Origin of the sequence: Lelliottia wanjuensis (assembly GCF_030238365.1) — a bacterium.
Classification (GTDB): Bacteria; Pseudomonadota; Gammaproteobacteria; order Enterobacterales; family Enterobacteriaceae; genus Enterobacter; species Enterobacter wanjuensis.
The window spans coordinates 1-55,212 of sequence record NZ_JASSOT010000055.1 but is presented as its reverse complement, the minus strand read 5'-3'; the positions used below and the strand labels follow the sequence as shown (position 1 = coordinate 55,212).

General features: G+C 52.8%; 65 protein-coding genes (1 of these 65 only partly in view). 18 read left to right on the top strand and 47 right to left on the bottom strand.

Annotated elements, in window-relative coordinates; genetic code table 11:
- The 14 genes from QQF33_RS08900 to QQF33_RS08835 form a co-directional block, all read right to left on the bottom strand.
- On the bottom strand, positions 1-594 hold the beginning of the coding sequence (locus QQF33_RS08900; protein ID WP_285149685.1) for an integrating conjugative element protein. Its footprint begins 783 nt before the window's first position; only the first 594 of its 1,377 coding nucleotides appear in the window; its start codon is at positions 592-594; its stop codon lies beyond the left edge, outside the window.
- Positions 595-597: 3 nt separating this feature from the next.
- The gene (locus tag QQF33_RS08895) at positions 598-1,527 is read right to left on the bottom strand and encodes a TIGR03756 family integrating conjugative element protein (RefSeq protein ID WP_285149686.1); all 930 of its coding nucleotides are present in this window, start codon (positions 1,525-1,527) and stop codon (positions 598-600) included.
- Positions 1,524-1,931 (bottom strand): TIGR03757 family integrating conjugative element protein, encoded by a 408-nt coding sequence (locus tag QQF33_RS08890; RefSeq protein ID WP_285149687.1) that lies wholly within the window; start codon positions 1,929-1,931, stop codon positions 1,524-1,526. Before QQF33_RS08890 ends, QQF33_RS08895 begins: the two co-directional genes overlap by 4 nt.
- A gap of 777 nt (positions 1,932-2,708) precedes the next feature.
- On the bottom strand, positions 2,709-3,704 hold the full coding sequence (locus QQF33_RS08885) for a DUF4928 family protein (protein ID WP_285149688.1): 996 nt from the start codon (positions 3,702-3,704) through the stop codon (positions 2,709-2,711).
- Positions 3,694-4,836 (bottom strand): DNA cytosine methyltransferase, encoded by a 1,143-nt coding sequence (locus QQF33_RS08880; RefSeq protein WP_285157689.1) that lies wholly within the window; start codon positions 4,834-4,836, stop codon positions 3,694-3,696. Before QQF33_RS08880 ends, QQF33_RS08885 begins: the two co-directional genes overlap by 11 nt.
- Before the next feature lie 348 nt (positions 4,837-5,184).
- Complete coding sequence (locus QQF33_RS08875) at positions 5,185-7,896, bottom strand: conjugative transfer ATPase (protein WP_285149691.1); 2,712 nt, start codon at positions 7,894-7,896, stop codon at positions 5,185-5,187.
- Positions 7,896-8,288, bottom strand: coding sequence for a TIGR03751 family conjugal transfer lipoprotein (locus QQF33_RS08870; protein ID WP_285149692.1), 393 nt, complete (start codon positions 8,286-8,288; stop codon positions 7,896-7,898). The genes QQF33_RS08875 and QQF33_RS08870 overlap by 1 nt, the downstream gene beginning before the upstream one ends.
- An 8-nt stretch (positions 8,289-8,296) precedes the next feature.
- The gene (locus QQF33_RS08865; protein WP_285149693.1) at positions 8,297-9,700 is read right to left on the bottom strand and encodes a TIGR03752 family integrating conjugative element protein; all 1,404 of its coding nucleotides are present in this window, start codon (positions 9,698-9,700) and stop codon (positions 8,297-8,299) included.
- Entirely contained in the window at positions 9,700-10,524 is an 825-nt protein-coding gene (locus QQF33_RS08860; protein WP_285149694.1) for a TIGR03749 family integrating conjugative element protein, read from the bottom strand. Before QQF33_RS08860 ends, QQF33_RS08865 begins: the two co-directional genes overlap by 1 nt.
- Positions 10,521-11,159, bottom strand: a complete 639-nt coding sequence (locus QQF33_RS08855) for a PFL_4703 family integrating conjugative element protein (protein WP_285157736.1) — start codon at positions 11,157-11,159, stop codon at positions 10,521-10,523. The genes QQF33_RS08860 and QQF33_RS08855 overlap by 4 nt, the downstream gene beginning before the upstream one ends.
- Positions 11,159-11,515 carry a TIGR03750 family conjugal transfer protein gene (locus tag QQF33_RS08850; protein ID WP_285149695.1) on the bottom strand — a complete coding sequence of 119 codons (357 nt, stop codon included), beginning with the start codon at positions 11,513-11,515 and terminating at the stop codon, positions 11,159-11,161. The genes QQF33_RS08855 and QQF33_RS08850 overlap by 1 nt, the downstream gene beginning before the upstream one ends.
- Positions 11,515-11,853 (bottom strand): TIGR03745 family integrating conjugative element membrane protein, encoded by a 339-nt coding sequence (locus QQF33_RS08845; RefSeq protein WP_390888466.1) that lies wholly within the window; start codon positions 11,851-11,853, stop codon positions 11,515-11,517. The genes QQF33_RS08850 and QQF33_RS08845 overlap by 1 nt, the downstream gene beginning before the upstream one ends.
- Before the next feature lie 21 nt (positions 11,854-11,874).
- Positions 11,875-12,108 carry a TIGR03758 family integrating conjugative element protein gene (locus QQF33_RS08840; protein WP_285149696.1) on the bottom strand — a complete coding sequence of 78 codons (234 nt, stop codon included), beginning with the start codon at positions 12,106-12,108 and terminating at the stop codon, positions 11,875-11,877.
- Entirely contained in the window at positions 12,101-12,412 is a 312-nt protein-coding gene (locus QQF33_RS08835) for an integrative conjugative element protein, RAQPRD family (protein ID WP_285149697.1), read from the bottom strand. The genes QQF33_RS08840 and QQF33_RS08835 overlap by 8 nt, the downstream gene beginning before the upstream one ends.
- Positions 12,413-12,554: 142 nt before the next feature.
- On the opposite strand from QQF33_RS08835, the gene QQF33_RS08830 reads away from it, so the two are divergent.
- Complete coding sequence (locus tag QQF33_RS08830; RefSeq protein ID WP_285149698.1) at positions 12,555-13,265, top strand: hypothetical protein; 711 nt, start codon at positions 12,555-12,557, stop codon at positions 13,263-13,265.
- A 1-nt stretch (position 13,266) separates the two neighbouring features.
- The gene (locus QQF33_RS08825; protein ID WP_285149699.1) at positions 13,267-13,653 is read left to right on the top strand and encodes a hypothetical protein; all 387 of its coding nucleotides are present in this window, start codon (positions 13,267-13,269) and stop codon (positions 13,651-13,653) included.
- Positions 13,654-13,818: 165 nt separating this feature from the next.
- On the opposite strand, the gene QQF33_RS08820 is transcribed toward QQF33_RS08825, so the two are convergent.
- The 8 genes from QQF33_RS08820 to QQF33_RS08785 all read right to left on the bottom strand — a co-directional run bounded on the left by QQF33_RS08820 (position 13,819) and on the right by QQF33_RS08785 (position 19,642).
- On the bottom strand, positions 13,819-14,529 hold the full coding sequence (locus QQF33_RS08820; protein ID WP_285149700.1) for a TIGR03747 family integrating conjugative element membrane protein: 711 nt from the start codon (positions 14,527-14,529) through the stop codon (positions 13,819-13,821).
- The gene (traD, locus tag QQF33_RS08815; protein ID WP_285149701.1) at positions 14,522-16,621 is read right to left on the bottom strand and encodes a type IV conjugative transfer system coupling protein TraD; all 2,100 of its coding nucleotides are present in this window, start codon (positions 16,619-16,621) and stop codon (positions 14,522-14,524) included. Before traD ends, QQF33_RS08820 begins: the two co-directional genes overlap by 8 nt.
- Entirely contained in the window at positions 16,618-17,115 is a 498-nt protein-coding gene (locus QQF33_RS08810; RefSeq protein ID WP_285149702.1) for an integrating conjugative element protein, read from the bottom strand. The genes traD and QQF33_RS08810 overlap by 4 nt, the downstream gene beginning before the upstream one ends.
- A gap of 20 nt (positions 17,116-17,135) precedes the next feature.
- Positions 17,136-17,657 carry a transglycosylase SLT domain-containing protein gene (locus QQF33_RS08805; RefSeq protein ID WP_285149703.1) on the bottom strand — a complete coding sequence of 174 codons (522 nt, stop codon included), beginning with the start codon at positions 17,655-17,657 and terminating at the stop codon, positions 17,136-17,138.
- Complete coding sequence (locus QQF33_RS08800) at positions 17,633-18,331, bottom strand: TIGR03759 family integrating conjugative element protein (RefSeq protein WP_285149704.1); 699 nt, start codon at positions 18,329-18,331, stop codon at positions 17,633-17,635. Before QQF33_RS08800 ends, QQF33_RS08805 begins: the two co-directional genes overlap by 25 nt.
- A gap of 10 nt (positions 18,332-18,341) precedes the next feature.
- Positions 18,342-18,809 (bottom strand): PFGI-1 class ICE element type IV pilus protein PilL2, encoded by a 468-nt coding sequence (gene pilL2, locus QQF33_RS08795; RefSeq protein WP_285149765.1) that lies wholly within the window; start codon positions 18,807-18,809, stop codon positions 18,342-18,344.
- Between the two features lie 196 nt (positions 18,810-19,005).
- Positions 19,006-19,305 carry a hypothetical protein gene (locus tag QQF33_RS08790; RefSeq protein ID WP_285149706.1) on the bottom strand — a complete coding sequence of 100 codons (300 nt, stop codon included), beginning with the start codon at positions 19,303-19,305 and terminating at the stop codon, positions 19,006-19,008.
- Positions 19,306-19,342: 37 nt separating this feature from the next.
- Positions 19,343-19,642, bottom strand: coding sequence for a hypothetical protein (locus QQF33_RS08785; RefSeq protein WP_285149707.1), 300 nt, complete (start codon positions 19,640-19,642; stop codon positions 19,343-19,345).
- 185 nt (positions 19,643-19,827) lie between these two features.
- Between QQF33_RS08785 and QQF33_RS08780 the strand changes: the two genes are divergently transcribed.
- Entirely contained in the window at positions 19,828-20,133 is a 306-nt protein-coding gene (locus tag QQF33_RS08780; protein WP_285149708.1) for a hypothetical protein, read from the top strand.
- Between the two features lie 213 nt (positions 20,134-20,346).
- On the opposite strand, the gene QQF33_RS08775 is transcribed toward QQF33_RS08780, so the two are convergent.
- The 11 genes from QQF33_RS08775 to QQF33_RS08725 form a co-directional block, all read right to left on the bottom strand.
- Positions 20,347-20,670, bottom strand: a complete 324-nt coding sequence (locus tag QQF33_RS08775; protein WP_285157122.1) for a hypothetical protein — start codon at positions 20,668-20,670, stop codon at positions 20,347-20,349.
- Positions 20,671-20,739: 69 nt separating this feature from the next.
- The gene (locus QQF33_RS08770; protein WP_285157688.1) at positions 20,740-21,066 is read right to left on the bottom strand and encodes a type IV toxin-antitoxin system YeeU family antitoxin; all 327 of its coding nucleotides are present in this window, start codon (positions 21,064-21,066) and stop codon (positions 20,740-20,742) included.
- A gap of 59 nt (positions 21,067-21,125) precedes the next feature.
- Positions 21,126-22,049 (bottom strand): ArdC family protein, encoded by a 924-nt coding sequence (locus QQF33_RS08765; RefSeq protein ID WP_285149711.1) that lies wholly within the window; start codon positions 22,047-22,049, stop codon positions 21,126-21,128.
- Between the two features lie 85 nt (positions 22,050-22,134).
- Positions 22,135-22,617, bottom strand: a complete 483-nt coding sequence (locus QQF33_RS08760) for a DUF3577 domain-containing protein (protein WP_285149712.1) — start codon at positions 22,615-22,617, stop codon at positions 22,135-22,137.
- A 333-nt stretch (positions 22,618-22,950) separates the two neighbouring features.
- Entirely contained in the window at positions 22,951-23,412 is a 462-nt protein-coding gene (gene ssb, locus QQF33_RS08755) for a single-stranded DNA-binding protein (protein ID WP_285149713.1), read from the bottom strand.
- Entirely contained in the window at positions 23,390-23,902 is a 513-nt protein-coding gene (locus QQF33_RS08750; protein WP_285149714.1) for a DUF3158 family protein, read from the bottom strand. Before QQF33_RS08750 ends, ssb begins: the two co-directional genes overlap by 23 nt.
- A complete protein-coding gene (locus QQF33_RS08745) occupies positions 23,902-24,714 on the bottom strand; it encodes a PFL_4669 family integrating conjugative element protein (protein WP_285157687.1) in 813 nt (270 codons plus the stop codon). The genes QQF33_RS08750 and QQF33_RS08745 overlap by 1 nt, the downstream gene beginning before the upstream one ends.
- A 287-nt stretch (positions 24,715-25,001) precedes the next feature.
- Entirely contained in the window at positions 25,002-25,208 is a 207-nt protein-coding gene (locus QQF33_RS08740; protein ID WP_285149718.1) for a TraR/DksA C4-type zinc finger protein, read from the bottom strand.
- Positions 25,201-25,794 carry a DUF2857 domain-containing protein gene (locus tag QQF33_RS08735; RefSeq protein ID WP_285149719.1) on the bottom strand — a complete coding sequence of 198 codons (594 nt, stop codon included), beginning with the start codon at positions 25,792-25,794 and terminating at the stop codon, positions 25,201-25,203. Before QQF33_RS08735 ends, QQF33_RS08740 begins: the two co-directional genes overlap by 8 nt.
- Complete coding sequence (locus tag QQF33_RS08730; protein WP_285149720.1) at positions 25,791-27,230, bottom strand: ParB family protein; 1,440 nt, start codon at positions 27,228-27,230, stop codon at positions 25,791-25,793. Before QQF33_RS08730 ends, QQF33_RS08735 begins: the two co-directional genes overlap by 4 nt.
- 28 nt (positions 27,231-27,258) lie before the next feature.
- The gene (locus QQF33_RS08725) at positions 27,259-27,453 is read right to left on the bottom strand and encodes an AlpA family phage regulatory protein (RefSeq protein WP_285149721.1); all 195 of its coding nucleotides are present in this window, start codon (positions 27,451-27,453) and stop codon (positions 27,259-27,261) included.
- Positions 27,454-28,648: 1,195 nt separating this feature from the next.
- On the opposite strand from QQF33_RS08725, the gene QQF33_RS08720 reads away from it, so the two are divergent.
- From QQF33_RS08720 to QQF33_RS08710, 3 genes are all read left to right on the top strand, one after another.
- Positions 28,649-29,143, top strand: a complete 495-nt coding sequence (locus QQF33_RS08720; RefSeq protein WP_350319010.1) for a thermonuclease family protein — start codon at positions 28,649-28,651, stop codon at positions 29,141-29,143.
- Positions 29,140-30,051 (top strand): hypothetical protein, encoded by a 912-nt coding sequence (locus tag QQF33_RS08715; protein ID WP_285149722.1) that lies wholly within the window; start codon positions 29,140-29,142, stop codon positions 30,049-30,051. Before QQF33_RS08720 ends, QQF33_RS08715 begins: the two co-directional genes overlap by 4 nt.
- 69 nt (positions 30,052-30,120) lie before the next feature.
- Positions 30,121-30,444 (top strand): hypothetical protein, encoded by a 324-nt coding sequence (locus QQF33_RS08710; protein WP_285149724.1) that lies wholly within the window; start codon positions 30,121-30,123, stop codon positions 30,442-30,444.
- A 40-nt stretch (positions 30,445-30,484) separates the two neighbouring features.
- On the opposite strand, the gene QQF33_RS08705 is transcribed toward QQF33_RS08710, so the two are convergent.
- The 13 genes from QQF33_RS08705 to QQF33_RS08645 all read right to left on the bottom strand — a co-directional run bounded on the left by QQF33_RS08705 (position 30,485) and on the right by QQF33_RS08645 (position 43,894).
- Complete coding sequence (locus tag QQF33_RS08705; RefSeq protein WP_285149767.1) at positions 30,485-31,984, bottom strand: helix-hairpin-helix domain-containing protein; 1,500 nt, start codon at positions 31,982-31,984, stop codon at positions 30,485-30,487.
- Between the two features lie 25 nt (positions 31,985-32,009).
- The gene (locus QQF33_RS08700; protein WP_285149725.1) at positions 32,010-33,647 is read right to left on the bottom strand and encodes a PP2C family serine/threonine-protein phosphatase; all 1,638 of its coding nucleotides are present in this window, start codon (positions 33,645-33,647) and stop codon (positions 32,010-32,012) included.
- Positions 33,647-34,687 (bottom strand): TerY-C metal binding domain-containing protein, encoded by a 1,041-nt coding sequence (locus QQF33_RS08695; RefSeq protein WP_285157686.1) that lies wholly within the window; start codon positions 34,685-34,687, stop codon positions 33,647-33,649. The genes QQF33_RS08700 and QQF33_RS08695 overlap by 1 nt, the downstream gene beginning before the upstream one ends.
- An 85-nt stretch (positions 34,688-34,772) precedes the next feature.
- Positions 34,773-35,411: a vWA domain-containing protein gene (locus QQF33_RS08690; protein ID WP_001253658.1), complete on the bottom strand. Its 639-nt coding sequence runs from the start codon at positions 35,409-35,411 to the stop codon at positions 34,773-34,775.
- A complete protein-coding gene (locus QQF33_RS08685) occupies positions 35,411-36,052 on the bottom strand; it encodes a TerD family protein (protein ID WP_000116681.1) in 642 nt (213 codons plus the stop codon). The genes QQF33_RS08690 and QQF33_RS08685 overlap by 1 nt, the downstream gene beginning before the upstream one ends.
- Before the next feature lie 22 nt (positions 36,053-36,074).
- Positions 36,075-36,713, bottom strand: a complete 639-nt coding sequence (locus QQF33_RS08680; protein ID WP_023332848.1) for a vWA domain-containing protein — start codon at positions 36,711-36,713, stop codon at positions 36,075-36,077.
- Between the two features lie 463 nt (positions 36,714-37,176).
- A complete protein-coding gene (gene terW, locus QQF33_RS08675) occupies positions 37,177-37,644 on the bottom strand; it encodes a tellurium resistance protein TerW (protein WP_001176767.1) in 468 nt (155 codons plus the stop codon).
- Between the two features lie 17 nt (positions 37,645-37,661).
- A complete protein-coding gene (locus QQF33_RS08670) occupies positions 37,662-38,870 on the bottom strand; it encodes a DUF4236 domain-containing protein (RefSeq protein WP_285149729.1) in 1,209 nt (402 codons plus the stop codon).
- Between the two features lie 10 nt (positions 38,871-38,880).
- The gene (locus QQF33_RS08665; protein WP_285149730.1) at positions 38,881-39,837 is read right to left on the bottom strand and encodes an HpcH/HpaI aldolase/citrate lyase family protein; all 957 of its coding nucleotides are present in this window, start codon (positions 39,835-39,837) and stop codon (positions 38,881-38,883) included.
- The gene (locus QQF33_RS08660) at positions 39,837-40,916 is read right to left on the bottom strand and encodes a cysteine protease StiP family protein (protein ID WP_285149731.1); all 1,080 of its coding nucleotides are present in this window, start codon (positions 40,914-40,916) and stop codon (positions 39,837-39,839) included. Before QQF33_RS08660 ends, QQF33_RS08665 begins: the two co-directional genes overlap by 1 nt.
- A 1-nt stretch (position 40,917) precedes the next feature.
- The gene (locus QQF33_RS08655) at positions 40,918-41,691 is read right to left on the bottom strand and encodes an HAD family hydrolase (RefSeq protein WP_285149732.1); all 774 of its coding nucleotides are present in this window, start codon (positions 41,689-41,691) and stop codon (positions 40,918-40,920) included.
- Positions 41,684-42,826: a phosphoribosyltransferase domain-containing protein gene (locus QQF33_RS08650; RefSeq protein WP_285149733.1), complete on the bottom strand. Its 1,143-nt coding sequence runs from the start codon at positions 42,824-42,826 to the stop codon at positions 41,684-41,686. The genes QQF33_RS08655 and QQF33_RS08650 overlap by 8 nt, the downstream gene beginning before the upstream one ends.
- A 9-nt stretch (positions 42,827-42,835) precedes the next feature.
- The gene (locus tag QQF33_RS08645; protein ID WP_285157685.1) at positions 42,836-43,894 is read right to left on the bottom strand and encodes an ATP-grasp domain-containing protein; all 1,059 of its coding nucleotides are present in this window, start codon (positions 43,892-43,894) and stop codon (positions 42,836-42,838) included.
- A 323-nt stretch (positions 43,895-44,217) separates the two neighbouring features.
- Here QQF33_RS08645 and QQF33_RS08640 point away from each other — a divergent pair, with 323 nt between their 5' ends.
- The 8 genes from QQF33_RS08640 (at position 44,218) to QQF33_RS08605 (ending at position 50,734) form a co-directional block, all read left to right on the top strand.
- Positions 44,218-44,799: a TerD family protein gene (locus QQF33_RS08640; RefSeq protein WP_285149735.1), complete on the top strand. Its 582-nt coding sequence runs from the start codon at positions 44,218-44,220 to the stop codon at positions 44,797-44,799.
- Positions 44,799-45,956 carry a TerD family protein gene (locus QQF33_RS08635; protein ID WP_159761760.1) on the top strand — a complete coding sequence of 386 codons (1,158 nt, stop codon included), beginning with the start codon at positions 44,799-44,801 and terminating at the stop codon, positions 45,954-45,956. The genes QQF33_RS08640 and QQF33_RS08635 overlap by 1 nt, the downstream gene beginning before the upstream one ends.
- A gap of 22 nt (positions 45,957-45,978) precedes the next feature.
- Positions 45,979-46,434, top strand: a complete 456-nt coding sequence (locus QQF33_RS08630; protein ID WP_159761761.1) for a tellurite resistance TerB family protein — start codon at positions 45,979-45,981, stop codon at positions 46,432-46,434.
- A gap of 22 nt (positions 46,435-46,456) precedes the next feature.
- Positions 46,457-47,497 carry a tellurium resistance membrane protein TerC gene (gene terC / locus QQF33_RS08625; protein ID WP_285149736.1) on the top strand — a complete coding sequence of 347 codons (1,041 nt, stop codon included), beginning with the start codon at positions 46,457-46,459 and terminating at the stop codon, positions 47,495-47,497.
- A 47-nt stretch (positions 47,498-47,544) separates the two neighbouring features.
- Complete coding sequence (gene terD, locus QQF33_RS08620; RefSeq protein WP_159761763.1) at positions 47,545-48,123, top strand: tellurium resistance membrane protein TerD; 579 nt, start codon at positions 47,545-47,547, stop codon at positions 48,121-48,123.
- A gap of 69 nt (positions 48,124-48,192) precedes the next feature.
- Complete coding sequence (locus QQF33_RS08615; RefSeq protein ID WP_015062975.1) at positions 48,193-48,768, top strand: TerD family protein; 576 nt, start codon at positions 48,193-48,195, stop codon at positions 48,766-48,768.
- A gap of 58 nt (positions 48,769-48,826) precedes the next feature.
- The gene (locus QQF33_RS08610) at positions 48,827-49,477 is read left to right on the top strand and encodes a hypothetical protein (protein WP_285149737.1); all 651 of its coding nucleotides are present in this window, start codon (positions 48,827-48,829) and stop codon (positions 49,475-49,477) included.
- Positions 49,478-49,492: 15 nt separating this feature from the next.
- Complete coding sequence (locus tag QQF33_RS08605; protein WP_285149738.1) at positions 49,493-50,734, top strand: vWA domain-containing protein; 1,242 nt, start codon at positions 49,493-49,495, stop codon at positions 50,732-50,734.
- Between the two features lie 133 nt (positions 50,735-50,867).
- On the opposite strand, the gene QQF33_RS08600 is transcribed toward QQF33_RS08605, so the two are convergent.
- Complete coding sequence (locus QQF33_RS08600) at positions 50,868-51,542, bottom strand: HAD-IB family phosphatase (RefSeq protein ID WP_285149739.1); 675 nt, start codon at positions 51,540-51,542, stop codon at positions 50,868-50,870.
- A gap of 174 nt (positions 51,543-51,716) precedes the next feature.
- On the opposite strand from QQF33_RS08600, the gene QQF33_RS08595 reads away from it, so the two are divergent.
- The 4 genes from QQF33_RS08595 to tssK form a co-directional block, all read left to right on the top strand.
- The gene (locus QQF33_RS08595; protein WP_159761767.1) at positions 51,717-51,944 is read left to right on the top strand and encodes a hypothetical protein; all 228 of its coding nucleotides are present in this window, start codon (positions 51,717-51,719) and stop codon (positions 51,942-51,944) included.
- 642 nt (positions 51,945-52,586) lie between these two features.
- A complete protein-coding gene (gene tssB, locus QQF33_RS08590; protein ID WP_285149740.1) occupies positions 52,587-53,084 on the top strand; it encodes a type VI secretion system contractile sheath small subunit in 498 nt (165 codons plus the stop codon).
- Positions 53,085-53,120: 36 nt separating this feature from the next.
- Entirely contained in the window at positions 53,121-54,671 is a 1,551-nt protein-coding gene (gene tssC / locus QQF33_RS08585; RefSeq protein WP_285149742.1) for a type VI secretion system contractile sheath large subunit, read from the top strand.
- Between the two features lie 13 nt (positions 54,672-54,684).
- The coding region (tssK, locus tag QQF33_RS08580) for a type VI secretion system baseplate subunit TssK (RefSeq protein WP_285157684.1) at positions 54,685-55,212 on the top strand (528 nt) is incomplete at its 3' end.

The following is a 55,212-nucleotide window of genomic DNA, read 5'->3' as shown; positions in this document are numbered from 1 at the left end:
ACCCACCCAGCGTTTGCCGTTTTTAGCGGCAGCTTTACTGGCCTCCTGCTCGGCGCGCACCGCATCCGGTTCCCCGGCGACGATGCTCTGGTAATTCTCCGCTTTTGCGGCCTGAGTCCAGGCGGAGTTGTACGCATAGTCGGTCATCTTCTGCGCCATGTTCTTGCAGCTCAGTTGTGACTTATCAAAATCCAGCCGCCCCTGGAGAACGCCGTTGGTCAGCAGATCGTAGAGCTGCGGATTGGCGCGCTGGATCACCATCGCGGGTAGGCTGGCGACGGCGGACGTGGCGTTTTCGATAACCTCGCCCATCAGATCCTGAAAGCCATCGGTCACACCGTTAAGTTGATTTTTGACAGTAGTGTCGATATCAAAGTTGCCGCACATCAGATCTGAACTCCAGCCCACGCCAACATTGATAAGCGACGTATTCCGTCGGCTGGCGGCAGGCGTCAGCGCCACGCCGCCGCCAATCTGGTAGTAGAGGGTGTCGGCAATTGCGCCGCGGGTCTGTGGAATACCGTTATCCGCCAGGGCGGGCAGCGATACGCAAAGTGTGCCGGTTATCAGCAGGGAAAAAAGATAACGAGTCATCAGTCAGCCTCCGGTACTGCCTAAAAAGGTCTGGCCCCGCCGCTGGCAACAGCTGTAGGGCCGCCAGAGCGTCCAGGCGTAGCCACCCGTATCCGAAAGTCTGTCGGCGTAAGCGTCTTCGGAGCTCCGGTCGGGAAAGGTGATGCACTGCTGGCTCATTGCGGGGGAGAGCATCTGCCAGCCGTGGTTATCCGGCTGGTTCTCTTGCACTGGATCGGGTGGCCAGTAGCCGTCCCGGGGGGATGTAGTCAGCGGCAGATAGACGTGCGGCTGACCGGTGCGGGTAACGATATCGGCGCTACGCTGCGCGATAACGGCCCCGGCTTTATAGTCGTGAGTTTGCCCCAACGCGCCGGCCCGGGGATAAACATTGCCCCACAGGTCGCCGGTCTGGCCGACCTCACGTAATCCGGGCGTCAGCGCTTCGGGGTAAAAACTTTCCGGGATGCCGGTACGCCAGGCGGCAGCATCAAACGTACTGACGAAGTAGGGCTGAAACGCCACTGCCGGGCTGCGGCAGTTGTAGCCAAAGCCGCTCAGAAATTTATAAAACGTCTCGCCGCCCGGATGACCGAAAGCATCCGCATTTTTGAAACGAATTTTGGTCTTCGGATCACCCTCACGGGGATTGGTATCACCGCCGCCCTCCGCCACACCGGGTATGGGGCTGCCAATAAACGCCATCTCCTGCCACGGGTTATGGCCGGGTACGGCATAGGTGGAGACCACCAGGTCCGGCAGGCTATGTTTCACTTTCACCGAGGTTCTGACCGAACAGCCAAAGGGGGTGCAGTACAGCCAGTAGCAGATGCCGACAATGCGGTAGTGCAGACAGTCAGCGGATAACGACGAGGCAATAATCTGCGCGGTGTTCAGCGCCTGTGCCGGTAGTACTGCCAGCAGAAGGGGGAAAAGCAGGCGGGAAGGATTCATGGTCTCTTCTCCCGCCATTTACTGAGCAACTGCTGCGCCAGCGCAATATCGGTGGTGCCGTAGACGACGTAACGGTCATCAAAGACGATAGCGGGCGTTTTGGCTATTCCGGCAGACCAGGCGGCGATAAGTGTCTGATAAGAGAAGGTAAACTGCGCTTCGTGGGTTTGCCAGCCCGGATGCTGCATTATGCGTCGGGCCTGCTGCTCCGCCTGTTCCAGGTTATCCGACAGGTGGGGAAACAGCGACTGCTCCAGTTGCGAAGCTTCATCCAGCCGGAAAACCAGAACACCCTGTTCCGGTGTTTTTACCGGATGTTGTGCCGTAGTGTAAATCACGGTCTGGGCCAGCGCTGTCGGAGCAGTGGCGAAGAGCAGCAACAGTAAAAAAAGAGTGCGTTGCATTGCATCCCCCGGTGAGTGAGCCTGATACCGGATTTAACGCTGCTGGTGGGGAGAGGGCAGTAAACAACTGAATATGCGTGAGAGGGATTTTTCTGCGTGCATTCTGACGATAAAATACCGTACGTCACGTCTGGTTGAGGATAGATAGCAGGGATCACAATACGTTAATTAATCCCCTGGCGCTGGAAATCATGCGTGTTGCTGCTGAGTGCAGAATTCAGTCCGGAGAGTCCCGCCGGCGAAAGCGTTCAATTTGTTTCTTGACGAACATCCAGAGACCATTGGCGAAGCACTGATGGAGCTTTATCTGCCGGGATTGATGGAGGAAGTACCGCATGAAGTGGACAGATTGACGCAGGCAGGGGCTGAGTATATCGATACTGGGGTGTTACCTGTGTTGCTTTTAACGTCTGGTTGTTCCTGTCTGCTATGAACGAAGTGGACCCCTTCATACACAGCGCATCAGATGCCGGGGAGCATAGCAGCGCAATTATCGAGCCTCAGGCATGGATTCGCTGACCCTTTGACCTGCTTGTCAAAATTCGTTCAGGGCTGTCAATTTAGCCCTGAACATGGCGGATTTTGTAGCACGAAAATTAGTGAAGCACTTCTTAAATCACATCAGGCAATTTTGATGGGTAAAAATGAAGTGAGCGAAATCAGTACAGACACCAAACTAGCAGGATAGCTACGCTTCGCCGGTTCAATCAAGCCGCTGGGCTTATATGCGGCTTAGGTATAGTGGCATAATGCGACTTTGCTGGTCCTTAATGTATCTCAGGAACCGGTCAGTATGTTAACGATCCAGCGAGGTTCATCAATCATAAGAGATTTATCTATTTCGATAGTATTGATTCGGGCGTTGTATGTTCGGATAAGCATTGCAAGACCCTCACGGATTTTATCGCCGTCATAAGTAGCAATCTCTTCAATGTTGTTGCCGATAAAAGTTTCTGCTGCCTGGACGGCAATCTGCTCAGACATTCCGACGTTATCAGCCATCTGGCGTGCAGCAATGACCTTGCTTTCAAGAGTCAGTATGACTGGCCTGTAACCTGCACGCTTGTTTTCGACACAACGTGAAATCAACTTTTCCATGGGTGCGGTGGTGACGTGAAATGCCGTTGTCCCTACCTGGAAATCGCCTTCACGGTCAGTGTGCAAATCAGCTGCATTGGCTCTGTCGCTGCCGATTTTTACATCGGGAAAGCGCAACTGAAGTTTGGCTCCGATAAGATGCTGGAGTACCGCTCCGGTAGGCTTGTCAGAACGTTCTGCCGCTGCGTTAAGAATATCGCTTACCACAGAGGCAACTGGCTTACTGTAATCCAGGTCGACCGCTATCCTTTGCTTGTCAAAATAGTCCAGACGCACACATTGAGTGAAGAAAGCTTCAAGCTGATTTGAAACCAATGCCACGTCGACAGGCTCATTTCCATTAACCTGAGTACTGTTCAGCACATCCCGAAACGCTGCCGCAAGAAAGATAGTCCCCCTGGAGGTGCGTCCCCCTTCACGGGTAAAAACGCGGGTTTCGCCATGCTGTTCCAGAATCCTGGATATAGTGGTGCCGCTAAGTCCTCGCACCTGGCTTTTCCCCTCACTATACAGTCGTTCATCAGTAATGGGCATACCATCAGCCATCATGCGTGAGACAATCAGTCCCGCATTCATGACGTTGGTATTTATCGAACCACTTTTAGCCCGTTCTCCTTCGTACCAGGAAATTGCCGCTGCAAGATAAGCTTCGTTGTAACCCGACTTACTCTTCATTCACTTTTATTCCGTGTGATTTTTTTGCCGCCTCCAGGTGCGGCAGGACCATGTGCCTGGCCACCCAGCCAACTACAGGAACCGCGACGGCATCCCCGAAACCATACTGAATCTGAGAGTCACGCAGATTTTCCAGCGTGTACCAGCCAGCCCCCATCAGACGCGCGTACTCAAGCCCGGTCATCCATCGGATTTTCAATGCGCCGTGCCCCATGACGACAACAGCCTGTTTGGAGGAACCGCCTCGTGCTGTGCGCAGACATCCGGAAATATCTTCAGCTCTCATTTCCCATACGGGAATACCATTACGTGTCCGGCGATAGGCTGTGCGGGCAGTAGTACTGTCCAGTGCGACAAAGTGTTCTAACCTCTCGCGCTGAACTGTCGCCATCGATTCTTTAAACAGGGCGACTTTGTCAGCGTTCCACCATCGCGGATCGTTGTCCGGTATGACCTCAATTTCCTGCGAGAAGCCCTGGCTCAGCAGATCAGGTGCTTTGGGTAAAGGCATCATGAAGGTATGTACTTCAGGGTCTTTATGTAACCAGGAGAGCCAGTCTGGTCTAAGACACGTGTCCTGTTCACCACCACCAATTGGATTTTTTACGCCAATCAGGAACAACCGGGGGCGGGACTGTGGCACAAAACGTCGGGCGTCCAGAGTGATGGCATCGACGGCATAACCTAACGCGTTAAACTCTTTAACCGCAGCTCTCAAATCTTCCCTGTTGTGGGAGGAGGCAAGACCTATGACATTTTCAAGCACGATCACTTCAGGTCTGCGTTCATTCATACCCGCAAGCAGATCAGTAAAACCGAAGAATGCGGATGATTCTCTTCCCCCCCGCAAGCCTACACGCTTACCTGCCAGACTAAGGTCGGTGCAGGGTGAGGAGGCCCAGGCAACATCTGCGGCCGGCAGGTCTTCGCTTTTCAGGCCATGAACGTCTGCCAGCAAAAGCTTGTGAGATTTCCAATGGCCTTCATACATCGATTTTTTGTTCAGGTCATAGTCGTTAGACCAAACAGTCTTGATTCCCACCAGTTCCATTCCGGCTCTCGCCAGGCCGATACCCGCAAAGAATTCCAGCGCGGTCCATCCGGAGTCGCCCCGAATCGGTATAATGTTCACTCAATATCTCCCGTTTTCATGTGTGTATCATCCCATAAAATGCTCAGTCAGGCATTTACTCTCGGTGGATCTCCACTTTTTAATTATTTACTCAGAGTAGTCATTAAACCTCATGGCATATCCCTGCAGGTTCACATTTACCTAAACCAGGATAGGGGCGTTTGGTCGACGCTTGATAGGCTCTTTCGGTTTTCATGCCGCCAGGTCAATAGCCTCACTCTTCTTACAGACTGTAGTCAGTGACGCCCACCGGGATGCCAGAAACCTGCCAGTCAGTGGCTCAAGAGACTTATCTGCCCACAAATGGCGAGGTTGAGAGCGAATGTTACCCTGCAGTGAATTTGATATTTATTCAGGAGCCATTAACCTGCGCTTTCGATCAATCTGCTGAGCAATAAGAATCGCTGCATTCAGCTCACTGATCCTCTGTTCACGCATCAGTTGGGCCCGTTCCGCTTTTTCATGTTTTTCCGTCATTCCCAGCGCCAGATACAGCCCCGGCGGCACAACACGAAACAGCGCCTCAATCTTGCTTGCCAGCACCACACCCTCGGTATACTTCCCCGGCGATTTGCTGGCCGACAGCAGCAGTTGTTCCTGCTCCGGCGTCAGCGTTTTGAACCGCTTCAGTTGTTCCACCTCTTCCGGCGGCATCACCAGCAGTTCCCACCATTCGATCATATTGAGCAGCTTTTTCGCATCGTCCGGGAAATCCGCCAGGTTTTGCGTCGCCAGCCACAGCCAGATCCCCAGCTTACGCCACATCTTCGAGCCTTTCGTCAGAAAGCGCGCCAGCAGCGGGTTGACGGTGATGATATGCGCCTCGTCGGTGATATTGACGATGGCGCGGGACTGGTGCTGGGTGCGCTCGCCGAGGTTGTTGATGTGATTAATCAGCGAGATATAACTGATGGCAAGCTGGGCTTCGTACCCTTCGCGGGCGAAGGTGGCGAGATCCACCAGCGTGATATCCGCATCCGGCCACGCCTGTCCCTCGCGGTTAAATAGCTCCCCTTCAAAACCGATACAAAACAGGTGCATGGATTCCGCCATCTCATACGCGCGGGCGCGGCGGTTCTCCGGTAAGGTAATGTCAGCGGCCAGGGCAAACAGCGCGTCACGGACATCCTGGGTCAGCGTCTGGCGCTTCTCCTGATAACATTGCTCAGCCGCAGATAAAATCGCCCGGCGGATCATCGCCCGGTCGGGGCGGGTTAGCCTTGCGTCTTCCTTCGCCTCACCGCCGGTGATCATCAGCCGGGCAGTAATCTCCATCTCACCCAATATATCGCGCTGGTCATCGCCGTCCTGCTCAGCCTGTTCTTCGTCATCAGGAATATCGGCGCTCGCAGCCTGTTCCACCAGACGCCAGGCATCGGCAAACAGCGGCAGGGTGACGCCGCTGCCCGGTTTCAGGCTGATTTTGTTCACCGTCAGACCGTGGCGCTTCGCGTAATCCGCCATCAGGCCGAAGCTGTTCCCGGCCTCAATGATGAACAGGCGCGGGCGGTGCAGCGCCATGAGCTGGGCAATCTTGCCGTTGAGGGTGGCGGACTTACCGGCTCCGGTCGGTCCCAGCAGCAACAGATGGGCGTTTTTGCTGCGGTCCTCTTTGTTCAGCGGGTCAAAATCCAGCGGTGCCCCACCCCGGTTGAAATAGCTGATCCCCGGATGCCCGGTGCCGGTTTCCCGGCCAAATACCGGCAGCAGGCTGGCAATGTGCTGAACAAAGTTAAATCGGGTATACAGCTGGCGTTTGTCGCGGGCAGGATCAAAGTTCATCGGCAACCAGCGCAGCCAGTTACCCAGCGGTGCAACGTCATTCTCCTCCTGTACCGGGGCCAGTCCGGCGTTGAGCAGCACGCTGTTAAGCTGGCGGCGCTGTTTATTCAGGGTGGCAATATCCGCTGCCGACAGGTAGAAAACCAGTGAAGAGCGGTACATCTTATGCCCGTCTTTCAGAAACTCCTTCACCTCACGGCAGTCCCGGCGGGTGTATTCCGATTCGGTATTTTCGCCGATGGCGCGGTTTGCCAGACGGTTCAGATGCGCTTCCAGACGATCCTGCGGGCTGATCACCAGCGTCAGTGCCATGGTGGTGGACTCCGGGAGCAGATCGAACAGGGTGTTAATGCTGTCGCCCTTACGGTATTCGCCGGTCAGATGGCCGATTTGTGGGGCTTTACGCAGCCGGTCTACGACCACCGCACAGTGGGGACGGTTATCAAAGTACCAGCATCCCTGCGCGGCATCGGAGACCGGCTCGCTGAACAGCAGTGATTCGGCAAAATCGGTGAGTACCGGCAGTGTGTTTTCATCAGGCACATCGGTTTGCGTGACCGTGCGGTAAAACGCCTGCGCAGACTCGCCGGGTGGCGCAGGATTAAACCAGCGAACCAGCCAGTGGCGCAGCGCCGTTTCAGACAGTCGCCGCGCCGTCAGCCCGGCCCCGGCCAGCGCCTGGCACAGGCGCGCGCAGGCGTTGTTGAGGATCTCCTCTGCCGGGAGAGAGCCCGAACGGGTGTCATCCCCGCTGTCCGTGCGGCGATAAATCACCATCCGGGTGCACTGCCGCTGGCCCCGCCACGGGGTCTGCGTCACCACATCGTCAAAAAACAGGCCACCGGGTGTTGAAATGCCCCGCAGGTGGCGAGCCATCTCACCGAGCCAGGCCTCGCTGAAGGCCGAGCCCTGCGCTGACGGGGCGACATAGTGGCGCAGCGTATCGAGATAACCGGACAGATCGTCCTCGTTCTGGCAATAAAACTGCACCACCCACGGGTTGCGATCCCGTTCTTCAAAGGTGTCCTGCAGGGCATCCTTGACCGTATCGCGGATCTGCGCCAGATACGGTTGGGAGCGGCCTTCGGTACCCACGGGCGTGACCTCATACACCGCGCCGACCGAGCGACCGTCATCCAGCAACAGCGTCTGACTGTCCGGCTGATATTCCACCCACGGCAGCAGATCGGTGAATGACGGGCCTTTCTGGTACATTGCGTCCATCTCCCGCTGAGTCAGCCTGCCGCTGCGGGGGCGTGCTGTTGGGGGCTGCGTCATCACAGATCTCCCGTGCGTTCGCCGGGCATGGCGTACTGCACCCGGGTGTAAAAAGGGAACACCGTGGAATAACCGGGAACCGGGACGGCGTCATCGCCCGCCAGGTGCGGGAAGATATACATCACCATATCGGGGTCCGGCAGGCGCACAAACTGCGACTGAATTTCACCGGCGGCGCTGCGGGTATAGCCCTGCTGTTCGCGGGTTAACGCCGCCGGGTCATTCAGCGGTCTGCGAAGCTGGCTGCGCTGTTCCGTCAGCGCCTGTGTGCTACCACCGCGCTGGCTCCAGAGCGTCATCATGCTGGTATTCGCATCCACCGGCAGCAGCGTTTCCTGGGATGTGGAGCAGCCTGCGAGCAGACATGCTGCCAGCGCTGAAAAAATCATCATTCTGTCCATCAGTCCAGTCCCCCGGCGTGTGGGGTGGCAGTGGGATACTTCACTTTGCGCCCGTGAGATTCATAATCGATGCGTAACTGGCGGGTGATATGAACGGCGACGGCCTGGCCGGGTTTGACGTAAATGGCGTCAAACATCTGCCCGTAGCGTTGTTTGAACCAGTCTGCGGACTCTTTCAGCCCGCCCCCCAGCGCCTGACCCAGCACATACTGGCCGTTGCTGCCGGTGACGGCGGAGGTAATGGAGCCGTCTTCGACGGTGGTGGTGGTCTCGCCGTTAGCAAAGGCGTCGGTGGCCGCCGCCGACCCCGCCAGCAAAAACTGAGAAGAGAGATATTCACCGGCGTTGGTTTTACGCTCGCCGGGAATGCAGGGCAGCCCCTGCGAGTCGGAGAGCCAGCCAATCGTGGCGTCCTGGGATTTACCGCTGTTGCTGTTATCGCCGCTGTCGCTCTGCTGCGGCAGCGTGCGCACTGTCCCGTCCTGGAAAATAAAGGTGATGGAATGCACGTTGCCGCGCACGCACGACAGCGTCCAGTCGCCCGATGCCGTCCCGGACATCACCGCGCTTTCGACATCCGGCAGTTCGATGCCGTTGGCGATCAGGTTGTCGTGCCCAATCAGGATTTTGAACGGATAAGGGTCACTGACCGTACCGTTGATCGGCACGCGCCCCAGCAGAGCAGTCATCGCCACCGAGCCAATAAGCGTGCTGTTTTCCGGCAGGGTGTAGACGGGCGTGGCATCATCCTCCGGTGTTGTTTTATCCGTCGCCCTTGTGGAGGTCGTCTCCGGCGGGTCTGCCGTGGTCTCCTGCGCCCGGCCAAACTGACGGGGAAACTGAATGTCACTGCCGCGCGGATGGCGGGGATCGACCGTCATGGCATCATCGGGCTCCACCCAGCGAACGGCCCCGGCAGGCAGGGTTTCTCCCTCCAGGCCCAGACCGACCGGCATTTCACCGTCAGCGCCCGACGGTTTGCGGGTCAGTTGATCCAGCTTTTGCTGAAAGTTATCCAGCAGCGTGGTCTGCTGTTGTTGCAGTTCGCTGCTGAAATTTTCCCGCTCGTGGTGGATGGCAGCGTTGATGCGTTTTTCCACGCTCTGATCGCGCTGGCGCAGTCGCTGGTTTTCCTGAACGAGGACGGCGCTGTCCTTATGCAGTGTGGCCACCTCTTCGCGGTACTGTTTCATCTGACCGACCAGTGTGGCGACCGTATCAGCAGGTGTATCGCCGTCAATGCCCAGCGCTTTCAGCTCGTCGTTTCTGAGATCGGCTACCGTATCGGCACGTACCGGTTTTTTTCCCGTGGGCGCAGAACAGGTTTTCAGGATGATAAAGGCGGTTGCCAGCAGCACCAGCGGGAGCAGCAACTTCAGCAAACGACTGGATTTTATCTGCATTACCGTTTCTCCGTGTTTTGAGGCTCCGGCAGAATGGCGCGGTCGGCCTGGACTCCCCGGGTGACCAGATACACCACCGTGGTGTCTTCCGGTGAACCGCTGGCCCCCAGCCACGGGTGCTGAAAGGTGGCGGCGTAAAAGTCGCCCTGCAGCGACCGGGGATCCAGCGTGACCCGCTGTGCGCCCTGATTCTGCAGGCGGATGGCGGTGACGGTATCCCCGGCAAGCTGCCAGGCTCCCAGTGGCGAGGCGCTGACCGGCGCTCCCGGCAGCAGGGTGGTGATGCTGTCGGGCAACCGGGGCGACACCTCGCGAACGCCCGCGAGGGGCTCCACCGTGCGCAGCGGCGCATACAGCATCTGGGCGGCATAACGGGTCAGCGCCACCGGCGCGGGTGCGAGGGGAAGTGCGGTCGTGGGCGGGGTGTCGTCAGGCTCCTGAGCCGGGTGGGCCGTGGCGTCATTGCCGTAGACGGCGTTATCGTAGTGCAGCTCAACCGGTTCGAGCGCCTCACCGTCGCTGGCGCTGACGTCCAGCAGGATCAACGCGCCTGAGTCCATATCCTTCAGTTGCAGGCGGGCATCGGGAAAGGGCGCGCTGGCTTTCAGGTAGACCGTGCCGCCGCTGCTCTGAATACGCAGCTTACCGTCCAGCCCGGCGGGATAGCCGACGCGGACATTTTTGTTCACCATCACCACCCGCTCGTGCCCGACATGCAGCGCAACCGGCAGGGGAAGGCGCTCCCACTGCATCAGCGCTGTGGCGCCGGCGTCAGTGATAAAGAGCAGGGAAAACAGACACAGCAACACTGAGGGGATTTTCATGGTGTGGTCTCCGGTGTGGCGGCTTCCAGTCTCCGGGGCGTACCGGCAAAGCAGTCGAGGGCCAGCCCCCAGGGATTTTTCTCCGGGTCGATATCAAAACGCACCACGCTCACCGGATAGCGCACCAGCGCCCGCTTGACGGGCTCTGCCTGGTAGTATTCATCCACGCTCAAATCCAGCATCACCGTCCAGTTGTCGCGGCTTAACACCGTCACCCGTTCCGGTTTAAAACCCCGCCCGGGGATTTCATAGACGCCGCGCACGCGTTCGCGCAGTTCACCCCGGTCCTTACGCTGCTGCCAGTCCTGGTTCAGCCGGGCCTGGCAGGCCGGGGTCAGATACGCCCGCAGCCGGGCGATGTTTTGCGGGTAATCATTATCGCCGTTATTGGGCCAGCGGTTCAGTTGCTGAAAAATGTAAAAGGTGAAGGCGTAGATATCGCCGGGGGGAATGTCCCACCAGGGGCGGGTGCTGCCGTGGCGTAAATCAGGGGGAATATGAATGGTGAGGTTCTGAGGCGCGCGATACCAGCCGTACCCGAGCGCCAGGATAATCACCGCCATCATGCCCAGCGTCAGACGCAGCGTGGCGATATGTGCATCCCTCGCGGCCAGGGCGTGCTTAAACGGGCTCATCATTTTTCGCTCCTGCGGATTGTCCAGACGGCGCTGTGCTGAACCAGGCGGGGATCGCCCAGCCCCCGACGGGCCAGAAAGGCGTTGAGGCTCTGGTACAGCCAGGTATCCGGGCGACCCCGTTTGAGACGCGACATAGCGCGCCCTCCCGCCAGCACGCAGAAGGTGGCACCGACCAGCGCGCCCGTCGGGATCAGCGCCCAGATATGCAGGGCGAACGCCGGGAAAATACCGCCCAGCAGGCCGGCGAAAAAACCGCAGAGAAAGACCAGCAGCAGCTCCATGGTGGTCATCCCGCGAAACACCACGGGCTCCCGGTTCAGACGGTCGGGCAGAAACTCAATTGTTATCGTCATTACAGAATGTCCCCGGCTTCGGTCAGCAGCCAGATGGCGATCACCAGCAAAATCGCACCGACCCCGGCCATCGCACCTAAATCTTTCCACTGTTTTCTGCCGTTCTGGATCTCGGCATAGGTGCCAATACAGCTGTTGGCAACCACCAGAAACCCGACGGCGCAAATCGCCAGCGACATCAGGACAACAATGTCATACCCGTAGTTCTGCAGGGTCTCCATGATGCCCTCGCCCTTGCCACGGGAAGGATCTTCCATCTCCGGCAGGTCGGCATGGGCGGTAAGCGGTTGCAGGACTATCGCCAGTGACGACAGAAGCATGCGGATACGCAACGGCATAATATGACTCCCTGAAAGCGTTCAACTGAGCACCAGCCAGAAACTGACCAGCAGCAATAAGAAGAGGCGGGCAGCCACGCCGCCAAGGTGGCGCAGGGTCAGCGAACCGGTGGAAAACCCCCGGTAGAGGCTGACCAGACACCAGCCTGCCCACAGAAACAGCGCCGCACAGAGCAGCCCCAACAGCACCAGATTGACGTCAGCGGGTTTTGACGAGCTTCCGGCCTGAAAGGCAGAGAGTTGTTCATCACTCATCAGCCCGGGCCTCACGGCGGTACAGGCCGGAGAGGGCCGTCACATTGCGCGGCTGCGTGCGGGAAGGGGCCAGGTAATCGTGGATGCCGTACCGGATAGTCCGGAGATCGTCGAATGCCTGAGGGTAATCGAAACGAAAACGGGTATCCGGTGCGAGGCTGGCTTCGGCTTCAGCACGTTGCAGCGTGCTTTCCATCTGGTTCAGTTGCCGGGTCAGCAGCGCCAGATTAGCCTGCTCAGAGGTAGGGGCGGCATGGGCGGTGCAGGCGAGCGCCATAGTGGTAAACAGTGCAATGCCTTTCATGATAATTGTCTCCAGGATTGCTTTGCGGGAGATAATAAGGTGATGCAATCATGAGAGCGCTGCCTTAGTTAATTGTTTTCTTGAGGAAAGCAATTATCAGGCAGACAATATCCGACTGATGGAGAGGAAAGTGGGGGATACCGTGAAACTGTATGAAAATGTGGTGATTGGAAATTTTCTCTATGGGCTGGGAGTTTCAGTAGGAAAGCGGCTGAAATCGGGGTATTTGCCGGGTGCTGTCAGCCTGCTACAACAAACGCCAGAAGATAAAGCGCTGGGGGATTTACTGCTTGCGTTCCCCGGTACGTTGCGTCTTATTGAGTTTAAGGCTAAAGGAAATCGCTCAAAAAAAGAGTTGTCCAAATACAAAAAGTTATCAATAGTCCTTGAGGGCAAGCAGCAGGAGCAAGAAATATCCCGAAAGGTTCACTGGTATGTAGAAACAGCGCCTTCCTTTCTCAATGGTGTTGAAAGCATCTTTTCACCGTACATTGACGCGTTTACCGGTAAGCCTCACTCAAAACAGCCATTCGTGCTGGAGAGTTTTATAGAATCTATCGCAGATGATGCTATTGCGACAAAAAACCAGCAACGGAATCAAGAGGAAAAAGACTATCTGAAACTTGTACGCTGGTGCCAGGGCGTCGGGGAGACAGGAGTTGGTGCCCTGATAGTCATTGTGGGTTCGGAAGGCGGAATGAATTTCGTTGCCCTTGATGACCTGATGGAACTCAATATGTCTTACAGTCGGTGGATGGATTACCAGAATAATAAAGAGCTAATCAGGGAAAAAACATTGAATATGGAACATAAACAGAAAGCCCACGAGCGTGGGTGGAGCTATGGAATGTAATATGAAAGAGCCTATTACCGATCATGATATTCAGCTATTTTTTGACGCAGCTGAAAAATTGCTGAATGCTGCAGAGCGTGATGGCGAAAAAGCCAGAACTGCTACAGTTGCACTCTCTTCTTTTATTGAGAAAGCAGAGGCTCGTCTTCAAAGGCTGGAAAATGACGTTATCAGCAGTATTCATAGTACTGCAGAGACTACAGCAAACCGGACGGCAGAACTCCTGAGTGCCAAATTCCAGCAGGCCGATAAAGCGGCGGCAGAAGCGGCAAGAAAATATCAGGAGGCCGTTGATAAACTCAATGTTCGTACCTGGCTTTACTTTCTCAGTGTTCAGGCTGTCATAGGGCTGGTCGCGGTCACTTTTATTATGTTTTATGCGTCTTAACTGGATGGAACACTGCAATTCATGGCAAAACAGCTAATCTGAGCTGGCAGCATAACAAATGATCTTTTGCCCATAAGATACAGGTTAACGCACCGAGAGATATGCCTGCCCTGATGGATACAGGAGTCCTGATAACCTACTGGCAGGTCTGGATACGGCTGAATACTATAGATATTTCTTAAATGCTCCCACCGTCACAGACACCGACACCCCCAGCAGCAACGCCGCAGGCAGCAAAATAAAAGCAGGATGCACCGTAAACGGCAGTGCCAGATAAATCAGCCACGGTAAAAACACCACCGGACGTAGGGTGCGCCGGGCATGATGGTAAATAAACCCGGATTCATAGCCGCTGCCAAAGCGGCGGATATCGCGGCGTACCAGACCGTCCACCACGCCAGTCAGCGTGGTCAGCACAAACAGCGGGGCCGTCAGCAGCAGTAAAAACAGGCGCAGCGTGAAGGTCAGCACGGTCCAGACCGTGGCCTGGAGATACGTATTCAGCCCGTGACGCCAGTCGGCGGTATTCGCCAGAAAACGATAATGTTGCTGTTCACCCCAGATGATCACTCCGGTATCGACAAACAGCCACTGCCAGACCTGAAGTAATGCCTGATTCAGATGACCCGACGGGTCGGCCATCACCACGCTGCGAACAATATTGCCGGAAAACCATGCCAGTTCCCGGTTCATCATCTGGTGTGCATGCTCCGCACCCTGTTCGGGCCAGAAGAACGCGATGCCCGTCCACTCCGCCAGCAGACGAAAAAACAGCGCCGCCAGCAGCGTGGCGATAACCTGACCTGCCAGAGCGAACAGGATAGTTACCGGGCCTTTATGGCCGGGGGAAGGCGACGGACTGACGTGATCACTCATCCGCGCTTCCTGTTCCCTGAACCTCAGCAGCATCAGTGGGCGGTTCCGCTCCCCCTGTTCCGTGCCACCACCGTTCGCCGCTGTGATAGTGCTGGCGCATCTCCTCTGCCAGATACTGAATATCATCAGGGATATCGTCATCTTCACTGGCGGGCAGGGGCAGGCGAATTTTCCACAACTGCCCGCCCTCCAGCAGGGCGAACGCCTGACCTTTGGGAAGCTGAATTAATGCCGCAGGTTCGAGTAGCGGAACGCTGAGGGCGCTGACCCTGTCCTGGGTGTTGCTGATAAAATCGGTCTGGCTCTGCGGTTCGGAGGAGTCGGTCACGCCGGAAGTCACCGTACTGGTCAGGACCTCAACCTCAGGCAACAGGCTGGTCAGCAGTTCCGCAGTGGCGGTTTCCCGCACACGCAGCATGATCAGGTTGTTGAAATTGCCCACCACCTGGCCTGCTTTAGCACGGTTGCCGGTGCGGGCTTCGATATCGGAGAGGGTCTGGGTATAGGCCGTGACCTGCACGCCAGCGCCACCGCCTTTGTTGATGAGCGGGATAAACTCATCCCCCATCAGCTCGCTGAATTCATCACAATGCAGGTTAATGGGGATACGGGTTGCGGCTGCCCCCGGCAGGCCGTCATGCACGCCGAACTTATAGATATACCCGGCGACGCTGACCAGATCGGCAAACATCGAGTTCCCCACCGCCGACGCCACTTCGCTGTCGGAAAGCGCATCCAGCCCGACGTAGACGATGCCGCGTTTACGGATCACCTGCTGCCAGTCGAAGATCGGGCGTGGGTCATTCAGATCGCTGTAGCAGGGGGCCAGCAGCTGCGCGGTTTTGCCGGTGGTGAGTTTTTCCAGCAGCGGCAGCAGCGAGGCGACGATTTTGTCGAAGTAGGTTTTGTCGTAACGCACCGCTGATCGCAGGCCATCCATAATGGGATCGTAGCATCGGGTAGCCGCCAGATACTGCTCCAGCGCGACAACATAACTGTCGCGCCCCTGAAGGTTACGGGGCGTGTTTTTATCCGTGACCTGACCGGCTATCCGGGCAATGGTTTCCCATGCTTTTGGCGTATTCTGCGATAAATAATAGCGGGCGTAATCGATAAACAGATCGTCAATATTCAGAACATGGCGGGCGATCAACTGATAATCCGGTCGCTGCCCCAGCGCCACCAGGGCGCGGGTGATGATATTCACAAAGCGCCAGGCGAACTCACGAAAGGCGGCGGAGTTCCCTTCCCCCGAAAGCTGCCCGGCAATACGCGATGCCACTTCGGAGATGCGCCCAAACCGGCCTACCGCATTGTAGCGCGCTGAAATATCGGGGTACGCCAGATGAAAGAGATAAAACGCATCCTCACGCCCCGCGCGTCGGGCTTCTGCCCGGGTGCGCCGGAGCAGATCGGCGTCGCCTTTTGGATCAAAGACAATCACCACCTCACCGCGCCGGATATCCTGTGCGATAAACAGCTCCGCCAGCCGGGTTTTGCCCACGCGGGTGGTGCCCAACACCAGGGTGTGGCCGGGACGTTCGCTCAGTGGCAGCGTGACGGCGCACTCTTTCAGTTCAATGCCGTGCAGCAGGGCACTCCCGCCGACGGCGGGTAACGGGCGCACCGGGTTGAGGATACTCCCGCAGGAGAGCAGGCGGTTCAGCCACGGGCAGCGGTGCTCTGCCCGTTTTTCCAGCCCGCGGGCCTGCCGGTACAACTGCCCTGGAAGGACATAGCGCTCCGCTTCCGGGCGGCGGCAGGCCAGCAGGCGCCGGGTATGTCCGGGCTGCCAGCGAAACCCCCGCCCGATAAACAGATCCCGGTGGCTCACGGGGATCTGCTGACTCGTAAGCACATAGCGCGGCAGACGGCGGATATTACGGCGGTAGCGCAGAATGGTCATGCCCTGATGTCCGCGGAAAAGGGCAAAGGCCATAAAGCCACCCGCCATCACCCTGCTGACAGAGGGCGACAGCATCAGGGACCAGGGCGCGGCCAGGCACAGACAGGCCGCCGCCAGCGCGGTGATGGCGCTGTACAGCTCCACCGCCGGGCGCAGCAGGGTTTCAATAACGTGGCGATTACTCACTGTGACAGTCCGGTTTCGGTGATCAGCACCGGATAAGCCTCCAGCTTCAGGCGCTGCGCCAAATCTTCACCGCTGACCGGCAGCAGCGTCAGCCCGGGAGCCTGCTGGCGCAGGTTCTCCAGTTGCGCCGATGTGGCGACATTCACCACCAGCCCGGTGGCCTGTAAGGTGAGAAGCGCCTGGTGATGCTGTTTCAGCCAGCGCAGTGAAAAGGGATCGACGCCGGTCAGAAACAGTGGCGAGAAGCCGGGGAGCGACAGCGGGCGGGAAGCCGCCGGGCCGGGATGCAGGTGTGGCGAGATCACGGGCAGTATAGTGTTTTCACTGAACGCCGGGGGAACGGAATGCGGGGAGGGTGGCGTATTCCCGTCATCCGGCTGAATGGCCTCGTACAAGGGGGCTGTGGACTCGCCGCCCAGATCGGCCACCACGGTTAAACCGGCGGCTGCCTGAAAGCTCAGACCGAGCAGCATCGCAGGAAAGGTATTTTTCATGATGTCATGCTTTCCTTCTTTCATGAGGAGAGGTCCTGCAGATAACGGGCCACTTTCTGGCGGTAACGGAGGGCGGGCTGCCCTCCCGCCGGATGGTGATAGCGCCCGGCGGCATCAAGCCAGCTGTGCTGTGCGTCGAAATGTGTGCGCAGCAGCCGTGCCGCCACCTGCAGATTCCGGTACGGATCCAGTGCATCGCACGGCGAGACGAAAAGCTGCCCGTTCCAGCCGATGTTGATTTGTCCCAGCCCGGCATCGATGCGCCGGGGGTCCCGGGTGCGCAAAAACCGATTCAGGGCGCGACATGCCTGTTGCCGTGTGGTGTACTGCCAGGCGCGGCCCCCGACATTGAGCGTCCACGGCCACGGATGTACGCCACGGGAAAGCGCCGTGCCGCTTTCGGTCAGGGCCACGGCGTAGAGCAGCTCTGCCGGGATATGTGCCTGGCGGGCCACTTGCTGATAACCTGACGGAATATGCGATGACGCCAGAGCGGTCAGGGCGGGCAGCAGCAGGATCAGGGCGAGGTTACGGGCTGCCATTGTCCCTCCTGCTGTTCCAGTACCGACGGGATCGGCTTGCCGCCGAATTGCTGCCAGCGACCGGCATCATGGTTGAGCGTTATCAGCCGCGATTTGACCTGCTGTGGATCGATCTGTTGCGCCAGCGCCCAGCGCCGCAGACGGGTGTCGTCGCCCTGGCTGCCAACCAGCCAGATATCCAGCGGATGCCCGGAACGCAGCAGTGTTTTCAGGCGCCTTTCGCAGGGCGGGCAGCTATCACGCACGAAGACCGCCAGGCGGCTGGTCGGGGAGCGCGGCGTCTGCTGGCGGGCATCGGTCACTCGCGTCAGCAGCGGGTAACGCCGCTTCCAGGCCGCATCATAAGCCCGCTGGAACGCAAGCTCCTTTTCCACCCGCCGGGACTCTTTTTCCACCAGCAGGTCGGCATATTTGCGGCGCTCTTCATCGGTGCCGGCCTCCACGCCCAGCGTGGTCAGGGGATCGAGACCCGGCGACCAGATGCCGCGCTCGCCCTGTCGGAGTTGCAGGTACTGGCTCCACTCCTCACGACTGAGTCCCCAGCGCTCTGCCAGCTGCGCTTCACTGAGCGCCTGGCGGGCTGTCTGTTGTGCGGTGGTCGTGGTTTCTGTGGCGGCGAAGGTGGTCAGGCTGAGGCAGAAAAACGGTATCATCTGCAGCAAAAGGATTCGCATAATATGGCCCTCAGCCCAGTGGCCGGATGGCCGGTGCGGGTTGCCAGCAGACGGTACGACTGACCTCATCGGTGGTCATCACCCAGGCGCTGCCTGCAATGGTCTGCAGTGCGGCTTCGGTGCGTACCGGCCCCATCCGGCGCTGGGCATCCGGCAGCGGACTGCCGTAGAACAGCCTCATCGATGTGGTAACCGGTAAACACAGGCCGTAACCGCTGCCGTTCAGCCAGCCGCGCAGCGCCTCTTCGCGGGTCAGGTGGCGATGATGTTTTCCCGATGGCGGGAGTGTCTTACTGATGATCTGTCGCAGGGGAAAGCGCAGCGTTTGTGCTGGCGAGATATCAACCAGCGTATAGCGGGCGGTATGCACCCTTTCTGCGAGCGCCGGGGCTGGCGGCGTGGGGCAGGGTAAAGGTGGAGCGGATCGGGCGGTACAACCCGCCAGTAACAGTACGCCAGGAATAAGGGATATTTTCATCACACAGGTTCTCCGGGAAATAACATCAGGGAGCAGCATGCAAGGACGGGATTATCGCTTCAGCAGGAAAAGCGATACGGGAAAAGAATGAAAAAACAGGCCCGGTTGCCGGAGCCTGTTTTGGGGAATGAGATGGAGTGGCCGATCTGGTGTGGTAACGGATGAGGTCTGGCAGATATTCCGTCATTGACACGGGTTACAGGCCGGTTTCAGAGCCGCAGAGATCAAACGTGGTCATAAACGACAGCGCCTGCTGCCTGTCGTGATAAAAGCAACGATGAAAAAAGCCGTCTCCGTTGGCATACCGGACGCAGTAATTACCGTCGTGTTCCTCCAGAATGCTGACGCTTATCCGGTATTTTTCCGCCAGACGAGTGAGATCCTGAAGACAGAACCCCTGCTGCAGGGCAAGTCGTAGTATCTGCCCGGCAGCGTGTTTTTCCTGAAGGTAAATATGATGCAGTTCAGCCTGTAAATCCGGGGAGAATATCGTCATTTTTATTTGCTCCATAAATAGCGTGTTTTTTACTGAGCTAATACGGCAGGGAAAGTATTTCTCTTTCCACCATGGCCGTTTGCTGACAGGGTTCTGCCCGGCTGTCGGCGTCCTGCAATATCCAGTAGTGCCAGTCAATGGATTTGCGGGCAGTCCGGAGATGGTTCAGAAAACTTTGGGCCAGTTCGTGGGTCGGGAATAACAGATAGTGATTAAACCGGCTCCAGGGATCGTCCGGGACGCTGGCGTAATACAGGCTGACATGAAAATATTCAGTATATTTTCCGGTGTCGGCGTCTTTAAGGGAATGGCGCATAATGGTGAAATCACGGATCATAACGTGCTCCTTGGATATTGCGGGTATTTTGCATGTGAAGGGAGTTTCCGGTCCGGGGGGACACTCTGCTTACAGGAAACCACAGAGCTAAAAGGGCGCTGTCGGCGACAGCATTAGGTCCTTCAATTAAACGCCTCTGGCCCGGGTGGCGACAGTCAAAATTCTTTTATGCCCGGGGAAATAAAGTGGCTTATTACATTTTTATTAATAATAAAAAAGGAACAGCGCCAGAATTCAGAAGAATAATGGCGCTGGCAGGATTTTACCTGACGGTTAAGGAACCTCCGGAGATAGTGCCTTTCCGGCATTATCCCGATTCGCTTAAAGGAGGGACGAATCGATCTGCATGGCGCTTTCGCACAAAAGGCTCCGGTTGGTTGCCGGTCGGCCACCGGCGACAGGGCAGAAGGATGTTGCCTTGTCCGACCACTTTAACGGCCAGAGAAATAAAAACAGTCGTTAATTCATTTTGGGTGATGAAGATTGACTGATGTCCGCACTACTGTTTTTAATTTCAACATTATGCCTGAAAAAAACGGGCATCAGAGGATGATGCCCGAAGGGGTTGAGGAGCCCATGTATGACGGGAAGGAAAACAGCATCAGAATAATCAACAAAGAAAATACAGACAGAGAAAATTGTTTTTCAGACAGAAATAAAAGGTGAGATGATATTCGTGCCGAAATGACTATTTTGCCCGGTGGTTAGTATTCCGATGGCAACAGAATGGTGGTAATACCTTCATCGGTCAGTATCCAGATTTTAATATCCGGCGTAATAGCATAGGCCGACAGAATTCTGTCATTATGCATCCGGACTGCATCATCGTTGGCTAATTTGTCATCGTCACCGATATCGCCCCAGTCGCCGCGTAAATGTCGGCTAAGCAGGGGGCGAATATCAAGGCCCTGTGATATCAGATGATTAACGCCCGCGGTGGCGTACAGACGGCCTGGAGAAATTAAAATGCGCATATGCTGCTCTCTGTGAATAAAGAAACGTGAATTAAGGGATGGCAGTGTCATCATGCTGCCGGCAGCATCCCCGGGAAGTGTTTTGTCACGATAGAATGATTGCAGCCATAAGGTCTCCTCCTGTCAGGCCGGATAAATGGTGAGGTAAACGTAGCCGCAGGAGCCGCGCGTGTCGGCTTCGCAGGTCAGTCCGTTAACGGTGTCGGTTATCCTGGTGGAGCGGCGTGGATCCAGCCGTCCGTCGTGGAGCGCCACTTCAAGTCGCGCAATAAACAGCGGAAAAGTGGCGTCCAGCTTTTCACATTGTTCAGGCGTAAACTCGCCGGAGAGCGTGGCCCGGTCAGCAAGAAAGTGCAGCTTTGGCCCTTCCTGAACTAACCGTGCGCCAAACGCGGGCGTGATATCGTGCCGTAAGCTCCAGACGGGGCCGGGTGGGTTAATTTCTGGCATCGATGTGTCCTTCGTGAATGTAAATGAAGAAGAGGGGAAGCGTTGTCTGAGAAATCGCGCTACGCAGAAAGCCGGTAAGGCTGCTCTGCCGCCTGTTTCAGCAGCCATTCACAGGCCTGACGGGCCTGTCCACTGGCGCGGATAATCGCTTTATTGTCTTCGCGGAGTATCTTCAGCCAGCTGGCGATATAGCTGGCGTGCTGTAGCCGGGACGCAATACCGGTATGAGCGCACAGAAATGCCGACCCCATCTCCGCCACCAGTTCTTCGAACGCATAATGCGCGTTGCCAAACCGGGCGGTGGGTGAGGTGATCCCTTCACGGCTCAGACGGGACTGATGCCCGGTGGCGTGGGTGAGTTCGTGCAGCAGGGTGCTGTAATAGTCTTCCTGACAGGGAAACTGCGCCGGGTGAGGGAGCATAATTCTGTCCTGTGCGGGGTAGTAATACGCTCTGTTTTGCTGGCGGTGGGCAACCGTTACTCCACTGTGCGTTTTGATGTTTTCCGCTGTTTCCAGCGGTGTATTCATCCTGACCACCGGAGCCAGAAACGCGTCGGGCAATCCCTCACACTGCGCCACGTTAAACAGACGAAACTCTTTCAGCAGCGCGAATTGTGTCACCCGCGGCGAGCCGTCGTCGTTCAGCAGTGGCGCGCCGGTTTTATCCAGCAATTCCCGTTCTTTTGGCAGGTACAGGGTGGCAAAGGTGGATTTTTCACCCTTGCGGACATTTCCTCCGGCCTGCAGTGCCTGATGGAACGTGAGCCAGCGGTCATTTTCATAGCCGTTTTTATCGGCGCTGCGCCAGAGCAGGGGAATGTTGATGCCGTTATAGGCGCGTCCTGATGCAATGTTGAGTGGAAATACCGGTTCGCCATCGCGCCAGGGGCGTATCCAGGGCGGATTTCCCTGTTCCAGGGCTTCGATGATTTCGTCGGTGACTTTCTGGTAGATATCGGTGTGGGATGCTGAAGATGTCATAGGTTGCCTCGTGATAAAAAAAGCAGAGGCTGGCTCCGTCAGGAGTCGCCCCTGACAGGTGAGTGAAGGTTTGTGAGAGACAGATTCAGAACTGAACTGCGTCCACGTCTGTTTTTACAGCGGGTGTCGGAGGTACTTTCGGTTGTGGTTCGGGTTGCGGTTCATCGGGTTCCGGCACCGTTGTTTCATGCGCCCAGACCAGGCTACCGTTGATATACAGAGACGAGATGAAGAGCAGACGCCCCTTGAGGCTGATGCCCTGCTGACCGGCGCGTTCGCCTTTGCGGTATTCGAAGACTTCGGGACAGATATCTCCGATACGAAAGGCAATCAACACCTTGTCATGGCGTGCCAGCGCCTCCTGGCAACGGGTGAGTAGACGAACGGCTTCGTCGTTATAAACGCGTACATCAAACCAGGTATATTCCACGCTGTCCGTCGAACCGCGCAGGGCAGCAATGGTACAGGCGGTAAATGCATCGCCTTTTTTCGGCGTGACCGTGCGCAGGCGATTCACATAGCCAATTCCACGGGTGTGCAGGTCAAAATATTTGTGTTCAGTGTTCATTATCAATCTCCAGGTATGTTATGACCGGAGACAGATCCCGTGCGGGATTTGTCTCCCGCAGGGGTCAGAAGTGGTTAAAACAGCAACGACGGTATACCGGGTATACTGCTCATTTTCAGTCGTATTGAGCATTCAGGGCTGGCATTACATCCGGGATGCGACAGCTTTCAGCCTGCTGTCAAAGGGCCATCCGTACAGGATGAGTAACGCAGGGCTATCAGACGATAAAAGCCGTGGACGAAACAGCAGAAAGTGTTTTCGGCAGATAAAAATAAACAGGAATGGCGTCCGGTACCGGTGCCATTCCTGTTATTTTTCAGACATCAGCATTCATTAATCAGCGGCTTCCTTATGATTGTTTTCTGATAATCCGGGCAATTCCGGTTGCCGGGTGTCAGTTTCTGGCTCAGGGGGGATTTCAGTTTGCCCGCTGGTGGGAGCTCCCGGTCCGTGGCCCAAAATCTGCAGTGTACCGTTCATATCCACGATGACTTCAACGGCCAGCCGTTCCGCGCCAAGAGTATCCGTCCAGCGCCGGGTTTTCAGGCGACCTTCGAGATACACCTGGTTGCCCTGTTTCAGGAATTGTGCGGCGACATCGGCCAGCCGGTTATAGACAACCACCCGGTGCCACTGTGTGCGCTCCTGATGCTCGCCGGTCTCTTTGTTGCGCCAGCTCTCCGTTGTGGCGACGGAAAACAGGGCGATGGGTTGTTTATCGGCGGTGTAGCGGATCTCCGGATCCTGGCCGAGATAACCGATGATGCACAGCTTATTTAAGTCCCGTCGGGCCATGATGATGTTTCCTGTCGGGTGAGGGGAGAAGAGACGCCGCCAGCGTGTCGGCATCGGTGTTTTTTTTGGCGCATTCACGGCACTGGCGCAGAATAAAGGTGAGGACGGACATCTGCATGTTGAAGACAATCCGGTCGCGCTCAATCTGCAGCAGGGCCTCCCTGGCCTGAGGCGGCAACTGTGGCGACTGCATCAGCTCCTGCCAGGCCAGTACGCCGGAGCGGTTGTTCTCCTGGTTGCGCCAGCGCAGAAAATTTGCACCAGAGCGGGCTGGCCCACGGCACAGAAGTAACGGTAAGTAGCGTACCGGGAAGCGCCAGGCGCGCTGAAGCATGCGGACCTGAATCTGGTGCAGGATCGCTCTTGCCGCCAGCGCATCCTGCGCCAGCAGCGACAGCTCCCTTACTCTTAAAAGGCCCTTTAGCGTGCTTTCATCAGCCAGCGAGTTGTAGTCTTCGTCAGCCAGGCGTTTGTAGCCCTGATCAGCCATTATTCCGCCTCCGTTTCTGGCGCAGGCAGTGTGTCTTCACTGAACTGTGGGGAACCTGGCGCAGCGTCATCCGTTTCATCCGCCGGCGCTGGTGGTGGGGGATTTTCGGTGGAAGGGGTTCGGCGCAGGGGCGGCGCAAACTGTGAACGGCGGGAGCCATCAAGAATATCGTCGGGCAGCTTGCCGACAAGCGCCGTCGCCGCTTTTGCCCGGGCGTTGTCCTCCTTAAAATCCTCCCGGGTAACGGGGATACGGCGGTATTTCTGGGCCAGTGAGAAGATGCTGCGGATAATGCCCGAACTGCGCTGAATGAGATCGTTGCACTCAACGCGGTTCAGCAGCGCCATATGGGTCGCCAGTTGGATGTTACGCGCCAGCTTATCGAAGTCTGTCAGCAGGTAGATGCCGATAAAACCCAGCTGTGAGGCCGAGAACACCGGAAACCGGACAGGCTGGATGCTGAGGCAGTTTTCCACCGTCAGCGTGTCGGGGAGAAGGTTAAAAATACCGTTCACGCTGCCCGTCATCCGGTCCATCTCGCGGCGGGCATGCAGCAGCCGCTCTTCGAGTTTCAGCATATACAGATCGGCGCAGGGATTATCCAGCGAGGAATCCATACGGATGATATTGAGCAGGTTCAGAAAACGGGGGATGCCGATAATCGGGTGCAGAGGATGGCCCTCCGGTGAGGCTGAGCTCTGGCGTCCCTGCCAGAGCTGGACGGCACGGTGGGTATGCAGTTCGATGGTGATGGCGCTGCGCAACGGGCCGCTGGTAAGGGTATACGATTGCTCGTGACTGGGGTCGCTCATAATAAACTCCGGCGAATGGTGAGAGGACGAGCTACCATGCGCTGCCGGGGAGGGGGTCAACAAGGATAAAACCGGTCTGGCGGGTGAAAATTAATCAGCCGGACGGCAGCGACAGCAGATGAATATATAAATGTCGCGCCGGATTATGCGGGGCCGCATAATTTGAGGCTGCACCTTGCATCTCCGTAAGCCACAGCCTATTGATGTTGTTATTGATATGATTAATCAGCCAGTTACGCTACAGGTGCCGTGTCAGTGACTGCTTACATTATATACCGCACACCCCATCAACCACGCTGCTCCACCTCCTGCTGGCAACTGACACACAGGCTGACGCCGGGTATCAACTGTCGTCGCTTCTCAGGGATGGGCTCTGCACAGCGCACGCAGAAGGACCTCGACGGTGAGGATGAGCGGCACGAACGGATTTGATCAATGCAGGTTTGCAGGCTCTGTTCATTACACGCCTGATCGCGGTCGATTTCATCAACCATGGGATCTCTCCTCTTTTTCCTTTTCGCACAACATGATGCGATTCCATACCACGGTCAGGGACAGTTCGTTGGGATGCGAGCTCAGCTCTTCGGAGACCTGAAGCTCTTCTGTAATCTGCAACATGGCATCCAGCGCATCCATCGAATACAGATTTGCCGGGCGTAATCGCTCCCAGCATCGCCAAATTTTGGCGTCGATCTCTTCGTCAGGTATCTGGGTACGGCCCTGCGGCAGTGATATCCCCTGTAACCGGCGACGGGCGCTGATTTCTCCGGATGACAGCCCAAAAAATAGATTGAGAAGTTCAATGGAGCCTCCTAATTGAATGGCCTGTCGAATCCGGTTTTGCAGTATGAGTTCCTGACGAGCCTGAGCCAGGATCTGGCGAAGAACATCATGGTGTATCGTGACATTCATAAACTGCGCAGATGTGCGGCTGAGGGCAAACAACTCATCAAGTGACAGAGCGTTTATGGCGTTAAGCTCATCATAGGTAAATCCCATGGATTCGCAGTGACGTAGATTTCCCTCTTTCAGGGCACTGAGCACATCAGTGAGCACGGCAAAATTAAGTGACGGGATCATGCAATGACTCCTTCCTGCTGCTTTTCATGCAGACGACGTAATGTGCGTATCAGCCGGAACAACGGGATCATCGTCGTATCATTCAGGAGTGCTGGCTGGCCTGGTGATCCGATCAGCAACTGGTGCCAGATCGCCGGGAAGTCGGATGCTTTTCCTGCGACAAAAGACAAAAGCTGAAACATGAGCCTGGCGTCACCGAAAATCTTGGTCTCCGGGCTGGCAAGTTCAAATCCATTAATGACAGAAGGTGAAATAAGATAGGCAAGGCCGGCTGTCGCTGCCAGCTCCCAGGCCAACTGATCCGCGACAGTAGCAAGGTATTCCGGAGTATCCGTTAGCGGATCAATATCCCAGATAGTATCAGGGCCGGTGGGCGAATGATGTGCCGTTGAGGCAGCTCCCACTGTCTGGTTATCTTCGGCTGCGGGAAGGGTAGGATCTGGGATATCAGAAAACTCAGACGTGACGACAGAATCTTCGGTACCCTCTTTGTTGACGTTATCCTCTCCTGGAGGAGGAGAGGTTCGCGCTGTTTCTGATTGTATGGTGGGCGTCGGCGGGCGGGTTCGTTGTTGTGCCAAGGCCGGTATCGTAGGAGGCGCAATCCCGAGCAGATGCTGGCGCTTCATGTTGCGGCTGTCGGTTATCAGCGCGACGGTGTTGTAATCAATCTCGAGCGCCTGACTGATTAAGCCAGTTAGTTCATCTCGCAGATGCTCAAGAGAGAAACCGACCAGCGGACCATTAAAAGGCAACAGGGCTAGAGCGAAAATATCGGCAAACAGCGGCAGGTCATCCCGGTTTGCTGATTGCTGAAACCAAAACTGTTCGGTACTGTTTCGCAACAGCAGTATCTTTTCAACCACAGTTCGGGAAAGACCGCCATACAGTACGTCAGGAATATGCGGGAGCAGCAATTCAATAGCGGATTCCATCCGGCTGATAGAGGACTGCGTCACCGGAAATCCGTCGTGGCACAGTTGCCGGGCCAATTGAGTCTGCGAGAGAGAACCTGAATTGGTGTGTTGATACAGTTCCTTCGCATGCTGAACACCCAGTGCGCGTTCAATAAATGTTAGTGACCCCCGCATTTCGTTTTCGATCAGATGGCCGAGTAGGCAGTGCAAATTACCTTCAGCGAGACTTTTTTTCGACTGCCAGGGGTGATATATACAGGTGACGTTCCGGTATTTATCATCATGTGTCTCCTGCCAGAGGTCGTTCAGAATAGCCAGTCGGGTATTTCCACCGCTGGCAATAATGTAAAACGATTCGCCGGGACGTTGGGTCACCGAAGGGGGATGATCCAGACCTCGTGAACGGATTGACTCTTTTATTTCATTATAATCAGGGTTACGAACAAGTCGGGGGTTCATATCGAAGGGGTACAAATTGTTCAATGGGACCGTAATGAGTGTCCGGGGGGTATTATTCATGATGATTGCTCCTGTATCAGAGAGGCAATTACCGCTGGTTAATTTTTTTCCTCAATTCATTCATTTCTTGCTCGAGCCGGGCGACGCTGGCTGGGCCAATTTTTATGAATGCGGGAAAATTATGTTCTTTTATACGGGCATAAATCTGCGAACACTTAAGTCCGGTTCTATTTTCCACCGACTTCATGCGTAACAGGAGGTGGTTGTCGTTTTGTGGTGACATACAAATTCTCCAGGGTGATAATGAGCGACAAGGCAAGTTATTATGTTTTAACCCTCATTTGATAGAAGGGGAAACTAACAAGGCAGAAGTAATATTTTATGAATGGTTTTGTTAGTGGCTAATATTTACGTATCTAGTTATTTCTCATTGTATGTGTTTCGCATGCTTTATAAATTGATAAAATAAAGATAGCGCGCATTTACAGGTGTTTATTATCAATTACTTATGAGACACCCTTAAAATTATGGGTAATTAATTTGTGATAGCCATCAAACTTTATGATGTAAGCGTGAAAATAAGTTTTAATAATTAATAATAATTCCGTTAACATATTTTGGATGTTTTAAATTTCATACAGAGTTTGAGTGTTCACTTATTCATCTTCAGCCACACTCTCATGTCATGTGGTTTCATAAATTGATTGACTGCATGAAGTTCGCAACGGATCGAATATAGCAACATGCTGGTGACACGTATATCAGTAGAGATGGAGGATTCCATTAGAGCAATAAAGTGAAATAGTGCGTCACTGGAATACCACTCCCGGAACAAAGTGGATTTATTAGACTTACATCGCGCTAACGGCGGCAAGTCAGTAATAGTTGCGCTGTGGTTTTTTTAAGCAGCAAAAAAGAACTGTTCTGCCGATGGCAACCCGTCGCCAGTTGATGCTGAAACTACCGTTTGTGAATCATTTGAATGAACTCAGTACCTGCCCGTATGCCGGACTTCTTCAGGCTGAAACCCTATACCGTGCACACGCCAGACCCCAGCTGAACCGACGCAGCTCCGGCCCGAAGGGCCGGAACACCCTCGTTTTACAATGAATGTTGTAACTATTCTTTAGTCGCTAGTTGAAGGGGTTCGCAGCACTAAAGCTCGTTCCAGGTCTGCAGTAGCAAAGCATTTTTCACCGGTGAGATGCTGCTGACATCGGTGCACTGGTTTATCTGGCGGCGTGAACAGTAATTCCGGTGGGGTGCCGATTCTGGTAAAATGAACAGTGATTCTGATCATAGTGCAAAATCGTGGTATTTCCCGCCAGAATGGGTGTTCACATTGGGTCAGAATACGCAACTCTTTATGCCCCTCCCAACCCAGCGAGGGGCATTCTATAGACAATAAAATAGCCTAATAGTACAGACTATCGTTTTGCTCACAATGCCGGTTATTAGACGTCAACTAGTTTTGCCTACTGGGGACCATCCCTGTCGCGGCTTTCGCGGCAGTAGAGTCGTTTGAGGGCAAGGTCGTCAAAGTCATTGACGGCGATACACTACAGATTCTGGACAATCAGAACTCCAATATCCGTGTACGCCTCTATGGCATCGATGCCCCTGAAAGCAAACAGGCATGGGGGCAGAAGTCGAAACAGGCACTGAGTACCGCCGTGGCCGGTAAAACCGTAAAGGTTGTGAATCATGGTCCAGACGTTTACGGTCGGGAGCTCGGCACCATCTGGTTGGATGGCTATGACATCAATGCTTCGATGGTAGACAGTGGCCTTGCATGGGTTTACAGGTTTCAGGATGAGGCAGTAGTGCCTTCCTACATCAAATTTGATACTGGGGCTAAAAATGCCTCTATTGGCTTGTGGTCAGATAAATCCCCGATCCCTCCCTGGGAGTGGCGGCAGATCAACAAGAAAACTGAAAAGCCGGAGAAGAAAACACCGAGGCCAAACTGGTGAAAAATTTAGCACCGTTCGAGCATATCTATCAGACAGAGAATGGTCATCTTGTCAGTCCTGACACGGGGGAGCATACGTTAAATTGCCCGACGAGCCTGAGAACCGTCGTCAGTTCAGCTTCAGGGTCTATGTTACCTCATGTCATGCAGAACGGCCTGACATGTGTTCCTTCTCCGGCTGTCATCATCACCAAGGCAATTATTCGTTGCATCACAGAAGGACAGAGAGTCTTTGTACGACCGGTAATGGATGGTCTTCGCAAAGTAGTTCCGGCACTGGTAGTTGCGCCTGTCGGTTTATCTGTGGGTACTTTTATTAACTCAGCCTACGAGCCAGCTGGTGCCATCTGGAAAAGTGCGAAGGGCTCGCGTATAGGGCTATTTTTCATGCCAGACAGAGCGGGGCAGGTAAACAAAGCGCTCTTCGACTACATTGCCGTGATTAACCCGGATATCTTCATCCCCTTCTTCAATGAATGCTGGGCATCCGGTATGGATGACAATCCGCTTTCGTTACTGAATACACTACTGTTGTCCCCTAATTCAGCCTCAGAATGGATTAAGTGGCCAGATAAGAACAACTCACCTAAATGGAGTTCGTCTGCTCGTGAATGGTATGCCTGCGATTTAATGGTAGTTGGAGGAAACTCGATCAAGGCAGCTGTAACCGGCATTGAAAACAGCCAGCTCGGCGAAACCATTTTCATCATTCAGGTTACGGCAGACAAATCGAAGCACGAATTTCAACTGGTACGCTCAATGGGAAGCACTCTCCTGTTGGACAATACGGGGAATGCTGTTTCCCCGGGCTTTCGTTCATTTGACTCTATTCGCCAGGCCTGTATCAATGCGGTACGGTCTTATGCAAAATACAATAAGCCTATACAATCAGGAGGCAACTGCGCCTAAGTCCAAGAAGTGACCACCAGCTCCAGCTGAATCAGCTTCCCGGGGTAATGCTAAGTTTCTTGGAGCACTATGTCACATAATGTCGTCACTGTTGAGTTTGGGGATGGATTCAGGCTGTACGCCATAAATGACGGAGGAGGTTGCCACCTGTACCGTTTCCTGTTGAGCAAGCATGAAGAGGCTGAAGCCTGGATTTTAGATTCAAAAAGAGTTATACCCGCTGAACCAGAAAATGCGGAGCTCAGTGAAGAAACTGTTGTTCTTGATCCTGATGAGCCATGGGCATTCGCATCCAGGGCATCCAGGGAACGGCTGTGGATCACCGGACCTCGAAATAGTGATGAAGCAATAGCGGAGACTGGCTGGAAAACAGGCGACATGTATGACGCCTAACTTGCAAGTCAGGCGTTTTTTATCTGGTTAGTGGTATTCGTTAGTTTTCTACTAATTGAACAACTACTAGCCTTCCACCATCTTCCTTTGACAACACAAACTGAGCGTTATTTGTCAGTTCTATTTTTTCTCCAACCGCAACCTGTCGTTTATCCGGTAATGACATAAGCCCATTTATGCCTTCATTTACTAACCACCACTGATCGTTATGGAAAACAAAATACCCAACTCGTTTCCTTTGTGCATCGGTTGTGCGCTCATTTGGCGCAATGAGGCGATTCACATGCCACGCATAGATTGACTGCCCGCTCCACACCATCAACCGGTGATCGTCAGGACGATAACTGCCTTCCTTTCGGGATGAATATAAATTTAGAACCGGTAATTTACCCTTGTATGGCGTACCGCAGTAGGGACAAACCGGCTTTGTCTTACCTGAGAAAACGTACCATTTCTGTTCACACGCCTTGTTCTGGCAGGGCTGTATCAGATCGACTGTTTTAACCAGGGCAGTTTCCCACTCATCGGCGGTCGGGCGTTTAGTGGCATCGTGTAAGCCATCAATAAAGGCGCGTTCAAACAAAGGCGTCAGATAAGGGCCCATGATGGTGTAAGGAATTTTCTCCGGGTCAGCCCAGGGCAGTGAAAAGGAGGATAGCTGACTGACTTTGACTGCATTGCTTTTGTCTGCCGGATGTTCAATGAAGAGTGCCTTCTCACCCATAGATAAGGCCTCATCACGTACTTCATCCGACATGTCATGTATTTTTCCACCACGTAGCGGATGACGGAAGAACAGATACATGTAGATAAGCACCGACAGCGCATGACGGTCAGTAGTAATGCTTGGCAATACGCGGTTCGGATCCTCTTTGGAAAGATGGCTGGTTTTCACCACTTCCGGAGCGATAAAATCCGGGGTGCCCACGACGTCGGGAGGATACTTTCCAGGGACAACCAGGCCGTCTACGTCAATGATGCAGGCATGTCCCATTTCTGGATCGATAAGCACGTTTTTATAGCTTAGATCGCTGTGACAGAGACCTGCCGCATGCATCCTTCTGACGGCTCTTGTTAGCAGCAGACAGACCTTGAGATAGGTAAGCGTATTGCCTCGTTCACGTGGGTCGAGAAATTTATTCTGGTTGCTGGCGCTGGCAAACCATTTGCCTTCTTTCTCCCGGCCTTTTATGCCCAGAAAATCATCGTTTTTAGAGCCGTATTTAAAGAAAAAGTGGCTCTGGTAGGTTGGAACCACGATACCGATTTTATCCCCATGCTCAACAACGTGGGTTGGCCAGCAAAACAGGTCCTTCCAGTATTCACCACCGGATTGGCCAAAAATATTTTGCCTGTAGCGCCCGGTGATCATATCAATCCGACCCCGGGCCTGCTCATTCTGCGGTTTATGATAAAAAGCAACGACGTAAGATTTATCAGGCGAAAAGTAAACATCCTTCATCGAGCCCGAACCAATTACCTCGTCAACATACTGGACTGTTTCGCCGTCCTTTGTTTTGCACGTAACGATATTTGTCATATTGACCACCGAAAAAGCGTATCCCTTACCACAACACCGCAATAGTGCGGTCATCATGGTTCCCTGTGGAGAAAAAGTTAAGCCAGTCGCCTAACCTCTCAGGCGCAATACTGGCGTCTGCAAGGACAGGGTTGAGCTCATCAATGAGACGGGTCCATTTTTCATCACTGCGAAGCCCGTTATCCGTCTCAAACAGAGGGTCTGATACGCCGTCTGTCATGAGGATCAAATGAGATACATCATTCCATTTACCCACGCTGATGCGGCCGCTAAACGATGGGTCTGCGATAATGCTCTGGTCAAGAAAGCGGGTTTGTCCTGCATATTCTCCGCTATCGGGATTTCCCAGTATCCTAACTTTACCGGAAGGGCTGTATGCACCTATCGCACCATCACCAAGCCAGAATGCAGCCGCAAACAGCTCTTTATCAGTTCGTAGCACTACAGTAGCAAGTAGGGTTGTTGAATAGGATTTCACCGGTTGTTCTGCACAAATGGCTTCATTCTGGATGCTGTTGACCGCGAGCGTAGCTGCCTGTTTAAAATGATGAAGCATGGCATTTATGGTTGCCTGCTGATCGCTCCCTTCCCACGCCGTGATGTGCTCTTTTAAATGGATGCCTTTCAAGCCACTGAGCTGATTGAAAAGGTAATCGCCAGCCGTTTTGACTGCAATCCGGGAGCCTTCCCGGGAATTTACTGCACTACCGGCCCCGTCAGCGACCAGCATGACAGACCATCCTGTTTCCTGGCAGTGGTTAATATAGAAGTCGTCATCTCTGAAGCTCCCGGCATGCTCATGAGAGCGTCCCCGGCGACTGGCGGCAGCAATACGTATGTCACCTCTGACTAGGCCAGCAGCGTCCAGATGGGATTTAGGGTAGGGAGCATCTGCTGGTGGTTCTACCACCTTCCACAGACTTCTCGGATCGGGGTTGACTATAAAAAGTAGCTTTGTTTCGCATTCGTCGTGCGAAGCGCATGACCAGAGTACTGAAAGCTCTATATCGCCGCTTTCGGTGGGTGTACCTGTCAGCAACTCATGTTCTTTGTCAAAAGACAGGCCAATGTTCCGGGGAAAGACAACGTCCCTGACAGTAGCCTGCTTGCCCTCATCCAGAACGATAGCAACCGGCGAAGAGAAACGTTCGCCTGCGCGGGCGTTTGGTAGAGTTATTTTAGCTCTCGGGGGAAAGGCAGGTGGCACTGCTAATCCGGCCCGCTTCTGGCCTGTCGGAATCTGCCCGGGTTTTAATGCCTGGGAAGACAGGTTTTCGTCTTCGCTCTGTGCTGGTTTATCAAATTCGTAATAAGGCATCAATTTCCAGAACGGAGGATGAGGTTCATTTTCTGTCAGGGGTTGCAGTAATGGTGTATCGGTAGCGTCAATGGCCGGGTTATCAGCAACACTTACGACCGTTTGTTGCTGATCGGAAAGACTGAAAGCTGAAGAGGCGGCAATCTCTGGGTCGTTATCACCTTCACTAACCCGCGCAGATAAACCCTGTGCAAGGCCCTCAATCCGCTCTTTAAGCCGCATAATCTCTTCGGTAAGGGATGGGTCCTGCGATAGAAGAAAAAGCCGCTCACCTTCTACAGGGTGGCTCAGCTCAGACAGAACTAAGCGGATAATCTTCTCTTCAAGTGAAGCATCTTGCGACATCAACCTCTTCCTCTGTTTACGTCGAAGTTAGTGTTTCCGCCATCATTGCTGAATGACAGGCCTTTTTCACACCAGGGGCAGATCACGTCATCCGGGCCGTCAATACACAGCAACTTTCCGCATGAGCACAGGGCAAACGCACTGGCATTACCGCAGTGGGGGCAACCCGGTACGCCATGCAGTTCGCTGGTGTTTACCTGCAAACCGGTAGCGGTGGCATCCGACCACGCAAAATAGTCCTCATCGATGGGATAGCATCCGGCAATATTAAAGCTGTTCAGGTTCAGGCTGAAATCGAGTCCGGAAACCCTTGCTGGTGGCCGTTCATACTTCATCAGGTACGGACGACGGGTCTTGCTGCAACGGCCGGTAAGCGTAACGCAGTTTTCATCATACGCTTTTACTGTCTCGTCCTTGGCCAGCCGAACTATGTATTCAGTCTGGCTTAGCTCAGGTTGTTTGTCGTCCCCGACGCTGCGGCTGTGCGCCGTAACCGAGGCCGTGATCCATTTGATGAAGCGGGTAAAGTCCCCTTCCTGAGACTCGGTGAACAGCATGACATTCTCTGTCAGTTGCCGCAGGATATTCAGGTCCGCTGACGGCCCCAGGCCAACGGCAATAAGATTCACTTTACTCGCGTAGTGATCCTTCCAACGCTTCACTTCAGCGGTTGTGTCGTCAGTCGGACGTCCGTCGGTAAGGAGGTACACGACGGGTTTCCAGTCGCCTTTAGCCTCATGAGTGGTTTTTCTGACCTGGGTATCAATTTGCACGGTCAGCTCACGCAATGCGGCCCCAAGGCTCGTACCGCCGCCAACGGGAAGGCGGGGAGGGTAGAACGAGGCAATTTCGTGAAGAGGAACAATCGTACGGGCTACACCGGCAAATGCGATTACCGAAACCCAGGCTGTTTCAAGTGCGTGTGGATCCTTTCTTAAATCTCCGACGATCATTTGCAGACCATCAGTCATTTTTTTCAGGTTTTCACCAATCATGGACTCTGAACAGTCCAGGACAAAAAACACGGGAAGGCGTCTCATAATTTTCCTCGTACGGCTGGTACGGCCAGCAGAAAACGTTGCTGTACAGAAAGGTGTTGCCCGGAAAGCAGCACCTTTCTGTCTTTCAGAGCACCAGCTGGATTTCTGGTGGAGGAGGGGGAAGGGTATCTGTTCCGTTATTGATCCCTGCGCTTGTGCTGCCCGAAGACACGCTGGCCGATACCCATTTAAAGAAACCTGCAAACGCGGTTGAATCTAGCGTCTCCAGAGATACAACCTTATCGGTGAGCTGTTTTAAGTGCTCATGGCCTGCTTTAGGACCAACGGCGCAGGCAATGATGGATCCGAATCCCCGGCCGCGAATCGCTTTTACCGCTTCACCGTACGCCAGGGCATCAGAAGGGGTTCCATCAGTCATCAGGAATACCAGAGGACGCCAGTCTCCTTTGGTATCACCATCTGAGCGACGCACATCCCGTTCAACACACTGCATCAGACATTCAAGGGCAGCACCGGTGAACGTCCCGCCTGCGCTTGGCACAACGATGTCAGAAAACTGGAAGTCTTCCAGCGGCGTGAGAGGAATGAACTCACGCGCCTCATTGTCATAGGTGATAATGGAGATATGAACGCTTTCGAGGGCGTAGGGATCCTGGCGAAGAGCGCTAAGCATCGCCTGAATTCCAACGTTAACGGAATGGATGGACTCACCGCGCATCGAGCCGGATGTGTCGATAACAAGGTAAACAGGCAGGCGGCGCATCACATGTAATTCCTCAGGTGCGAGACAAACGAATCTGATTCTGAAGGCTCACCAATTGCCCTGAGTTTCCAGCCTGTAGCCTCGCGTATCAGCTCGGCAAAAACCATGGAGCGCTGGCTGGCGAAGGCGGGTCCGCCAGAAAGATCGAATCGTGCCATTTCAATATTACGGGCATCGACTGCCCGGATGAAGGCATTCTGAACTTTACCAAAGTGCTGCTGGAGCTTTTCACCATTGTAGATCTGAACGATGAACACAATTTTCTCGTACTGAGCGTCAAGGGAATTCAGGCGCACAATAATTTGCTCATCGTCACCGTCACCGGCTCCGGTTCGGTTATCGCCCGTCAGCCAGATATTGCCTGACTTATGGCGGAGGCTGTTGAAAAAGATGATATCGCCATTCACAAGCGTTGGTTTGCCATTTTCCACATTGCCGAGATCGGTCACCTTTCCGGCTGAATTACACAGGAAAGCGATCACATCAAGGTCGTATTCTTCTTCTTTTTTACCAAAGATCCCGCCGAGGAAACCTTTCTTTTCCTCATTAATATCCCAACCCAGGCCGATAGTAACGGACGAGAGATCGTATTCATTTTTTTTCAGGCTTACGCCCTGGCCTTTGCTCAGACTGACAGACATGACATCCCCTTAATCAATAAAATTATAAGACCACATTTACTTCAGGCGGCGGCGGTGGCAGGTCTTCAAGACCGATCACTTCTTTTTTGCTGGACTCCACTTTCTGACTGCCTACCGAAATGCTCGCACTGACCCATTTAAAGAAAGCTTTAATCGTCGAACTGTCAGCTGTATCGAGCTGAACCACGATTTCAGTGATTTCTTTTAGGACGCTGGTATCGGCATCATGCCCGGCTGCACATGCCACAACAACGCCGGTTCTGGCCGCTTTAAAGTCATTCAGGCCTTTACGCCAGTCATCATTCGGACTTCCATCCGTCATCAGGAATACAAGGGGACGCCAGTCACCTTTCGTGTCAGCCGTCGTTTTCTGTACTTCTTTGGCAATTGAGCTGGCCGTGAGAGTAAGCGCTTCGCCAAGAGACGTGGTGCCGCTGGCTGTTAGTGTTGGCATCTGGAAACTCAGAAGGTCTGTCAGGGGGACTGCCTGTCGGGCTGAAGAATCAAAGGTGATCACTGACACGTATGCCGTTTCGAGTGCATACGGATCCTGTTTCAGCGTGGTAAGCAGCGTCTGAACGCCATTCTTAACCGCTTCGATAGGCTCTCCATGCATAGAGCCGGACGTGTCGAGTAGCAGATATACGGGTAAGCGTCTCAAATGTAATTCCTTCTTAAGAGATCGGAAGAGGAGAGTAGTTTCAGGAAGAGGCCAGAGTTTGTTGATTTGATAAAACGGCACGACATCTGTCGGGTGGATATTAAATACTCAGAAGCGGCATTGAAGAAATAAGTTAACCACCATTGAATTACCGACATGTGAATGGCCTCTTATCAACAGAAAATAATTCAGACCGTACTGGAATATCAGATTTCTGAAAAAACTCGGGAAAAAATAAACTTTCTTATGTATGAAAATCATCATACATCACAGATCTGCATGAATGGAGTGTAAATCGCCCAAAGATTGATGTGTAGCACAAGAGGATGTCAAGACACCAGGTTTTGTAGGCAGTAAGGCGCTGCTGACCTTGCGGGTGGAGAATAGAACAAAACTCCGTCACGCCAATACAGAGGTGAAATATGACAAAACCGGGGTTTTCACCCCGGTCTGAGATTTAGCGTCAGGACTTTTTAGCGCTGTATTCTTTTATCAGTTCATCAACGGAGTGAAGAGCCAGCTTCTCTACCGCTTCACTTCGGGTCGAGCCACTCAGCGCAGCCAAGCGGTCAATTTTTCTTAGAATCCGCATGCGTAGCGATAATGACACGGCTGTTTTTTTATCCTTATCGAGTACGACCTTCCCTGTGGACTCACCGGTTTTCAGTTCAGCATTCTGTGCGAGCGCTTCATTCATCCGGCGAAGGGTCTTTTTATCCAGTTGGCCCGGATTAACGAGATGATAGGAATGACCTGCCTTGCTGTATTTGATCTCCGCAGAATATGACTCGCGTAGCTCTTTGAGGGCCCGGGTTAATGTCGGCTCTGAGCATTCCAGACTGGTTATAATGTCGGCAGCGGAAACGGGCTTGCCGGTGCCCAGTAAGTTGGCAAGCTTAAAAATCCGGGCCTGTCTGGTATTTAATTGCATCGTAAGATTTAGCCTGCTTAAAGGGTTAGTGGTTCAATAGGCTGAAAAATGAAGGTACTGCTCATCTTTCGAATAACCGGTTGATCGCCTAACGCTTCAACCGGATCAATGTGTTCTATGCCTGCAAAATTTACTGACGACATCTGGCTGCGAGTGCATTTGCAGGACAGGATATACTCATCCTCCAGATAGCCGGTCCGCTTACTGACCCGTTGCGTAAAGCCTGACACAATCACGTTGTCGAACGGTAGCGTATGTAAAACGATACCGACCAGGCGGAACAGGCAGCCATGGACGTGGCGGGCATAGTTTTCGCGTACGGCTTTTTGCGTCATGGCTTTTTCCGTCAGCTCCGTGCCCCGGGCATTAACGCCGTAAATCTTATCAGGGAAATCTTCAATCTCAGCTAAATCAACATCCAGCAGGACTGCTGATAGCTCCGGCTTTACTTCAAATGCAACAAGCGTTTCACGCGGCCATTCAGTTTCTGCCAGCACACCAGCCAGGTATGATTCGAAAAACGCGGCGTCTGTGCGGAACTGCTGCCGGGCATCTGCCTGAGCCGTGGCGAGCCGTTTTTCATGTTCTTCAGCCTCAAACTTCCAGTTTGCATACTGTTCGGCCCAGGCCGTCCGTTGTTGCTGGTACCGGTGCTGTCGAAGGGTATTCTCACGCTCCACATCAATCAGCTCCTGCTGCCACCGGCGAAGATTTTCGGCGTGGCGCTCAGCTTTAGCTGATTCCGATTCAAACCATTTACCCAGAAAACTAATGCCTTCGCTCTCGGCAGGCTTTTCCGGCAATGCAAGGTAGTCTGGCTTTTCTGGACGCACCGGTCCCGGAACCTGAAAAGGCGACGTTCTGTTATGCAGGTATACTGCTTCCAGCTCTGCCCAGCTGATGCCTGTTTTTGGATCCGGCGTCAGCTCGTGAATATTACGGATTGCGGTTACCGCTGACATGAGTTCAGCGGCTTCCTGCTCAAGCGCCTGTCTGAGCCCCGGGTCGGTTGCCGTCCGGTTTCCACCTCCGGAACGCGCGGCACGGTCAAGCCGGGTACGGTAACTCAGCCCGGTACCGGGCAAGCCCAGATTGGCATAGGTCCCCCGGCTACCAAAAGAAACGGAAGCACCTCTCGGGCCGACACTCAGACTCGGTGCACCGTTACTCAGGTTGAGGCGAACGCCAGGAATAATGTTGATCGACTTTCTGAACCTGAACCCCATTATTATTTCCTTAATGATGCTGAGTCACGGTAAGTAATCTGATTCCATCGGTACTTTGCTCGTTCTGTAATCCGTAAAAACGCGCTCTGTCCAGAATACCAGCCGCCCAGCGGCGATGTGTGGCGGGTTCACACATTGCCCCCTGCGACTTAAACACTGCCTGGGTCGAGTTCAGGATCCGCAGAGCGTCAGAGTGCTCACCCTGAGTGACCATCAGCGCGTTTTGAATGACCTCTATCTGACCCGGGTGAATGGCTGTTTTCCCGACAAGCCCATGTGCCATATCAAGAGCCAGCTCTCTGGCCATAACGGCATGATCGTCAATATGCTCACACACGGGCGCGGTCAGGGCAAAATCACGCGGTCCGAAGACCGAAACGAGCATTTTAATGACGTAGCCCATCGGACTGTCATACAGCGTCAGGTCCCGGGGACGGCGAAGCGACACAACATTCATAAGATCGTTGCCACCGATTCGAAGCGCAATAATGCGGTCGTGGCAGGGATGTTCCTCAAGACGAGTAGCCAGCTCGCGCATCTGAACCACGTCAAAGACGTCTTCTGTTTCCAGCGTTGGCATCATGCACAGGTGAGTCCCGCCCATGATATCCCACCATTCAGCTAACGAACTGAGGGTAAATTTCGGCAACACAAACCCGTCGACAGCGGAAAGATCATAATGCGCTTTTAACCATTTGCCCATTTCGGCATGCCGGGGGCGAATGAACACCAGAGGCCAGTCATTTTTACCCAGACTACGCATGCTGTTACTGAGTTCGTGCAGCAGCTGCTCAAGGTTTTTGAGGGCTACAGGGATGTCTGCTTCACTAACAGCATCCTCCAGGCAAATCACCAGAGAGCGTAATTCCGGGATTTTCCCGTGCAGGACGGCATCAGCAATATCTTCCCGTGTTGCAGGCATGTATAGCGTGGCTCCCAGATTCCAGGGAGAAAGACGATTTTTCATCAGAGTACCTTCTTGATAATGGTTACAGCCCGATACTGGCCGAGGGTTCCCCCCATTTCTGTAACAACTATTCCCTTTTCACGAGCAAGCCCTACAAGCAAGGCAACGTCCGGGTCGTCAATAGAACGCACAAATACATGCTCCGGTACCCGACGTAATACAGCCCGGGTTGCTTCAGCAATACCGGGTTTAATACGATTGACGCTGTCCACTTTAAATTCATCGGCCAGGAACGCGATAACGTCGCGACTTGTCTGCCATAAAGTCCGAGCTGACTCCGTATTCCAGCTCAGGGGAGCGAGGGATGTCGGTGTTAACTTCTTACGGAAATGAGCGACGGTATCGACAAGCATCCGGCTGCATTCGAATTCACTGAGATGCTCGCAAACCATGCACCCATGTAATCCTTCAGAGGACCATACTGACCGGGAGATCAGGCCTGACACCGGCGCACCCATGATGCCAAAAGGAATGAGCCAGTCATCATCACTGGCTGCAAGCCAGGAGCAGCCACAGGGATCGGCCAGGACAACCAGTCGCGGCTGCTCAGGATAGCCCGGGCGATCTTTCAGTGCGCGTACAAGCTCTCCGGTAATTGCGCCTTTACCTGTCCATCCGTCAACAAAGACAATACCGCTGGTACCATGCCGCTCTTCAATGACGTCGAGGGCTGCACCGTCAATTCCACGATCCCGGATGATGCTGATACCGTAATGCCATGAGGTTTTCCCCATGTCACGCAGGGCCTGGTGCAGCATAACGCCGAGCGGCACGCCAGCCCTGACAAGACTGGCCAGTACAATGGGCTCATCACCGAAGCGTTCGGCCAGAGCAATAGCGAGCTGTGTGACTTCTTTTGCAAGCCTCTCTGCGCCCCGATCCAGCGCCCGGTGAAACAAATCAAGATGCCATTGTGTAGGCGCTGGCTCCTGGCTGAGCATGTCCGAATAATGTTTCTTCCCGGACTGAATCAGTTCTTCTTTTTTCTCAACTGGCGTCATCTCAATGACAACCGGTTTTAGCAGAAATTCCACGTCACCGGGCTGGTATGAGCCGGTAAATGTTTCATGTGGCTGCATTTTAATTTTCTCCAAAAATTCGCTGTGAAATGGCATCTGCAAACTGACTCTGACGCGGGATGCCAAACCAGCTGCACAGTTTCATAAAACGATGATCGCTCAGGCTATCGCCCAGACCAATTACGGGGAAAACTCCGCGTTCAGCCCGAAGTCTTTCAAGCAGCCAACTGACGGCCAGCCCTTTCTCAACCGGGGTGGGAAGCCAGGCCACGTTGTTACTGTTGCGGTGGATGTAGTAGCCCTCGGTCGGAAACACCGTTTCTATCTCATCTGCAATGGCATTGAGTTCGTCAAGGCGGGTGCTGTCGCGGTGTTTCATCACCATATAAACCGCCGTTTCACCGTATTCGAAGTTCAGTCTTGCCCAGGCATTGATCCCTTTTGCGTCCATCATTTCAGTGATCAGACGCTGCATCGATGTCAGCTTTTCCTGGTAGGGAGCCAGCTGGCCGAGCATATGGGCCTTCCACTCCTCGTCGGGTTTGCCTTCAGGCGTGAGAATGACGGCCCCGTGCGTGGTGATTGCCCAGGAGTGGAAAGGGATCCGGACGCGGCTGATTTCTTCAGTTCCCCGTGCGGTAACGGGAATGAGTTCAGCCTGCTCCAGGAGCCAGTCCACTAACATGGACTGTTCTTCCGTCATAAAGCTTCGTGGATTCAGGGTACGATCAACGGCACCGGTACGGAATGGCTCCAGGGCCAGCTCGTCTACCATTTTACGACGGGTCTGAAAGAGCGTGTCGTCAAGGTCGCTCAGAACAACGGGTTTATTCATAGGTAACAATCTCCACGACGGGCGCAACCTCAGCCAGCGCTTTAAGAAGCTGCGTGTCAATACTTTCTGCGGGTGTCTCAGTACACACAAGAATGCGCTCAAACTGCTGGTGGGCGACGTTATAGACAAAATTGGGGATGCCCAGCCCGTAGTTATCCGTAAAGGAAATTGCGGACTCAATGGCATAACCCACGGCGATAGGGGAGCGGGTGGTCGAACCATAAAATGCCTGTGCTCCGGCAGCTTCGAGCCGTTCAGCAAGCAGGAACGGCTCCCAGACGAATTCCCCTGTCCCGAGAACCAGAACACGCTCCCCCTTGCGGACGGAGACCTCATGGCCGAGATCGGCCGCAGGTGCGAGCATCCCCAGTCGGCCCCAGGACTGTTTTCCCTGGATGTCCCATTCTCCACGTGAAGTTACGTTGACCTTCGGCATGTCCGGGACAGGTGCATCTGGTAATGGGGTCCATCCCCACTGACCGCTTACAAGAGAAACCGAAGTGACGGGTAAGGGGCTTCGTTCGGACAGGGCATTGCCACTCCAGTCGGTAAGCGTCACGGCGAAAACCTGTTCAATATGTTGAAACTTGGCGGTATTACGCAGGGCAGAAAGCAGGTTAATAAAGGTATTACCGGTGGTTGCCTCGTCATCAATCAAAACCAGCGTTCGTGCGTTGGTAACACGACGTCTTTTCTCTTCATCATCTGGCAGATAGATCAGATGATCGGTGGCGTGGCTGTGTTCTTCCTTGAACTCGCAAAGCAGCGTGCCATCAACCGGGTGACGGGTAGAGGTCAGATAGACAGATTCACGATGCTGGTGGCGCACTTCATCAAACACACCGGCCCCAAGCCCAACGGCGGTTTCAGCCATACCGATAAACAGTACGGGCCCTGTCAGCGTTGAGGGGAACTGTCTGGCAAGCTGTCTGTAGGCCTGCCGCATGACTGAGGGTGGCACGGGAATGTGCCTGCCGAGTACTTTGCTGACAAACAGAAAGGCGCGTTTCGGGTTACGTCTTTCAGCGATATCAAACAGTTCATCGAGCGAAACTTCACCCTGGTCGCGGGTTACCTGAATCGTACCGCATGAGAGTGTGCGGCGATAAATCATATCTTCGAGGGTATCAGACATAAAAACGCCTTAATTCAGATGATTAGATAGAGATTCCGGGTAAACGATGACATCTGTGATGGATCTCACTGCAACCGGAGAAAAGGTATTTCTGGCGCTCTGAATCACCGCATCTTCAGACATCAGACCGAGCTTAAAGGCAGCAAATAACCCGGGAAGGTTCACCCCGCTGTGAAGGGTATAACCCACCCCACCTGACGGACGCATGTTGGTTTCAAGCAGCACCGGGTTGCCATTCACATCGTTTCGCGTCTGAACGTTCACCAGCCCGTCGGCCTTCATCACCCGGGCGCAGTCACACGCCAGTTCCCAGGCGCTTCCTTCGTTTACCAGATACTGGATAGCCCCTTCCTTACGGCGTCCCACGGCTGCGAGTATTTCGCCCTTATTTGCGAGGATATCGACAGAAAACTCCGGGCCTGGCAGGTATGGCATCAAAACAAGGGGTTTAAACGACTCAGAAGCCGATGCTGCTGCAATATACTGTTGCGGACTGACCAGGCGATGTTCTGGATGATTAAAGACGGCCATGGGCGAAGCATTGTCATCAAAGCGCCAGAATCCCATGCCATAGATACCCGTTACCGGCTTCACGCATAGCGGGCTGTCAGAAAACGGTGGGGTCAGGAGGTGCGCCTTTAATTCTGCCAGGGTATTCACGCGCCAGGATGGCACTACCGGGAGCCCGTTTTGCACCATGAACTGAGCAAAAGTAACTTTTTCGTCAGCCAGAGTTAGCCAGTCGACGCCCGTTGCACCAGTAGTAAGAGTGGCTCCGGTCGACTCAATGGCTGTGCGGTGTTCTTCAAACCACTGGCTGTTGCGGCCCGTATGAATATGGTGGATGCCGTGGTTCTGGATGGTTTCCTGAATAAACTGAAGGCGTTTTTGAGGATCTTCAGGTTCAGTCAAAGAATAGTCAGCAACGGAAAGAATTTCATTTCTTTCGTTACGGTGGGAGGCAAAAATGGTAATCCCAAATTTATTCTTTTGTGCAAATGTATTCACCCCCTGAATAATATCGCGCTGTGAGGATAAACCTTCCATAAACCAAATTTTTCTATTCATTGTCTTTAATTTTTCCCGGGACGCAATGCAAATTATGGTAGAGAGGTGAGTTTATGGGCACTAATGACACATGTCAATCATAATATGATTGCTCACATTTTAGAGATGGGTGCATCTACCCGTTTCATAGCTAACCGCCAACATACTGAATAAACACATAAAAACAACACAAATAACGATAAGCGAAGCTTACTGAATCATGATTAAAAGGAAAACAATCAAAAATATCCTTGCCAGTGAACTTCATCATGATATGATTTTCTACGTCAGTTAATAAACATACCTTTGATTGTCTCGGCCATTACCATTTTAAGGAATAAAACATGGTTTCATTAAGTAAGAATCAGACGGTGTCGCTCAGCAAAGAATCTTCTGCATTAAGCCAGCTTCAATTCGGTCTCGGTTGGGATCCAGTTAAGAAAAAAGGTTTTCTTGGCGGATTATTAGGTGGCACCGGCTCAATCGATCTCGATGCAGGCTGCGTACTCATGGACAACGCCGGTAATAAAATTGACACCATCTGGTTCCGTAAACTGAAATCCACATGCGGCGCTGTTGTTCACAGCGGCGATAACCTGACCGGTGAAGGTGACGGCGACGATGAAGTGATTAATGTCAGCCTTTCCCGTTTGCCTGAAAACGTTGAATACCTGGCGTTTACGGTTAACAGCTTCCGTGGTCAGTCATTCAATGATGTCGAAAATGCGTTTTGCCGTGTGGTCGACCAAACCGGCAAAGAGCTGGCTCGCTATAAACTGACTGAGCAGGGCTCACATACCGGGATTGTCATTTCTTCGCTACGCCGTAATAACGGGAACTGGGACTTTACTGCCCATGGGCATGCCTGTCGTGGCCGCACAATTGACGATATGCACTCAGATATCGTTTCAACGGTTATTCGCTAATGAACCTGACGCCGGGGGGCAATGCCCCCGTTCCAGCCCAGGAATTGCGGGTTCGGGTCACATCAGGAGGCCCGGTGGATGCTTCTGCGTTTCGCCTGTACGCAGACGGGAAGGTCCAGGGTGATGCGGACATGGTGTTCTATGGTCAGCCACGTAACGATGATGGTACCGTCAGCCTGGTCAGTGAAGGCCAGTACTCAACCTTTACTGTTGCGCTCAACCGGCTGAAACCTGATGTCCAGAAAATTGCGTTCACCGTAACCTGTGACGGTGGGCAGACGGTGTCCGGCCTTCGTAATCTTTCTATCGACGTGGAGCAAGGGGCTACCGGCCTGGTTAGCGGCATTGTCGAACTGAGCGGCCGTCAGGAAGCAGCCTTAATTTTGGGTGAATTTTACCGTCGTAATAATGACTGGAAATTCCGCTTCGTTGCGCAGGGGTTCAACGGTGGACTTAAACCGCTGGCAGAGCATTTCGGCGTAAATATTGCCGACGAACCGGCTCCCGCAGCCCCGACTCCTCCGGTTGTAACCCCTCCGCCAGTTGAGACAAAAATCAGCCTGAGCAAGGTATCGCTGACAAAAGAGAAGCCTGCAATCAGCCTGACCAAACGGGATAACTTCGGTGAAATCCGGATCAACCTGAACTGGCACCGAGGCAGCGGCAAATCCGGCTTTGCAGGCATGTTCGGCTCCAAAGGAATCGATCTTGACCTCGGGGCTTTTGTTGAGCTTCAGGACGGTTATAAGTCAGTCATTCAGGCACTGGGCAATGCTTTCGGTGAATATCGCGATGAACCTTACGTTCAGCTTAAGGGTGATGATCGGACGGGTGATGTGTCAGACGGCGAGTGGCTGCATATCAATGGCCGTGAATGGAAACATATCCGTGAAGTGCTGATCTACGCCTTTATTTATGAAGGTGTCCCCAGCTGGGATAAGACAGATGGCGTGGTCACTATTCACGTTCCCGATCAGCCGCCGATTGAGACTCGCCTGACCGAAGGTGAAAACCGTCGCACATTGTGCGCCATTGCCCGACTCGTCAACGAAAACGGTGCAATTAAAGTCGAGCGTATCAACCAGTACTTTAAAGGCCAGCAAGAAATGGACCAGGCATTTGGATGGGGATTTCGCTGGAGCGCTGGTTCTAAATAACACAGTTAAAAAGGAAACAGGTATGAGCTTATTCGACAAAGTAAAAGGTGCCATTAACTCTGGCCGGGATGAACTGACCCGCCAGGTTGGCCGTTTCAAAAATAAAAAATTTATGCAGGGCACCGTTGCTGTTTGCGCGCGAATTGCCGTATCCAGTGATGGCGTGAGTTCAGAAGAAAAACAGAAGATGATGGGTTTTCTGCGCTCTTCAGAAGAGCTGAAGGTATTCGATACCAATGAGGTTATTGAGTTCTTCAATAAACTGGTTTCAAGCTTCGATTTCGATATGGAAATTGGTAAGGGTGAAACCATGAAATACATTCTGGCGCTGAAAGACCAGCCTGAAGCTGCTCAGCTGGCCTTACGTGTTGGTATTGCTGTTGCGAAGAGTGACGGTAACTTCGATCAGGATGAGAAACTTGCCTCCCGCGAGATCGCTATCGCGTTGGGCTTCGACCCGGCTGAGTTTGGCCTCTGATCCACATCCCTAAGGGTAAAATATGGTTTCAACACACATCGGCTTCCCGACTGAAACAGTCATTGTTTTCATTGCGCTTTCAGTCGGTGCCATCTTTATTGACCTGTTTATGCACCGTGACGACAAGCCAATCTCCCTGAAGAGTGCGGCGCTCTGGTCTGTATTCTGGGTTGTGGTTGCGATGGCATTTGCCGGTTTCCTCTACATCCACCACGGTGCAGAAGTTGCCAGCCTGTTTGTCACAGGTTATGCACTTGAGAAAGTGCTGTCGGTCGACAACCTGTTTGTCATGATGGCCATCTTCTCCTGGTTTGCCGTACCCGATCGCTATCGCCATCGCGTTCTGTACTGGGGGATTATTGGTGCCATTGTCTTCAGGGGGATCTTTGTCGCCATCGGTACGAGTCTTCTGAGCCTGGGTCCGTACGTTGAAGTTGTCTTCGCTGTCATCGTTGCCTGGACGGCAGTCATGATGCTTAAAAGCGGAGATGACGATGATGAAATTGAAGATTATTCTCAGCATCTTGCTTACCGCATGGTTAAACGTTTCTTCCCCATCTGGCCGAAGCTCAGAGGTCATTCATTCCTGCTGAATCAGAAGGAAGTTGATGCTGAACTGGCTAAGCCAGAAAACAGTGACGTAACCATTGGGCGCGGTAAAAAGGCGGCGCTGTATGCCACTCCGCTGTTCCTGTGTGTGGCTGTGGTTGAACTTTCGGATGTGATGTTTGCGTTTGACTCAGTACCGGCAATCATTGCCGTCAGCCGTGAACCGTTGATCGTCTATAGTGCCATGATGTTTGCTATCCTGGGCCTTCGAACGCTGTACTTTGTCCTTGAGGCACTGAAACAGTACCTGGTTCATCTGGAGAAGGCAGTCATCGTTCTGCTGTTCTTCATTGCTGCAAAACTGGGCCTGAATGCAACCGATCACATCTGGCATCATGGTTACAGTATCGCGGCAACAACCAGCTTGTATGTTGTACTGGGTGTACTGGCGCTGGGTATCCTTGCAAGCGTTATGTTCCCGGGAAAACCAGAATCTGAGGAAAAGGGGAGCTGATCCCCTTAAGTATTAACCTGAACAATTACTAATCGAGGAGGTTATTTATGAGTGTTTCTCTTTCCAAAGGTGGGAATGTATCCCTGAGTAAAGCTGCTCCATCAATGAAAAACGTCCTGGTGGGCCTTGGCTGGGATGCACGTTCAACTGACGGTCAGGACTTTGACCTGGATGCTTCAGCATTCCTTCTGGCCGCAAGCGGCAAAGTGCGCGGTGACGCTGATTTCATCTTCTACAACAACCTGACGTCTTCTGACGGTTCCGTAACCCATACTGGCGATAACCGCACAGGTGAAGGCGATGGCGATGATGAATCACTTAAAATTAAGCTGGACGCCGTCCCGTCTGACGTTGACAAGATTATCTTCGTTGTGACTATCCATGATGCTCAGGCTCGTCGCCAGAGCTTTGGCCAGGTATCTGGTGCATTTATTCGCCTGGTTAATGATGATAACCAGACAGAAGTTGCTCGCTACGATCTGACCGAAGATGCTTCCACTGAAACTGCAATGCTGTTTGGTGAGCTGTATCGCCACAATGGTGAGTGGAAATTCCGCGCAGTGGGACAGGGTTATGCCGGTGGTCTGGCATCTGTATGTGCTCAGTACGGCATTAACGCGTCCTGATCGAAAAGTAACTTTTCATACCCCGGGTTGTTGATTCAGCCCTATTTCAACTGTTTGCAGGAGCAAAAAATGGCAGTTTCTCTCGTAAAAGGCGGCAACGTATCTCTGACCAAAGAAGCACCAACCATGAACGTAGCGATGGTTGGCCTGGGCTGGGACGCCCGTGTAACTGACGGCCAGGGTTTTGACCTGGACGCTTCCGTTTTCGCCGTTGGTGAAGACGGTAAAGTGCTGTCAGATGCCCATTTCATTTTCTTCAATAACAAAACCAGCCCTGATGGCGCGGTTGAGCATCAGGGGGACAACCGCACTGGGGAAGGTGATGGCGACGATGAGCAGGTGAAAATTGATCTGACCAAAGTCTCAGCAGACATCAAAAAACTGGTGTTTGCTGTTACCATCTATGATGCAGAAGCCCGTAAACAAAACTTCGGCATGGTGAGCAACAGCTTCATGCGCGTTTACAACAACGACAACGGCGCAGAAATTGCCCGTTTCGATCTTTCTGAAGACGCGTCAACCGAAACCGCTATGGTCTTCGGTGAACTGTATCGCCATGGTGCAGAGTGGAAATTTAAAGCTGTAGGCCAGGGGTTCGCAGGGGGGTTATCTGCACTGGCAACCCAGCACGGCGTGAATATTTAATAATTATAATAAAATCAACCCCGGTGCATTTGCCGGGGTTTTTTATGGGTGTTAGCACATGGCAAAGAAAAAAGATGATGGCTCAGCGTCAATACTACTTATTGTAGTTGCATTATTTGTGTTCCTACCATTTCTGATATTCGGTATTTTTTTCTATCGAAAATTAAAAAGAAAATATTCAGCAATCCCTAATGTTCAGCGTGTATATGATATTGGCGTCTTGTTTAAAACATTAGGTGCCTCCATCGCTATAATAGTGGTTTCGGCTGTGCTCGCTCTGCAACTCAGTACTCTTCCTACAAAATTTGTATCGCCGGAAACATCGCAGTACATTATAAGAATTATGTTAGTTCTCTATCCGGCAGTAATGGTCTGGCCGATGAAAAAAATGGCGGAGCGCATCGCCATCGAATATTTCGGCATAATTTTTAACGACAATGACAGGACCATGATTCTGCCTGCTGATCTAGGTAATATGGGATTAGGTGACTGGCTTCGCCTAAAGTTTCTGAGTAGGATGGGCGAGCAGGACAGTATTGATATTCGAAAAATATCGAATATCACACGCGAGAAAGGTGTTAACTTCTATATCCATGGTGATTTCGGATCCCGACGCATCAACTTTTCGAACAAACAAAAGCGTGATGAGTGCATTTCAGCGCTTCAGGTCAGAACCCGCGTAAAGGGTGCCAGAGACTATGGTTACTAAACAAGGAATAAAGTCATGCAATTACAGTCAGGTCAAAATACTCTTCTATCTACATTATCTATCACGCTCAATCTGAGATATCCGGTATGTCCCGGTTTTAAGGGGGAACCCGATACCTGTTTGTTCCTGCTTAATGCTCAAGGAAAGGTCATGGGCGATGCCGACTTTATCTTTTATAATAATCTGTCTTCTCCTGAGGGTGCAGTAAAGCTCGTTACCGGTTCCCACCAGTCCAGTATTGACATAGCACTGGATCGTGTTCCAGCTAACGTCAGTAAAATTGCGATCACTGTTGTCATTGATGGTGAAGAGACAATTAGTGGGCTCAGTTTATTGAGCATTCAGGCACCAGGCATCGCTGAGTTTCAGGTTGAGACTCAGAACCGTAGTGAGAAAGCAATCATCCTGGGCGAAGTATATCGGCACAATGGCGCCTGGAAACTTCGTGCGCTCGGACAGGGTTTCAATGGTGGGCTTGAGCCTCTGGCCATTAGCTATGGTGTTGATGTCGCGCAGTCAGCCCCGCAGCAAGTACAACCTGCTCGTATCAGCCTGGAAAAGAAACTCGAAACCAAATCACCACGGCTTGTCAGTCTCGCTAAAAAGGCCTCTGTCAGCCTCACTAAAAATAAACTGGATACACTAGAGGCCGCAGTTGCGTTTGTCCTTGATGCATCCGGTTCAATGAGTGGTCAGTTCAACAAGGGCAACGTTCAGTCCGTGCTGGACCGTATCGCCGTTCTTGCCGCCCAATTTGATGACGATGGTGAAATGGATGTATGGGGGTTTGGAGAGAAGCATAAGAAGTATCCAAACGTTACTCTGGATAACCTTGACGAGTATATTCAGACCATTCGTGGATCCGGAAAGCGTTCAGCCTGGGAAAATCTGCCGGGGCTTGGCGGGACTAACAATGAACCGCCGGTAATGGAAGAAATTGTCGATTACTTCAAGGACTCCAAAATCCCGGTATACGTAGTGTTTATTACCGATGGTGGGATAAGCAAAACCGGGGCAATTAAGAATGCTATCCGGCGCTCAGCTAACTACCCCATATTCTGGAAGTTCGTCGGCCTGGGTGGTTCAAGCTACGGGATCCTGAAAAATCTGGATGATTTTACAGACCGCCGTGTTGATAACACCCATTTCTTTGCAATGGATGATTTCGGTTCCATCAGCGATGAAAAATTATACGATAACTTACTGGAAGAATTCAGAGCGTGGATAGATGAAACAAAAAAATTAAATATCCTTTAACTCGCCTTCAGAATTACCTTAAGTAAAGGGCACCGGCAAAAGACCCAGGCAAGACTGCTGGGTCTTCAACGACCCACTAATCCTTGAAAAGTTAGCTCCCAGCGTATTCTTTAAAACATTCTGCGGCGCAATTTCAGACCCTGAATGATTTCTCTTTTAAGCAGTGTATAGAAGATTTCTTTCTGTCCCAACGAGGATGGAAGTGCCTCCAGTGGGCATCCTTAGCGGCTGCCAGCAATTCATAATCTCCAGGAGTGTCCCCCCAGGCTCGAAGATGATACTGATCTAATGGTCCGTAAATGGATTCCAGCCGATTAATTTTCTGTATGCAGCGGCAATTGTGCCCTGTAATGCGCCCGGTCAGAATACCATCAACACTTTCCAGCTCTGTACCGATGAGCTTAACTCCTAGCCGCTCAGCAAACGGTACAAGTATAAGCCTCGGTGAAGCCGAACAAAGTGTCACCTCAACATTGTTAGAAACTTCAGACGCCACAGCCAGTAGGCCTGATGCTCTCATAAGACGACCCCAGTAAAGATTGCAATAGGCTTCAGCTTTCTCCTGGACCCACTTTTCCTCAATACCTGTGAGGAATGTTGATATCAAAATTTCTTTGAGTTCATCACGAGTTAGTTTGCGGCTTAAACACCGCAGAGTAGGTATAGCGAGTTTGATCACTCGGCGAGTGAAGGTACTGTTACCGAAGGCAAAACGCAGGAAGGGGATAAAGCTATCATGTCGGGTAAGAGTTCCGTCGAAGTCAAAAACGGAAAGAACCTTAAGTTCTGCACGAGATGAATTATCCACAAGTTGCTCTTTTTGAATTAGAAAGATTTACTCTATTTTACCATCTTGAGAGGACTACTCAAAGCCTGTCAGCATCGGATACACTGCTAACAGGCACCACATCTATTGGCCGGGTATTTACAGAAGCTGTACTATTGAGTGCTAGATGAGATCTCAGACCTTCAAGGATCTAACATGAGTGTTAAGCAGCTTAAATCAACCACTGAGGACGGCTATACCTTCTTCATTTCGCATGATGGCACTGAGTATTGCCTTACGGTTGAACCTGCTTATCGGCGTAACGGTACACAAACTTTTGATGGATTTTTCCCACGTTTTTACTCTGAGGTAAAATTTGCAAAGGGTGCTCTGACAAGATTTCTGGGTAAACAAGTCGTTTGGACCGAAGTGGATATTTCATAGGATTTCTGCTCAATCCATAATTACTATGGTTGCTTCAGCTTTAGAGCAGCTGTTATCAGCAGGTGTGCGATAAAAAAGTCCTCAAGCTTTAAAGAATTAATCAACTGAACATTCGCAACAAGCTCCAGATTAGCCCTATCGACTTATAGTGTGAAATCCTGCCTATCAATTCCATATCTGCGATTGAAAAGAATCAATAACATTCACCAAATGAATGTATTGAATCATTTTGTTGCACATAAAATCGTTAATTAGCAACAATTTTTTAGGAATTTTCATCGGTATTTTTTATTAAAAATGTAAACGCAAAAAAATTCAATTCCCCTACGAACCCCGTCGTATCTATTCGCAAATCTATCCATGACTTAGATCAATTTATTTTCATTTAAGTAACATTTAACTACCCGTTTGTTTACTGGCAGTTAAAACCTCTGGCAGAACTGTAGAAATCAGGTCGGTTGGGGTTTAAATGCGCAATCTACGGCAGTCTCTTCCGTTAACATTTAGAGGAAAATTCTTAGGAATTTTCCAATGGAAGATTTTGATCTGTCAATTTGATCTCTGTGAGAGTTTTGCTCTATCATACTTTTGTAAAGAAACTCCATGGGATCTGTCACTACTGTTAAGCATTAAGGGAATGAAATGGCTGAATCGACCTTCCAAAGCGAGATACCGAAGGCTCGCGTTAACATCCGCCTGGACCTACACACCGGGTCAGCTCAGAAGAAAGTAGAATTGCCTTTGAAGCTTTTGGCGTTAGGATCTTTTTCTAATGGCAAAGAATCCCGCCCGCTTTCAGAGCGTGAACGTGTCAATGTAAATAAACTGAACTTCGACAACGTGCTTTCAGAGTTAAACCCTGAAGTGAGCTACGCAGTTCGCAACACTCTAACAAGTGACGGTTCAGAAGAAAATATTCACCTCAGCTTCTCAGGGATGAAAGACTTTGAACCTGAAGCGGTAGCGAAACAGATCCCACAATTACGCGCCCTGATGGCCATGAGAAATCTGCTTCGTGATTTAAAATCCAATCTGCTGGATAACACAGAATTCCGCAAATCGCTTGAGTCCATTCTGAAAGACCCCGCCCTGAGTGAAGAATTAAGAGCAGAACTGAACGCCCTTGCCCCTGCGGAGTAAGCACAGGGTTCTTACATTAATGGATTAACAGAGAGAATGCTGATGTCTGTAAATACTGAAACACAATCAGTGCAGGGGAATGCGACTGTACTTAAAAATGAGTCTTCCGACAGCGTTTATTCATCGCTATTTGAGAAAATTAATTTAACGCCGGTGAAGACGCTGAGTGATATTTCTGAATTCCAGGACAATAGCGCACTGGCTGAAGCCTCTGCTGATGAACGAGTCACTGCGGCGATTCAGGTTTTCATGCAGGTCATTACGAAGTCTGGCCAGAAAGTTGAGAAGCTGGATAAATCATTGCTGGATACGCATATCGCGGAGCTTGATTATCAAATCAGCCGCCAGCTCGACGAGGTCATGCACCATCCTGAATTTCAACGCGTAGAATCACTCTGGCGTGGACTCAAGCACACCGTTGATCGCACAGATTTTCGCCAGAATGTGAAAATCGAAGTGCTTGATGTCTCTAAAGACGATTTGCGCCAGGATTTTGAGGATGCCCCGGAGATTATCCAGAGCGGTCTTTATCATCATACTTATTCGATGGAATACGATCAACCCGGCGGAGAGCCGATTGCTGCCATAATCTCGTCGTATGAGTTTGATTCATCCCCACAGGACGTTGCGTTGCTGCGTAATATTTCAAAAGTCTCAGCTGCCGCGCATATGCCGTTTATTGGTTCAGTAGGACCGAAATTCTTCCATAAATCCAGCATGGAAGAGGTCGCCGCCATTAAAGACATCGGTAACTATTTTGACCGGGCTGAATATATTAAATGGAAAGCGTTCCGTGACTCAGAGGACTCCCGCTACATCGGTCTGACGATGCCACGAGTCCTGGGCCGCTTACCTTATGGTCCGGATACCGTACCGGTGCGCAGCTTCAACTACGTCGAAGAAGTGAAGGGCCCTGACCACGAGAAGTATCTGTGGACCAATGCGTCATTCGCCTTTGCCGCCAATATGGTGAAGAGCTTTATCAATAACGGCTGGTGCGTACAAATTCGTGGCCCTCAGGCTGGCGGTGCAGTCCAGGACCTGCCAATCCATCTGTACGATCTCGGTACCGGCAATCAGGTAAAAATCCCGTCAGAGGTAATGATACCTGAAACCCGTGAGTTTGAATTCTCGAACCTGGGATTCATACCGCTAAGCTATTATAAAAACAGGGATTATTCCTGTTTCTTCAGTGCCAACTCCACCCAGAAGCCTGCATTGTACGACACTGCGGACGCGACGGCTAACAGCCGCATCAATGCCCGTCTGCCATACATTTTCCTGTTATCACGTATCGCCCACTACCTGAAGCTCATCCAGCGTGAAAATATCGGTACCACCAAAGACCGTCGCCTGCTTGAGCTGGAGCTCAATACCTGGGTGAAAGGACTGGTAACTGAAATGACCGATCCGGGCGATGACCTCCAGGCTTCACACCCGCTTCGCGATGCCAAAGTCATCGTTGAAGACATCGAGGATAACCCGGGTTTCTTCCGCGTGAAACTCTTTGCCGTCCCTCACTTCCAGGTTGAAGGCATGGACGTCAACCTGTCTCTGGTATCCCAGATGCCTAAAGCAAAAGCATAAGGCGGTCGCAGGGATGAAAATTTATCGTCCACTGTGGAACGAGGGGGCTTTGCTGTCCCCTCAGCAGTTCCAGCAGCAGGCAGAATGGGAATCTTTTCGCAGCGCCGGTGCAACAGCACTGGCATCAGCATTCCCCTGGGGTGTGGAAAAGATTGAATTTAATGACAGTCTTCTTTCATCGGGTCTGATCCAGATTACGCAGTTACGCCTCTGGCTGGAAGATGGTTCGCTGATTGATGCACAAAGGAGTGATTTGCCTCCGGCACCACGTGAGTTAGATGCCAGTCAGTTGGCAGGTCTTGATGCGGTAACTGTAGTTATCGCACTCCCTCACATGCAGCCGGGTGTGATCAACGTTGAGCAGGAAGGTGTCTCCCCGGATCGACCGCTTCGCTATCGCGAGGAATGGGTAACATTGCAGGATGCTTTCGGATCTGAAGAAGAATCCATGGCCGTTGCCCGGTTCAACTTCACCATACGGTTTGCCCATGAAAGTAATGACTCGTGGAAAGTTTGCCCTGTCGCAAGACTGATCCGGGAT

Bases quoted from the DNA above. Each gene is read 5' to 3' on its own strand.
- QQF33_RS08895 (WP_285149686.1), bottom strand. From the start codon at position 1,527: ATGAATCCTTCCCGCCTGCTTTTCCCCCTTCTGCTGGCAGTACTACCG.
- QQF33_RS08890 (WP_285149687.1), bottom strand. From the start codon at position 1,931: ATGCAACGCACTCTTTTTTTACTGTTGCTGCTCTTCGCCACTGCTCCG.
- QQF33_RS08885 (WP_285149688.1), bottom strand. From the start codon at position 3,704: ATGAAGAGTAAGTCGGGTTACAACGAAGCTTATCTTGCAGCGGCAATT.
- QQF33_RS08875 (WP_285149691.1), bottom strand. From the start codon at position 7,896: ATGACGCAGCCCCCAACAGCACGCCCCCGCAGCGGCAGGCTGACTCAG.
- QQF33_RS08870 (WP_285149692.1), bottom strand. From the start codon at position 8,288: ATGATGATTTTTTCAGCGCTGGCAGCATGTCTGCTCGCAGGCTGCTCC.
- QQF33_RS08865 (WP_285149693.1), bottom strand. From the start codon at position 9,700: ATGCAGATAAAATCCAGTCGTTTGCTGAAGTTGCTGCTCCCGCTGGTG.
- QQF33_RS08860 (WP_285149694.1), bottom strand. From the start codon at position 10,524: ATGAAAATCCCCTCAGTGTTGCTGTGTCTGTTTTCCCTGCTCTTTATC.
- QQF33_RS08855 (WP_285157736.1), bottom strand. From the start codon at position 11,159: ATGAGCCCGTTTAAGCACGCCCTGGCCGCGAGGGATGCACATATCGCC.
- QQF33_RS08850 (WP_285149695.1), bottom strand. From the start codon at position 11,515: ATGACGATAACAATTGAGTTTCTGCCCGACCGTCTGAACCGGGAGCCC.
- QQF33_RS08845 (WP_390888466.1), bottom strand. From the start codon at position 11,853: ATGCCGTTGCGTATCCGCATGCTTCTGTCGTCACTGGCGATAGTCCTG.
- QQF33_RS08840 (WP_285149696.1), bottom strand. From the start codon at position 12,108: ATGAGTGATGAACAACTCTCTGCCTTTCAGGCCGGAAGCTCGTCAAAA.
- QQF33_RS08835 (WP_285149697.1), bottom strand. From the start codon at position 12,412: ATGAAAGGCATTGCACTGTTTACCACTATGGCGCTCGCCTGCACCGCC.
- QQF33_RS08825 (WP_285149699.1), top strand. From the start codon at position 13,267: ATGAAAGAGCCTATTACCGATCATGATATTCAGCTATTTTTTGACGCA.
- QQF33_RS08820 (WP_285149700.1), bottom strand. From the start codon at position 14,529: ATGAGTGATCACGTCAGTCCGTCGCCTTCCCCCGGCCATAAAGGCCCG.
- QQF33_RS08810 (WP_285149702.1), bottom strand. From the start codon at position 17,115: ATGAAAAATACCTTTCCTGCGATGCTGCTCGGTCTGAGCTTTCAGGCA.
- QQF33_RS08805 (WP_285149703.1), bottom strand. From the start codon at position 17,657: ATGGCAGCCCGTAACCTCGCCCTGATCCTGCTGCTGCCCGCCCTGACC.
- QQF33_RS08800 (WP_285149704.1), bottom strand. From the start codon at position 18,331: ATGCGAATCCTTTTGCTGCAGATGATACCGTTTTTCTGCCTCAGCCTG.
- pilL2 (WP_285149765.1), bottom strand. From the start codon at position 18,809: ATGAAAATATCCCTTATTCCTGGCGTACTGTTACTGGCGGGTTGTACC.
- QQF33_RS08790 (WP_285149706.1), bottom strand. From the start codon at position 19,305: ATGACGATATTCTCCCCGGATTTACAGGCTGAACTGCATCATATTTAC.
- QQF33_RS08785 (WP_285149707.1), bottom strand. From the start codon at position 19,642: ATGATCCGTGATTTCACCATTATGCGCCATTCCCTTAAAGACGCCGAC.
- QQF33_RS08775 (WP_285157122.1), bottom strand. From the start codon at position 20,670: ATGATGACACTGCCATCCCTTAATTCACGTTTCTTTATTCACAGAGAG.
- QQF33_RS08770 (WP_285157688.1), bottom strand. From the start codon at position 21,066: ATGCCAGAAATTAACCCACCCGGCCCCGTCTGGAGCTTACGGCACGAT.
- QQF33_RS08765 (WP_285149711.1), bottom strand. From the start codon at position 22,049: ATGACATCTTCAGCATCCCACACCGATATCTACCAGAAAGTCACCGAC.
- QQF33_RS08760 (WP_285149712.1), bottom strand. From the start codon at position 22,617: ATGAACACTGAACACAAATATTTTGACCTGCACACCCGTGGAATTGGC.
- ssb (WP_285149713.1), bottom strand. From the start codon at position 23,412: ATGGCCCGACGGGACTTAAATAAGCTGTGCATCATCGGTTATCTCGGC.
- QQF33_RS08750 (WP_285149714.1), bottom strand. From the start codon at position 23,902: ATGGCTGATCAGGGCTACAAACGCCTGGCTGACGAAGACTACAACTCG.
- QQF33_RS08745 (WP_285157687.1), bottom strand. From the start codon at position 24,714: ATGAGCGACCCCAGTCACGAGCAATCGTATACCCTTACCAGCGGCCCG.
- QQF33_RS08740 (WP_285149718.1), bottom strand. From the start codon at position 25,208: ATGGTTGATGAAATCGACCGCGATCAGGCGTGTAATGAACAGAGCCTG.
- QQF33_RS08735 (WP_285149719.1), bottom strand. From the start codon at position 25,794: ATGATCCCGTCACTTAATTTTGCCGTGCTCACTGATGTGCTCAGTGCC.
- QQF33_RS08730 (WP_285149720.1), bottom strand. From the start codon at position 27,230: ATGAATAATACCCCCCGGACACTCATTACGGTCCCATTGAACAATTTG.
- QQF33_RS08725 (WP_285149721.1), bottom strand. From the start codon at position 27,453: ATGTCACCACAAAACGACAACCACCTCCTGTTACGCATGAAGTCGGTG.
- QQF33_RS08710 (WP_285149724.1), top strand. From the start codon at position 30,121: ATGTCACATAATGTCGTCACTGTTGAGTTTGGGGATGGATTCAGGCTG.
- QQF33_RS08705 (WP_285149767.1), bottom strand. From the start codon at position 31,984: ATGACAAATATCGTTACGTGCAAAACAAAGGACGGCGAAACAGTCCAG.
- QQF33_RS08700 (WP_285149725.1), bottom strand. From the start codon at position 33,647: ATGTCGCAAGATGCTTCACTTGAAGAGAAGATTATCCGCTTAGTTCTG.
- QQF33_RS08695 (WP_285157686.1), bottom strand. From the start codon at position 34,687: ATGAGACGCCTTCCCGTGTTTTTTGTCCTGGACTGTTCAGAGTCCATG.
- QQF33_RS08690 (WP_001253658.1), bottom strand. From the start codon at position 35,411: ATGCGCCGCCTGCCTGTTTACCTTGTTATCGACACATCCGGCTCGATG.
- QQF33_RS08685 (WP_000116681.1), bottom strand. From the start codon at position 36,052: ATGTCTGTCAGTCTGAGCAAAGGCCAGGGCGTAAGCCTGAAAAAAAAT.
- terW (WP_001176767.1), bottom strand. From the start codon at position 37,644: ATGCAATTAAATACCAGACAGGCCCGGATTTTTAAGCTTGCCAACTTA.
- QQF33_RS08670 (WP_285149729.1), bottom strand. From the start codon at position 38,870: ATGGGGTTCAGGTTCAGAAAGTCGATCAACATTATTCCTGGCGTTCGC.
- QQF33_RS08665 (WP_285149730.1), bottom strand. From the start codon at position 39,837: ATGAAAAATCGTCTTTCTCCCTGGAATCTGGGAGCCACGCTATACATG.
- QQF33_RS08660 (WP_285149731.1), bottom strand. From the start codon at position 40,916: ATGCAGCCACATGAAACATTTACCGGCTCATACCAGCCCGGTGACGTG.
- QQF33_RS08655 (WP_285149732.1), bottom strand. From the start codon at position 41,691: ATGAATAAACCCGTTGTTCTGAGCGACCTTGACGACACGCTCTTTCAG.
- QQF33_RS08650 (WP_285149733.1), bottom strand. From the start codon at position 42,826: ATGTCTGATACCCTCGAAGATATGATTTATCGCCGCACACTCTCATGC.
- QQF33_RS08645 (WP_285157685.1), bottom strand. From the start codon at position 43,894: ATGAATAGAAAAATTTGGTTTATGGAAGGTTTATCCTCACAGCGCGAT.
- QQF33_RS08640 (WP_285149735.1), top strand. From the start codon at position 44,218: ATGGTTTCATTAAGTAAGAATCAGACGGTGTCGCTCAGCAAAGAATCT.
- QQF33_RS08635 (WP_159761760.1), top strand. From the start codon at position 44,799: ATGAACCTGACGCCGGGGGGCAATGCCCCCGTTCCAGCCCAGGAATTG.
- QQF33_RS08630 (WP_159761761.1), top strand. From the start codon at position 45,979: ATGAGCTTATTCGACAAAGTAAAAGGTGCCATTAACTCTGGCCGGGAT.
- terC (WP_285149736.1), top strand. From the start codon at position 46,457: ATGGTTTCAACACACATCGGCTTCCCGACTGAAACAGTCATTGTTTTC.
- terD (WP_159761763.1), top strand. From the start codon at position 47,545: ATGAGTGTTTCTCTTTCCAAAGGTGGGAATGTATCCCTGAGTAAAGCT.
- QQF33_RS08615 (WP_015062975.1), top strand. From the start codon at position 48,193: ATGGCAGTTTCTCTCGTAAAAGGCGGCAACGTATCTCTGACCAAAGAA.
- QQF33_RS08610 (WP_285149737.1), top strand. From the start codon at position 48,827: ATGGCAAAGAAAAAAGATGATGGCTCAGCGTCAATACTACTTATTGTA.
- QQF33_RS08605 (WP_285149738.1), top strand. From the start codon at position 49,493: ATGCAATTACAGTCAGGTCAAAATACTCTTCTATCTACATTATCTATC.
- QQF33_RS08595 (WP_159761767.1), top strand. From the start codon at position 51,717: ATGAGTGTTAAGCAGCTTAAATCAACCACTGAGGACGGCTATACCTTC.
- tssB (WP_285149740.1), top strand. From the start codon at position 52,587: ATGGCTGAATCGACCTTCCAAAGCGAGATACCGAAGGCTCGCGTTAAC.
- tssC (WP_285149742.1), top strand. From the start codon at position 53,121: ATGCTGATGTCTGTAAATACTGAAACACAATCAGTGCAGGGGAATGCG.